The sequence below is a fragment of the Methanomassiliicoccales archaeon genome (genome assembly GCA_036504055.1).
Classification (GTDB): domain Archaea; phylum Thermoplasmatota; class Thermoplasmata; order Methanomassiliicoccales; family UBA472; genus DASXVU01.
On sequence record DASXVU010000045.1, the window covers coordinates 1 to 57671 of the forward strand.

Below are 57671 nucleotides of genomic sequence, written 5' to 3' on the forward strand. Positions count from 1 at the left end.
TCATCTTTTCAATGATTATCAAAATTATAAATAATTCAATTAGCCATGTGATTCGGGTTAGAGTTGTCGGAACGATCTGTCGGACCGTTCCGGTTGGAGATTGGAGGAAAAACAACATGCATTTTAGAGCGACCAAGATCCTCTGTATATTGGTAGGGTTGGCGATGATCACAACCGCCTTCGTCGCCCTAGTACCGATCAGCAGGGACGCAGCGGCTGCCGGAACGATCATCGCCGATCCGGAGCCCATGGACATCGGACCGCAGATCCGGGCTTCGGGTCCCCACCCGAGCTCCGAGATTGCGGATACCATCACAGAGGCCAGTGCGACCACTGCCTACAGCTTCACTGGTTCCTATGCTGTCGGTGACCAGGTTTTCTATTGCACCGGAGAATATGGGAAAGCATCCTATGAGACCGGTTCTGGATGGATGTGGTTCACAAAGCGGGTGGACGGAGCGCATTGCGAGGTCTGGACCCAGAACGACATGACGTTCATGGAAGGGGATCCGAGGAATGCGAACGTGAACATGCTGACGATCACTGACTCGCAAGCCCGATACATGGCCAATCAATTTGACAACGTGATCTACCCGATCGAGAAGAAGTACTTCTCCGATGCACCGCCCGCGGATGGCTCGAACGAACAATGGAGCGCCGCATATGGGGAACAATTCCCGTCGGACATGCTCCTGAAGACCAATGATGCCGGAAAGGTCGCCATAATGGTCTTCAACATCGTGGATGACAGCTTCTTCGACCCCACGTATCCATACTATATCGTGGGCTATTTCTCGCCTTCCATGCAGTACCAGTATGACAGGAACATCATCCACATCGACTGCTATGACTGGATAGACAGGACCGGCCCAGGCCATGGTGATCATTCCTACCTGATAGAGGGGACGATCGCCCATGAGTACCAGCACCTGCTGCACAACTACGTCGATCCAGGTGAGACCATCTGGATCAACGAAGGCCTCTCAGACTATGCGGAGATGCTCACCGGCTATGGAACCCCGGACTCGCACATCGCGCACTTCCTGGCGACTCCGGACAACTCGTTGACCGAGTGGGGGGACCAAGGGGACATCAACATCCTGGCCGACTATGGGGCGGCGGCCGCGTTCATGATCTATCTGAACGACCACTTTGGAGGGGCGTCCATCGTCTCCAAATTGATGAAGAGCACCCTTCATGGCGAGCAGTCGGTCACCACGGTGCTTCAGCAGAATGGTTACAAGAAGATGACCTTCGACACGGTGTTCGGCTATTGGCATCTGGCGAACCTGATCCACTCCGGGAAGGGTATGTACAATTATACATCGATCAATCTCTGGAAGATCGGAGAAACGGCGATAAGGGATTACACCCCGGGAAAGCAGTTCAAGAGATCGAAGGCGGCCCCGACCCTGACCATGGAGGGGGAAGCCATCGACGGCCCGAACCTGATCGGCACCTACGGAACCGATTATCTGCACATCATCAAGGACAAGTGGGCAACGTACCATAGGCCCATCAACTTGGCACTGTTCCAGGGTCAATCGATCATCCAGGCCGATGGATGGAAACAGACCAAGATCGGCGCCTACAATTATTGGTACTCGGGATCTGGCGACCTGCGGGACGTTTGGCTGACGACCAGCACGATCAAGATGGGCATATCGGCTGGCTCACTCCAATTCGACGCCAAATGGAACATCGAGGAGGGTTTTGATTTCGGATTCGTACAGGTCTCCACCGATGCCGGAAAGACATGGACCTCCCTCGGCTACGACCTTACGAAGACCACTGCGGACGAAACCGCCATGCCAGAGATCGTTGCCAATCTGCCTGGAGTCACTGGAGAACAAAGCGATTTCACGCATGTCTCGATCGACCTGAAGGCCTATGCCGGCATGTCCGTTCAGTTCAAGTTCCGATACATGACCGATTGGGCTTACAACTTTGATGGATGGTATGTCGGCAACATCACGATCGGAAGCACCGTTCTCACCAAGTCGATGCAGGCCAGCTACCCCAAGGACACCTCGGTGAACTGGAAGGTCACGCTGTACTTCCCGGCGACCAGATGGTCACCGATGAAGATCGTCGACGTACCGATCAATGATGCCAAGGATGTTGGGATGAAGATCTTGTCACAATACCGGGACTACAAGGAGATGTACATCGTCATCTCGCCCAACCATGGTCCTACTGACTACTCGTTCAGCGTGATACGATAGGCGGTCCCGCCGGCAAGGGCGGCTAAACCTCTAACTATTCCTTTTCTTACTGACTTTACGCTTAGATTTTAATACGTTCTCTCCATTGACATAGACGCTGGGCTCATGGTTTAGCGGTTATAACGACGCCCTTACACGGCGTAGGTCGCCGGTTCGAATCCGGCTGAGCCCACTCCATTCCTCGTCCAAACTTATCACCATGTATACTGGTCTGGTTCTCCAACCTATCACAATGGGACATCTTGTGAAATGCAAATCATGCCTTAGCATCTGGACTTCATGATATCTGGTCAGGCCTGAGGACGCTAAGTTCCGGTATCGGCATGGATACCGTACGAAAGGCAAGAATCTTAAAAAATGGGGATCGAGACGGTGCCTTATAACCAGAGGCTAGGCGGGCTTGACAAGGATTCGGAGAATCAACGGTATATGGTTCAAACAATCTACAACTCGAAAAAAAAGGTCGCTCCCATTCCATGAGTGGAGCTAGTCGAATAGGTGATGCCATCTTACCATATGCATAGCTCTTCCATCCGCTGCAAATTCGGACAATCATTAAATATTGCGAACTAAGGCGGTAATTCTTAAGTAAATCCCAAGGAGGTATTAGTTCTGACACACCACTATTCAGGGCCGAATTTTGGCTTTCCGCGAGGAGACGCTCGTTTGGACCTCACCGACCTTTTTGCGTTCCCCAAACCTGGCGACGTTAGTAGGTCGACCATCATCATGAACACGCATCCCTCGTCTACGCTCAATCCACCTGAACCTACAACCGCTGAACCCTACGCGCCAGAGGCCCTCTATGAACTGAGAGTGGATACGAACGGGGACATGATTGCGGACATAGCCTATCGAGTGCGCTTCACACGGGGCGGAACTGGTGCAATGACGGTGACAGTGCGTCGAGCAGAAGGGACGGAGGCAGCCGACAGAGGCGAGGGTGGAAGGGTCATATTTGAAGGAGCGCCCGTCTCGATGGGTCGCGAAGCGCAGGTGACGAGTTCGGGTGCCTATCGCTTGTTTGCCGGCTGGCGCAGCGACCCGTTCTTCTTCGACCTCAATGGTGTTTTGAACAAGATGCAGTTCACGGGAGCGGACTGGTTCGCGGACAAGGATATTTGTAGCATAGCCTTAGAACTGCCCGTAAGCGATATTGGGGGCGGAGCGAGCTTGAATCTATGGCATCGATCCCTCTTGCAGGTTGACGGCAAGTGGGTGCAGGCCGATCGCGGGGCAAGGCCTTCTCAGACCCCCTTCCTTGCGGACGCCGAAAGAGAGGCGTATCTCGACGGGGAGCCGGCACAGGACATCAGATTCGTGCCAATGTTCGCTCATGCCCTTGAGCAGACCGGCGGTTACACCCCGAAAGGGGCCGAGGCGGCGGCCAGGAGCCTGTTGCCCGACGTCTTGCCATACGACCCCAATAAGCTCGCGGCATATCCCGGAAACGGGCGGATGCCGAGAGACGACGCCAAAGACGTGTTCCTTACCGTGTTCAACGGTAGGCTGACATGGGATAAGTGTGGACCGCACGCCGATATGCTGGACGAGTTTCCCTATCTCGGTCCGCCGCATGTAATTCGACAGGAGGGCACAGAGCCTGGAGAGGGCCGTAAGACCATTCAAGTGTCGGGATGATGAGTCATCAGTTCCGCACAATGAGATAGGCCGACCTCCGAATAACCATTCGGTCTCAGCATCGGGAATGGCTGTCTGAAACAGAACCTCGTACAATCCTAACGAGTCAACGTTTCCGATGTCTCAAGTGGTCTTTGGTCACCATATTAAACTGGGTGTTCACAAATTATTAATGCCGAGGCCTGCCTTAAAAACCAGCATGAGAAAGATCGCAGTTCTAACTTTCGTTTCAATCGACGGCGTCATGCAAGCGCCCGGCGGGCCAGAGGAGGACGTCTCCGACGGTTTTAAGTATGGCGGCTGGACGGTCCCCTATTTCGATGAGTACGTGGGCAAAGTAATGAGCGAGCAGATGAGAAGGCCGTTCGACTTGCTTCTGGGCAGGAAGACCTACGATATATTCGCGTCCTACTGGCCATATCACAAGGAGGGAGACCTGGGAATCAACCAGGCGACCAAGTATGTCGCATCCAGACGGCCATTGAATTTCACTTGGGAGCGATCAATCCAATTGAGCGGTGACACAGTAAAGGCAATTCTGGCCCTCAAGGCGCAGGACGGTCCTGAACTTCAGGTCCACGGCAGCAGCAACCTGATCCAGACCCTCCTAAAGAACGACCTGGTCGACGAGCTCCGGCTCAAAATATTCCCCTTGACGCTGGGCCCGGGAAAGCGGCTGTTCGCCGAAGGCACGATCCCGGCGGCATTCAAGCTGACCGACAGCCAGGTCTCACCGAAGGGAGTGATCATCGCCAACTACCAGCGCGCTGGAGAGGTGGAGACCGGGTCCTTCTGAGAAAAGGACTGAAATCATGAATGCCTTGACCGGTTCGGTTGATTCAGTCCACTCGGAATTATTGATCAGAGCAGCGATGATTTCCATATTGTTAAAGAGAGGGACGAATAGATCTTAATGCGAGATTCACCAGTTGCTGGGTCAAAAATCGATTCTAGGCCATAAACGATTTGAACACGAAAGATGTTGTCCAGAAGAGGATTTCGTGGCTTCACATGGCGAGTCTAAGTTAGCGGTCGTCGCAGCCGTCATCGGCAATCTGATCATTGCGGTTATAAAATTCATCGCTGCGATCTTCACCGGCTCGTCCGCCATGATCTCCGAAGGGATCCATTCGGTCGTAGACACCGGGAATGGCCTCCTTCTGCTGCTGGGCATGAAGGATGCCAGCAGGCCGGCTGATGCCGAGCACCCGTTCGGCTATGGTAAATCGCTGTACTTCTGGACGAACATTGTGGCCATCTCCATATTCGGCATCGGCGGCGGCATGTCCGTATATGAAGGAGTGACCTATGTCGCTTCCGTCTCCCGATCCACCGAACTGGGGGACCCCACGGTAGCTTACGTCGTGCTCGCCATCGCCCTTCTGGTCGAAGGCTCATCGTTCACGATAGCCTTCCGAGCGTTCCGCAAGGCGAGGGGAGACATGGGAACCTGGAAGTTCATCAAGCGTTCGAAGGACCCGAGCCTGTATGCGGTAGTGTTCGAGGACAGCGCGGCCTTGCTAGGCCTGGTCTTCGCGTTCCTGGGAATATTCCTGGGTCACATGTTCCACAACCCATACCTGGACGGAATCGCATCGATAGCCATCGGTCTGCTGCTGATGAGCGTGGCTTGGTTCCTGGCCTCTAGGACCAAGGGTCTGCTGATGGGCGAAGGTGTCACCCCCGAAGAGCTGGCAGATATCCGACGGCGGGTAGAGTCGGACCCGGCAGTGCAAAAGGCGGGAGACATCCTCACAATGTATATGGGCCCTCAAGACCTGATCGTCAACATGGGAGTGTGCTTCGTCGCGGGGACAACGGACCAGAAGATGCACGACTCGATACATCGCATCGAGGCCGATCTATACAAGGTATACCCTGAAATCAAAAGGGTCTATATCGAGGCGGAAACGCTGGCACATGTGACGAACGATGAATGTCCCCATGAGTGATCTCATCGACCAATACCTTGTCTATCCGTATCTGGTATTGGCCCGCCTGATATCGAGATGTTGACCACATTCAACATCATCGAGGCTCTATGTGTGTCGAAAGGAGCAGTCTTATAGCCGCATTCAAGCGATCTTCAACGGGTTTGGGGATTGACACAAATGTATACAGGGTCAGGGGTTGTTTTCTTTTTTTTCTGATCGATCCTATGACCTGAGGTATAAAATTCAAAATCCGTATTGGATACTCATCACAATAAATAGAAAATTATTCCTGAGGGGAGCATGAGCATTTCAAAGAACGATATCAAAAAGCAAAAGGCAGGAAAGAACGCAAAGTTGGCGGAATTAGAGAGCAAGGCCGCATCCGGCAGTGGGGCGGCGAAGAAGAAGCTGGCCAAGATGCAAAAGAAATAATCATGGGTCATGCAAGTAATTATTTGGCACCGATGCTGGCTGGATATGTTTTCTAATGCCCAAGCGGTATGGCCAACAAGATCATCGGTGCCGATTCCTGCCTACTTCTTATATCCCTTTCCGAACGAGAATGCCTTTGCCACGATCTCGCCGATGTGGCAATAGTTCTGACCGGCAAAAACGATAGGATCGATCTTCTCGATGTCCGGCATTCCACCGGTCATGCATTCGGTCGCAACGTGAACGTCCATTATCTCACCAATGTGGAGATTGTGGCTTCCTAGCTCGAGCGTGTGACGGAGCTCGCACTCGATATTGATCGGGAACTCGCTGATCAGAGGAGCGGTCTCCAGCTTTCCGTAGAACGACTCGAAGACCTTTGATTTGTCGGTCTTGCCGCCTGAAACAATACCACAATAGTCCAGCTCCAGGGCGTTCTTGGCCGACGGTATGTTAACGCTGAACGACCTGTTCTCCTGAATGCCCTTCTCGGTGTGCCTTGTCTTGTTGATCGCAATCGCGATCATCGGAGGGTCCATGCATGCGACCCCGGTCCAGGCGACCACCATATAGTTCGGTTTTCCTCCGACGTTAGCACCGACCAGCACTGCAGGCATTACCGACATATAGGGCCTGGGGCCCAAAGAAGTCTTCTTCATTTTCAACACCTATTTTGTCTAAAACATTAATATTCATGGTATTTAGTTTTATTAGAGAATGGAGTATTGAAGAGACCATCGGGTATCCAGCTCGGGTAAGGATTGGCGGTATGGATTCTAATTACTCAGCATGAGGGTCCGAGTCTTGAAATCTCCAATTGCCCTGGGGAACGACCATCTCGAACCTGGAACCCTTTCCTTCTTCGCCTGTCTCGGATATCGTTATGCCGGTCATTTTCAGTATTTCCCTGGACATGTAGAGCCCCATGCCAGTGTTACTGCCGAATCCGCTTTCGAATATGCGTTCCTTGAGCTCCTTCTTGATCCCTTTGCCGTCATCCTGGAAGATGACCACACATTCCTTTCCGATCACTTTCGCCTCGACAACGATGGAATTGACTGTCTGGCCATGTCTCTTTGCGTTGTCCATAAGATTGTAGAACATGCGCTCGAGCATCAGATCTGCATAGACCTCGAGCTTGCCGGTCCTTATGATGATGTTTACAGGTGAGAACGGACCAGTGTTGCGCACCTTGGTCAGCAGGATGTCTACCCGTTGCCATTCAGGTTGCTTGACCCCTACCGCCTGATATTCCCGGGCGAAAGCGAATTGATCGTCAATAAGAGCAGAGGCATCGATGATCGCCTTGGCGTACCGTTCGATCTCCTCCGGTTTCGTTTTTCCACGGAAAAGGAGTTCCGCATATCCTCTCACCACGACCAGCTGGTTCTGGATATCGTGGCGGGTGATGTTCGAGAGTATGTTCAGCTTGGTGTTGGCACTCGTCAGGGCATCCTTCATGTTCTTCTCGGTGGTTATGTCGCGGACTATGAGGAGCCGACCGGTCGGACGGCCGGCACGATCGTTCATGGTGGAAACCTGAAGGTCGAAATACTTCGTGCTCTCGCCCTTCTTCACGGTCAGTTCGGAATGGCTCTTGGACAACGCATCAGGGTATTGGTCTGGGTATAACCATGAGATCTCGTCTTCGACATTCTTCTTGAACACCTCGGTCAACCGTTTTCCGATCATGTTCTCCGCTGATGGATTGATGTGCACGATCAATCCCTTGTTGTTGATCACGATCGCCCCTTCGTTCATCGTGCCCATCACGATGTCCAGGGCGATCGGCATGATGTCGTTCAATTCATACTTGAACAACCCGAAGAACATCATTATTCCAGCGACCAGGAAAGATAAGATAACCACCATCGTAAGGCTTATTTCAGCAAATCCGAAGTAGCCAATGGTGAGGATCAAAAGAGGTAATGTAGAGGTCAGGATTAGATACCTGACCTGTTTGCGAATCATCTGCCCCGACTTGAGGTAGACCATGAAGAGGCAGGATAAGGCATAAAAATAAACAATTACCATATAAATCATAGAGCCAATGAATAGCGGCCCATATGAAGCATCGAAGGAACCGAAACCGTCTCCTCCTCTGATACTGGTATAGAACAGATGATGCCAATCATTTGTATATAGGGATATTAACATGAAGATTGGAAATATAAAAAGCAGGAATGTGGCTCTCCTGTCGGTCCATCGTTCATTGCCCGTGTAACCCATTATGAAAAGGAAATAGAGAGGCGCCAAGGAAACGTTGGATATGTATTCGAGATCGTTCCAGAGCAATTTTGCCCCCAGGTCCGGAGCAAGGATCTCCATGAGGAACGTCACAGAAAGGAAGGCGACTGCCAATGCTAGAGCTAAGAACGGCTTTTTGTATGGGAGAGTGCTCTTCAAGTAGGTGAGGGAGGCTGCCACTAAGAAAATGACGGCGGTCAAGACGAGGGCGAATCCTAAAAAGAATTCCATGACCATTGTACGTCCGTACATCTTGGGAAGATAAAGAAATCCTATTCCGATTCTAGTTCCTGATAACGTCTGACGTTCATTGCCAGCATGACAATGGCAATGATCGAGCCCATCAATTGACCCAATATGTACGACCTGTTATTCCTTCTCCGATACCTAACCGTGCTGTGGGCACCCCTTCATATGGTCGTTCACCAGCCCGACGGCCTGCATGAACGAATAGATGATCGTAGGGCCGACGAAATTGAACCCTCTCTTCTTCAGATCCTTGCTCAATTCCCTTGACTCAGGAGACTCGGTCGGTATCTCGTTCATGCCACTATACTCGTTCATGATCGGCTTGCCTCCGATAAAGCCCCATAGATATTTGTCAAAACTGCCGAACTCCTCCTGTATCCTTAGAACGCCCTTGGCATTGTTGACCGCCGCCTCGATCTTGCGCCAATTCCTGATGATCCCCGGGTTGGACATCAGCTCCTTGGCCTTCTTATCGTCGTATTGGGCGACCTTCGATGGCTCGAAGTTGTCGAACGCCTTCCTATAAGCGTCACGCTTCATGAGGACCGTCCTCCAGCTCAATCCAGCTTGGGCTCCTTCCAAAATGAGGAACTCGAACAGAAGCCGGTCGTCGTGGACGGGCCTGCCCCACTCTTGGTCATGATATTTCTTCATCTCGGGATCGCTGTTAGCCCAGGCGCAACCGCATTCGTCTACCATCAGATACTAAGTTAGGGGCTCTAGAATATAACGTTAATTATAGGGTAGACGAATGTACCTGCCATCTGCAAGAAATCGTGTGAGGAAGTAATGACTGTTCTTATTCGTCATTTGACGTTTACAACATACGTCCGATAATTCGGTCTGGATTGGTCGGAATTGTCGAGGCCTCTTGGTTTCTTCGTACGGCTATCCATCGCCGTATGGCTCCTCCTGTGGTTCCCGTAAATTATTACGAATTTCGTGGCTAACCACCCTTGACTTCGACAACTGACGTTTGTTCTTGTGTACAGATTCCGATTCATTTAAATTCCCCTTGTTCGTTCCCGAAAAAACCAATCCGACAGATGATCAAATGAAGGCACTATTCGAACCAAATTCCATAGCCGTGGTCGGAGCCTCTGCGGAAGAGCGCAAGATCGGGCACATAATGTTCAGAAATCTGATCGCATCGGAGTTCAAGGGCGAACTGTACCCGATCAATCCGAAGGCTGCCGAGATACTCGGCCATAAAGCCTATCCCACACTTATGGCCGTACCTGATCCCATCGATCTGGCCATCATTACGGTACCGAGCACCTTCGTTCCCTCGGTGATGGAGGATGCGGGAAAGAAAGGGATCAAGGATGTGATCATCATCACCGCCGGCTTCAAAGAGCTCGGAAAGGAAGGCGCGCATCTAGAGAAACAGATCGGTGATATCGGAAAGAAGTACGGCATCCGGATATTGGGGCCGAACTGTATGGGCATCATCAACGCCCACCACAACATGAACGCTACCTTCACGAACATCTATCCCAAGGCGGGTCCGGTCGCCATCAGTTCCCAATCGGGCGCGGTGTGCAGCTCCATGTTAGACTGGGCCACCAAGTCCAAGGTTGGCTTTTCCAAGTTCGTCAGCACCGGCAACAAGGTGGATATCGACGAGTCGGATCTTCTCACCTACTTTAGGGACGACGACCAGACCAAGGTCATCGGGATGTACATAGAAGGGGCGAACAGAGGCAAGGCATTCATGAGGAGCGCCCTTAAGACCAGCAGGCAGAAGCCCATAATCGTCCTGAAATCCGGAAGGACCAGCTGCGGTTCGAAGGCAGCCTCTTCGCACACTGGAGCATTATCCGGCAGTGATAAGGTGTATGATGCCGCCTTCAGGCAATCGGGAATAATAAGGGTCAGCACGATCGACGAGATGTTCGACCTGCTGCAGGTCTTCGCCAACATGCCATTGCCCAAGGGAGACGGGCTGGCGATCGTGACCAATGCCGGTGGCCACGGCGTAATGGCGGCAGACGCCTGTTCTGACTATGGTCTTACGCTGGCGCAGTTTACCAAGGAGACCATCGATAAACTGAAGGCTACCCTGCCCGGCGAGGCGAACATCTACAATCCGGTCGACGTGTTGGGAGACGCCACCGCCGCCAGGTATGAGTTTGCCATCAAAACGGTCATGGAGGACCCCAACGTACATTGCGTTGCGGTGCTCTTGTCCCCGCTGGATACCGTCGATATCAGCGCGGTGGCCCATCTGGTATCCTCTTTTGCCGGCCAGGTCCCGATGCCGATCGTGGCCGCCTTCGTTGGAGGTCAGAAGACATCCAAAGGCATCGACCTGTTGAGGGAGGCAAACATCCCTAACTATGAATCTCCGGACAAGGCCATCAGGGCCCTCGGGGCCATGGTCAAATACAAGAAGATAAGGGAGGAGATCAAGGACACCATCATCCTCACGGTGGAGGGCGATAAGGAACGGGTGCGTGAGGTACTGGACAAGGTCCATGCCGAAGGAAGGACCTCCCTATCCGAGAGCGAGGGCAAGGAAATCCTCAAGGCATACGGAGTGGGGGTGCCTATGGAAGTCACAGCCAGGACGGCAGAGGATGCCGCGAACGCGGCCGCCAAGATCGGCTTCCCGGTGGTCCTGAAGATCGACTCGCCTGATATCGCGCACAAGTCAGATGTCGGAGGGGTAGTGGTGGGGGCGGCCTCAGAGGAAGCCGTCAGGAACGACTTCGAATTGATGATGTCGAAGGTGGCAAGCCGCGTACCGGGAGCAAAACTGAACGGCGTCACGGTGTGCCAAATGGTGAAGGGCAAAGAGGTCCTGGTCGGAATGACCCGGGATGAGCAGTTCGGGCCTGTCATAACGTTCGGACTGGGCGGAGTGTTCGTTGAGATCATGAAAGATGTTTCCCAACGCATCGCTCCATTGACGCAATACAACGTCGAATCGATGATAAAATCTATCAAATCCTACCCCATCTTAACTGGTGCGAGGGGCGGGAAGATGGCGGATGTCCACGCTTTGAAAGAGGCGCTCGTCCGCATTTCACAGATCGCGATCGATTTCCCCGAGATCTCCGAGTTGGAGGTCAACCCGGTAATGGTGGGGGACGAAGGAAAGGGCTGCTACGCGGTTGACGCGCTGGTGACCATAAGGAGGATGAACTGATGAGACCATTATTCCTAAGCTCGGTGTTCGAAAACTCTGGAAAAAGCATGGTGGCGCTAGGTCTGGCTAAGAACTACAAAGGCAAGGTCGGCTATTTCAAGCCGTTCCGCGAGGATGTCCTGTGCATAGACAACCGGGTCGTCGACCGGGATGCCTACCTGATGAAGAAGGCCCTGGACCTGGAGGCCTCGGAGGAAATGCTGTCCCCACTGAAGTATGATATCTTCAGTCCGGTCAGCATGGATGCCATAACGACTGGCTATGATCGCGTGAAGGGAGATGCGGAATTCATGATCGTGGAGTCACCCCAGCTCTTCACCACCGGTGCGCTTCACCGGGTCGAGGGTGTAAGCATCGCCCAGGCGATCGGAGCGGATATCATTCTGATCGCGACCGATGAGCCGGATGCGCTGGACAAGGTAGCGCACCATGCCAGGCTGATGGAGAAGTCCGGGCTCAAGCTTAAGGGGGTCATCCTGAACAAGTCGGACGACCCGGCAGTGGAAAGACTTCTGGAGGGAGCGGGCGTGAGGGTCCTCGGTTCCATACCGGTAGCCCGTGAGCTGGGATACTTGCATGTCAGCGAGATCGCCGAGGCACTGAACGCTGAGGTCCTTGCCGGCGAGGAAGGCCTGGAACGGACCATTGAGAAGAGGATGGTCGGTGGCATGACCGCCGAATCGGCGATGAAGGACATGCGCCGCCTGCCCCGTAAGGCCATGATCGCCGGTGGCGACCGGTCGGACATGCTGACCGCGGCATTGGCCACAGACACATCCTGTCTTATCCTGACCGGAGGCCTATACCCAGCCAGGCAGATCTTGGCGAAGGCTGACGAGCTCAAGATACCGGTGCTCCTGGTCGGACACTCGACCGCTGTCACCGCTGAAATGGTCGACCGCCTCATCGCCAGGATCAACCCGAATGACGCGGACAAGATCGAGCACATCGCCGACCTGGTCCGCCGGCACGTCAACCTCGAAGCGATCTGGGGCGACTGAGGTCGATTGTCCGCCTTCAGGGCAAGACCAAACTCTTTCCATACTCCATTTCTGCTGGGATGAACCATTACCTGGGTTGATATCACTGAGTGTTATTTTCTTCCTAGCAGATATATACCCATAAATGGCTGAACGAGGGTTGTAGGTGGGTAGTTCCTCGTGGAGAAAAGTTCAGGGATGCTTCCAGAAGAGCTGAGAAAATTCTTCTTGGCGACCGGGGGTCATTCTTTGATCCTACGTGGGAATGCAGGCGTGGGTAAGACCACTTTTGCATTGCAGGCGATCGAGGAGATCGACGAGATCGATAATTCCTTCTACTTCTCCACCAGGGTGTCGGACGCCCTCCTACTAACCCAATTTCCCTGGCTTGCCGACAAGGTCTATGGAGAGGATGTTGGTGAAAGCATTCGGACAGAGATGCTGCGCAAACAGGAGGAGGAACTGGTCCAGGAGGCGGCACCTGCTACCTCCGATGAAGAATCGGAAGGACCGAAGAGACCCTGGTTCAGCAGGATGAAGCTAGTCTGGGGAACCGGGATCAACCTTAGGATGGGTCAGAATCTGCAACAGACCAGGGTCGAGCTGGCACCGTTGGAGAAGATCTACGAGGCCCTTGAGAGTTGCGGCAGCGAACGCACCTTGGTCGTTGTTGACAGCGTGGACGCCATGGCCGAGACCTGCGGGATCAATCAGGCATCGCTGATCACCACGATACAGAAGGACCTGGTGGAGCGACGCCGGGCTAATTTCATTTTCATACTGGAGAGCAACGACCGGTACCTGGACTATCTGGGTGACGGTGTGATAGAGATGTCCGTCACGGACCATCACCGAAGAAGGCTGAGGGAGATGAGCCTTCTCAAACTTCGAGGGACCCAGATCGGACAACCAAAGTACCTGTTCACCTTGAACGGAGCCAGGATCAGGACGTTCCCGGACAGGCCGGAATCGATGGTCATGAAAAGGAGATGGACCCCCATACCGGATGTGTCCGGGCGCGTGTCCCTGGGATTGAAGGACCTGGACCGGATGATGCAGAACGGCATCCTACCAGGATCGATCGTGCTGGTCGAGCTGGGACCGGATGTCCCTCCCGGCGCCTGCAGTCTGCTGGAGCAATCGATGGTCGCCAATTTCGCCTCTCTCGGTCGGGGGGTGCTGTGGCTACCGACCAAGAAGGAGACATCGGGTGGGGCCAAGGAGAGGATGAACGGACTAATCGGCGATGAACGGTTCGCGCGACTGGTCCGCATACCGGAAGTGGCTTCCCAGATCGAAGGGGCAAATGACGCATACATCATGCCGGTCGAAGGGAACGACGTGGAAACCGACCTTCGTTGGAAATCGATATCGTTCTCTCTCAAGGGAACCTCCACGCCGCTGCTGTCGATCATCGGATTCGATACACTGGAATCTATCTACGGTGCGAACGTCATGGACAGTTTCACCGATCACGTGGCCTCAGTTAAGCGCAACAAGGCGGTGCTGGTCGGATTCGTCTCACACTCAGGTCGGTCGAGGGACAAATTGGTGGACCTTGCGACCCACCGGATCAGATTGGACCGGATCGGAGGGACGACGGTCGTTTACTGCGTGGAACCGTTCACGGAATGCAACGCGATCGTGGTGGATAGGCAGGGAGACAACCCCGAGATCTCCCTTGTCCCTATCGTCTGATCGGCCATTTTACGGCAAAAATGGGTTAACGCCCTTCAATATGTTTATTTCGTTTGATGATATCTTTGCACTGCCATGTCAGCTGATATCTCTGGAAACAAGCGATGCCTATGGCATGCAGAGGATGGCCGCTGTGCCAATTGCAAGGCCAGACGTTTCCGGCATGATGCCTTGGGAATGAAGGAAGATTACGGGGAATGCGTCCCGCAATCGGATTATGGGACTTGCGAGTTCTACAAGGAAAAGCCAGTTCCGCCCAAGAAACCTTAATTGCGAATATAGTCGATGACCAGGTCAACCACCATGTCCCCCTCCATCAACCGGCTGAACTCCGATATCCTACTAGACGATGAGGAGAAGAGGGCCGGTGCACTGAAAGACCTGGCCGAACTGGCCCAGAACAACGCAGGCGAACTTTCTTCAATACCACCATTGCTGGTCGTTCTGGAGGAGGGATCGGACGCCTGCCGGGAAATGGCCTCGTGGACCCTGGGAAAGCTGGCGCAATCAGGGGTTGGAGACCTTTCAGAATTGGATCCGTTGATCGAAGCCCTTCATGATCCGGACGGAGAGGTCAGGGAGAACAGCGCCTGGGCCCTCGGAGAGCTGGCCGGCCAACGCATCGGGGCTAGGGAGGAGCTTGAGCCGATAACGGCCCTGCTTAAGGAGGACGCGGCAACCACTCGGGGAATGGCGGCATGGGCCCTGGGAAGGCTTGCCCAGCGCATGAGCCTAGTGGATATGAGGTCGATCGCCCCGATCGAGTCTCTGGTCTCGGACAAGAGCAAGTACGTAAGCAAAGGGGCTGAGTATGCCCTGCAACGCATGAAAGAGAAGATCTGACCGGACGGAGTTTCATGTCCCGTCAAACATCCGATTCAATGCCCCCTCCGAACAGCAGGCCCATCTTGTCGACGGATATCAGACCGAGCACCCTTTTGTGGTCGTCCACCACCGGCAATGCCGTGATATGATACTGCTCCATCCTTGAGGCCGCCTCCTCCATCTCCTCGTCCGGTCGTGCCGTGAGCACCGGCCTGGAAATGATGTCCAGAAGCGAGGAATAACCCATCGCGACCGCCCGAGCGATGTCCCAGGAGGTCACGATTCCGACCAGCTTTCCGCCGGTATCCAATACAGGCAGATGATTGACCTCGAGGTCCAACATGATCCTGGCAGCGTTCTGGATGGTCGACCCTTCGGAGACCGTCGGCACATTGATGCTCATCAGGTCGCCGACCACCGTTCGGCCCAGGAACTGGCGTAGATGATAGTTCAGCTGACCCGGCTCCACCAGGAATGCATCGTGGCCGTAGTTGGATTTGATCTCGGCATACTTGACCTTGATATTGTTTGCGCTCAGCGCCGTGACTATCTCCTGCGACTGGTAAGGCGGATACAGCCAGTCCGACGATACGGCGATGACGAGGGTGTTCGACCGGACCTTGGAAAGCCCGCGGATGAGGGAATCCTCTTCGTTCAGATCGAAATAGTCGATCGCTTTGGTCACATAAAGGTAAGAGTTCGCATCGAAGCGCTTGACGAACGAGTCGCCCTGATGGGAGAGGTAACTTTCCACCTGGAAATCGTTGTTGAAATCATAACCGATCGTCTCCTTGTCCTGTAACCGCCTCCCGAACTTGGAGTACATCGACTCATCGGAGAGGTAGGTGATGTGACCGATCATCCTGGCCAGGGAAAGGCCGTTGGATGGAGGCGACTTACCGTAATAGTCGCCCCCGTTCCATTCCGGGTCGGTGATTATGGCCCTTCTGCCGACCGCATTGAAGGCGATCTGCTGAGGGCTGGAATAGGCGCTCGAGGCTATCACCACGGCCCGCTTCATCCTGTCCGGATATGTGATCGCCCACTGGAGTACCTGCATGCCGCCCATCGACCCGCCGGCCACGGCGAACAACTGGTCAATCCCCAGATGCTCCACCAGGGCCATCTGCGCATTCACCATGTCCTTGATGGTCACGACAGGGAACCGAATACCATAAGGCCTGCCGGTCTCCGGGTCTGGAGAGGAGGGGCCGGTGCTCCCCTTGCATCCACCCAGGACGTTCGAGCAGATGACGAAGAACTTCGAGGTGTCAAAGCCTTTGCCAGGACCGATCGAGCTGTCCCACCATCCAGGGCGGGTGTCCCCTTCATGATAACCGGCCGCATGAGCATCGCCGGACAATGCGTGGCAGATCAATATGGCATTGTTCTTTTCCTTGTTCAGCTTTCCATATGTCTCGTAGGCGATGCGAAAGGAGGAAAGGGTTTGACCGGACTCGAGGCTCAGCGGCTTGGTGATGTCCGCTGACTTGGTCTCGACGATGCCCACCGATCCGTCGGAGCTCTTCATACTACCCTCAAAGCCTGATCAAGATCGGCGATTATGTCGTCGATGTCCTCGATGCCGATCGCCAACCTGATGTAATCGTCCGTCACTCCGGTCGATCTCTGTTCCTCGGGGCTGAGCTGCTGGTGCGTGGTGGTGGCCGGGTGAATGATGAGGCTCTTCGTGTCCCCGATGTTGGCCACGTGGGAGAACAGCTTGACGTTGTTAATGACCTTCTCTCCAGCCTCACGCCCTCCCTTGACCCCGAACCCTACCAGAGGCCCGAACCCCCCATGGAGGTATTTCTTCGCCGTCTCATGGCTGGCATGGTTGGGCAGACCAGGATAGTTCACCCACGCCACCTTTGGGTGGTCCTTCAAGAACTTGGCCACGGCAAAGGCGTTCTCGGAGTGCCTTTGAACCCGCAAATGCAGCGTCTCCAGCCCCTGCAGGAACAACCAAGAGTTGAAAGGTGACAGGGCCGCCCCGGTGTCCCGCAGAAGTTTCACCCGGATGTTGAAGGCGAGAGCGACATTCCCCAATCCTGGAAAGTTGCCGAACGTCTCCCAGTACTTCAGACCGTGATAGCTGGGGTCCGGTTCGGTGAATTCAGGGAACTTCCCGTTGTCCCACCGGAACTTGCCGGAATCTATGATGATGCCGCCTATGGAGTTGCCGTGGCCTCCGATGTACTTGGTGGCCGAATGGACCACTATATCGGCACCATGATCGATCGGCCTGACCAGTCCGATACCGGTGGTATTGTCGACCACCAGCGGCACCCCGTTTCGGTGAGCGATCTTGGCTATGGCCTCGAAGTCCGGAATATCCAATTTCGGGTTGCCCACCGATTCAAGATAGACCGCACGGGTCTTGTTCGTGAAAGCCTCCTCGATAGAGGACACGTCGGTGGACTTGACGAACCGGACCTTTCTTCCCAGATTTGGGAAGGTATAGTTGAGCAGCTCATATGTGCCGCCGTAGAGGTTATCAGCGGATACTATCTCATCGCCTGGACGGGAAACTGCCAACAGAGCATAGGTGATCGCTGCCTGTCCAGATGCCACACCTAGACCGGCTGTGCCTCCCTCTATCGCGGCCACTCTCTGCTCGAACACGTCCGTGGTGGGGTTCATCAATCTGGTGTAAATGTTTCCCAGTTCCTTCAGCCCGAACAGATTGGCCGCGTGGTCGGCCGATTTGAACACGTAAGAGGTCGTCTGATAGATCGGTACAGCTCTCGAAGTGGTCGATGGGTCTCCGGCCTGTGGTTGTCCGGCATGCACTGCCAGCGTTCCTAATCCTGGTTTCTTTTCTGTCAGTTTAATCACATCCTTGTTTGATCCTTGTTTTCTGTTTTACTCTTCTCAATTCCTTTTCGTTCTTCCAACCTAGTAGGGACATGTATTCACTATCGTTAATCATTGAAATACAGATTTCACTGGTAATATTTGAATATTATCAAAGAGAAATCGCTGTTAACATTCAATACGAATTTCGAGAGGATTTCTTACCCGGTATACAAATCTTGAATCACCAGCAACAATGAAAACGATAGGGTTTCCGTAGAATACTTTAGAATTAATAATTCATTAATGAATATTCTAGACTGGTCAAATACGAACTCCATGAATTTAAGCCTCAAGGAATGGCAAGGTTCATATTATATTATTATAATATCCTATACCTGTGATATCCGACATCGAGGCGGCGATTCTTGGTCTGCTTTGCGAGAGATCTCAATACGGATACGATCTGGACCGCACCATCGAAGAAAGAGGAATGCGCAACTGGACCCAAATAGGATTTTCCTCGATATATTACGTGCTAAAGCGCCTGGAAGGATCGGGACTTATCACCAGCATTCTCGAGACGGTAGAGGGCAAACCTTCCCGGAGGATCTACACCGTAACCGATCTGGGAAGGACGGCAATGAAGGAGAAGATCGTCGATGTTCTGTCCAGATGCCCAAAGCTGGTCTCGCCGTTCGACCTGGGGCTGGCTAACATGGACATGCTCACCCGAGAAGAGGCGGTCGAATGCCTCACAAAGCATGTGGAAGCGTTGAACGAAAGGGCCCGGTTCTTGGAACGAGCTATCGCCGAGAGCATGGGACGGGGCGATCCTTATAGGGTGACCCTCCTGTTCGAGCTTCCCCTGGTCCATCTGGAAGCGGAGCGAGAATGCATTGACAGATTGATCGTTCGGTTAGAAGAGGGAGAAAGGTTGTAGGGCGATATCATGCAAAAGGACCTGACGATAGAAGGGTTTCAGACCCTGGGAGGGAAACACTGCTGGTCTGCATCGGCCAGATCGGTGCTGAACTACCATGGAATAGAACTGTCGGAAGAGATGGTCTTCGGACTCAGCGGCGGATTGTCGTTCATCTACTGGTATGGTAAGGGTATGCCGGCCCCTTTCGTCGGGGGACGGTACGGCAAAGGGAACGAACCGCTGGCAGACACATTCAGACGGATCGGGGGGGATGTGACCGTCAAGGAAACCTCCAGCGGTTCGAAGGCTGCAAAGGACCTTGTGGATTCGATGATGAGAGGTGAACCGGCCATCGTCTTCGTGGATATGGCCTACCTACCCTACATGATGATGCCGGAGGATGCCCATTTCGGAGGACATACTATAGTTGTGCACGGGGTGAGCACCGATGGGATCGCACACATAAGTGACAGGAGCGTCGTCCCCTTTGCCCTGAAAATGGATGATCTGCAGAAGGCCAGGGGATCGAAGTTCAATCCTTTCCAGCCCAAGAACAGGATGCTGCTGCCCCGCTATCCAGATGAAGTATCCGACCTGGCCCCGGGTATAAGGCAGAGCATAGCGAACTCCTGTGACTCGATGCTCGACCCTTCGATATCCAACCTTGGGCTGAAAGGAATGAAGAAATGGTCGATGGAGGTCCGGAAATGGCCGGTCAGCTTCAAAGGCATGGCATTATTTGGATGCCTCCTGAACCTGTTCATCTATATCGAGATCGGAGGCACCGGAGGAGGGGCGTTCAGGCCCATGTATGCGGATTTCCTGGATGAATCAGCGCGCATGATCGGCGCCCCGGAACTTACCTCGGTGGCCTCTGAGTTCAGAAAATGCGGTAGCATATGGTCGGAGATAGCCAGGGAGGCCATGCCGGACGAGTGGGGATCTCTGGCCCAGGCGAGGCGCCTCATGGTGAAGAAGAACGACCTGTTCGAGCGGGAAGGCCCGCACGCTCGGGATAGGATCTGCGAGATCAACCGAGAGCTCGACGGAGAGTTGAAAGGCACCATCAAGGCGGAATTCGATTCCCTGAGCCCTTCCCGGGCATTAAGCCTCGCGGAGAACCTGAGCGGACTGATCCATAACCTGGAGAAGGCCGAATCGGATGCATTCGATACGCTGCGCGGGGTCATCTCACGGGCCGATGATCGGCCCGGGAATGAAAACAATATAACCAAGGTACGGCCCTAACGGGATGAGGCAATCGAATGGTCCAGTTCCGTCCTTTCCAGGGATATGTCCCGAACATCGGCGCGCAAGATAAGGTCACCGACCGGGTATCCCCACCCTACGACGTCATTTCAAAGGAGGAACTGGCGGAGCTTCAGTCCCATCCGCTGAACGTGACCAACATCACCCTGGGCGGGATCGATGGCAGGTACGAGGAAGCGGGTAGGAAACTGGCATCATGGATCGAGCAGGGCAGGCTGAGAAAGGATGAGAAGGAATCGTTCTACCTGTATCGGCAGACCTTCACTGAAAACTTTGAGAAACTGCGCCGAACTGGGATCATCGGCGTCCTTAGGTCGGAAGGCTACGACCCGGACGGGGTCATCCCCCACGAGGAGACGTTCTCCAAGGTCAAGGAGGACCGCCTGAACCTGCTGCGGGGGGTCGAGACCCATTGCGAATCGATATTCTGCCTGCACGATGGGCTGCCCGCCGACCTGGTCAGTATTATGAACAAGAGCGCGACCCCGGTCCTGGAATGGACCGAGAGGCAGGGAGTGACCCACTCGCTCCTACGCATATCTGACCCGATCGTGGTCAAGAGGATGATGACCGAGCTTGGTTCCAAGAGGCTGCTGATCGCTGACGGACATCACCGCTATGAGACATCCGTCCGATACGCCCAGGAGAATCCGACCGACGAACGCAAGCAGTTCGTCATGGCCACGCTCGTCTCCACCGACGACCCGGGTTTGATCGTAAGACCCACCCACCGGCTGCTATCCGGCATGGAGATCAGCGAGGACGACCTGATCGACCGGTTGGAGGAGTTCTTCTACCTCCGCATCTTCGACCGCTTGCCGGAAATGATCGGCGCCCTCACCGCATCGAAAGAGACCGCCCTGGGCCTTTGGACCAAGAACGAACGGTATATCCTCCTCGTGCCAAGGGAGACCGATCCCACGGATATGATGTGGTCGGTGGACACGTTCGTCTGTGAGAAGGTATTGCTGGACAAGGTTGTAGTCCCGAACGCTGGCAAGGATTTCAGGATCTCCTACGACCACGACCCGATCTCCGTCGGTGACAAGATACAGAAGGGCGAGGCGGACATAGCGGTCATCCTGAACACCCCCAATCTTGAGGCGATCTGGCAAGTGGCGTTGGGAGGACGGGTCATGCCGAAGAAGTCGACATATTTCTGGCCCAAGATCTGGTCCGGATTCCTATACTACCGTATGAAGTGATCCGTTATCGGGATCCCATCCCGCAGGTGCTGTCCAGCACATTCCTTAGTTCCTTGAACCGCTCGGGATTGAGCTTGAATGCTTCCATGCACTCCTTCGAGCAGAAGTGATAGGTCCCGTCCTGATACCGGTAGTCGAATTTGGCATCGGGAGCGCTGATCTCCTGGCCGCAGACCGGATCGATGGTGATGTGGCGTGCTCTGCCCACCATGAGCCTGGCCCCCATCTCATGACAATTGACGATGCTGTCAGCCCCTACCAGCCTCAGCTTGGCCTCATTGTTGTGATCCTCCACCTCGGATACCACCTGGATCTTCGGGTTCAGGGTCTTGGCCGTCAGGACCACGATCATGTTCTGGGAATCCTTCATGGTGGCGATAAGACCCTTTGCGGTCGAGATGTTGGCCCTTTGCAGCACCTCTTCCGATTCGGCGTCGCCGGAGATGACCGGGACACCCTTTTCCACCAGGCCCTCCACCTTCCCACGGTCGTTCTCGATGACCAGGTACTTCTCGCCCTTCTTGACCAACTGGTCCAAGACCTCCCTTCCTACATTTCCGTATCCGCAAATGATGTAATGATCCTTCATCCTGACCCTCCTTTCAGGCAGGCCCAGCTCTCTCCTCAGGTCACGCTTGATGGCCAGGTCGAACAGGCTCTGCAACGTGGAGACCCCGGCCGCTATTCCCATTACCATCACGACCGTCGCCGTGAACCGGCTGACGTCCGTGGTCGGTATGATGTCCCCATATCCGACGGTGAATACTGTCGTTATGGTAAAGTACAGGGACAGCAGGGGGTTTTCATGGACCGACGGTTCCACGAACGTGAAAGCGACCGTCCCCGATAGCAGGACCCCGGCGAATATCGAGATCGAATAGAGAAGCCTGCGGTTCATCCTTCGTTCGTCCATGGCCCCAAAGAACTAGAGATTCCCGACTATATTTCTATGTTGGAGGAACGGTCTTGAAACCGAGAACAGGAAAAAGAGCCACTGGAGGGAATTGAACCCTCGACCTATGCCTTACCAAGGCATCGCTATACCTCTAAGCCACAGTGGCAGTGTCACTCCCCAACCTGATTACTATTGATAAATCTTTCTGAGTTGTTCCGCGCCATTGACGGTCCCAATGGCAAACCCTTTTGTCTATCCAGATGCTAAGGGACCGTGATGAAGGGAGAGATGAACGCATTCGATATCATGGCGATATCGGGCGAAATGCAGTCGCTTGTCGGCGGATTCGTTGACAAGGTGTTCAACTGGGACAAAAGGAACGTCCTATTCCGGATCAACACCCAGCAGGGAAAGATGGAACTCTACTTCAAGGGCACCAAGTGGCTCTTCGTGCCGGAATCGAAACCGGACGCCCCGGACACCCCTTCCAGCTTTGCCGTCCATGCGCGAAAGTTGCTCGGCAATGCCCGCGTGCTCTCGGTGGAACAACGAGAGTTCGACCGGATCCTGGTCCTGAAGGTGGCGAACAGGGAGGCCGCTTTCGACATCATCTTCGAGTTGTTCGGAGATGGTAACCTGCTCATAGTGGGCGATGGAAAGATCGTGAACTGCATCGAACAGAAGAAGTGGCGTCACAGGGATGTGCTCATCGGCGCCGATTACCAGTTTCCCCTTTCCCGTTTCGATCCCAAGGTCGAGGACGAGGGCGGATTCAAGAAGGCCATCGCTGGCTCCACCGCTGATGTGGTCCGGACACTGGCCACCTCAGCCAACATCGGCGGGCAGTACGCAGAGGAAGTTTGTCTGCGATCCGGTATCGACAAGTCCCGAAAGGCCAAGACCCTCACCGACCAGGAGACCAACGGCCTGTTCCAATCCATCAGGGATGTGCTCGACTCCATCAAGGCCTCGCCCAGCCCCAGACTGATATACGACGGCGATCTGGTGGTCGACGTGACCCCGATCGAGCTGCGCATGCATTCCTCACTGCGTCCTGAAAAGAAGGCCACGATGTCGGAGGCCTTGGACATGTTCGTGAAGAGCGTCCGGGTGGAGGAGAAGAAGGAAGAGAAGGACGAAGAGCTGGAACGTCTCATCCGCCAGATGGAACAGATGACCCAGAACGTCACCCGGCAACGCGAGGAATCGGAACGTCTGGCAGAACGGGCGAACTCATTGTACATCAACTATCAGCAGGCCACCGACCTGCTTGCCAGGCTGAAGGAGATCGCCTCCATGGGAGACTGGGAGGCTATCAAGTCTGCGATGCTGGGAATTCCCGGAGTGGTCACCGTAGACCCGAAGAACCACAACGCCACGGTGAAGCTCGGAGAGTTCGAGGTGAAGGTGGACTACACCGCAGGACTGGAAGAGAATGCCAACCTCCTTTTCCTTGAGGCCAAGGAAGCAAAGTCCAAACTGGTGGGCGCTGAACAGGCCGCCAAGGAAACTGAACTGAAGATAGCCTCCCGAAGGAAGAAGGGAGAAGCCATGGCCCGTACCGCCGTCAAGGAGGTCAAACCTACGAAACGGTTCTGGTTCGAAGCCTATAAATGGTTCATCACCTCGGGTGGAAAGCTTGTGCTCGCCGGTCGCGACGCCCGAGGCAACGATCAGGTGGTAAAGAAGCATCTGACTTCGAAGGACCGGTACGCCCATGCGGACGTCCATGGGGCTCCGTCAACGATACTCAAAGAGGGCGGAACGGCCACGGAGGAGGAGTTGCGTGAACTGTGCCTGTTCGCGCTGGCGCATTCCAAGGCCTGGAACGCCGGAGTGAGCGAAGGGACCGCCTATTGGGTGGAACCGGACCAGGTGACCAAGACCCCCGACGCGGGTGAGTTCGTGCCGAGGGGCGGATTCGTAATAAGAGGGAAGCGCAATTACGCTCACCACCTGCCGCTTGAACTCGCCGTAGGGGAGATATCCTACGAGGGTGCCAGAAAGATAATGTCCGGCCCGAGGTCGAGCGTGGAGAAACTGTCCACCAAATACGCAGTGATAGTTCCGGGAAAGAACACCGGAGGGAATGCGTCCGCCGTCCTGGCCAAAATATTCGGCGTCCCCGAGGAAGAGATCGCCAGGATCCTTCCGCCAGGTGAGGCGGAGATCAAAGAGAGGCATAATCTAGAATAGGAGAATAATTGGCGCCCGAGCCGGAATTTGAATCCGGGTCTGGAGGTTCGCAGCCTCCTAGGATATCCAAGCTACCCCACTCGGGCCTTTTTCTAAACACGGAAAACGACATCCAGTCGCCGCCGCGCATCAATAGGACGTGCTCATGTCGAGCTTGCCCTTCTTTCTGGCAAGATAGTCCGCATACTTGAATATACCGGTGGAGAAGACTAGGAATATCCCCGCCGAGAGGAGCAGAAAAGAGAGTATCTGGACGTTGGAAAAATCCCCCAACCCGCTGATGGTGGATATGCCCGAACCGGGAAGCATCGCCCTCCTGGTGATCTCAAGCCAGTAGGTGATGGGTATGGCCTGACCGATCGCCCTCCCCCAATCGGGAAGGACGGTGAGCGGGAAGATCGCCCCGCAGAACAGGTAGAAGATGCCGGCCACGCCCTCATTGATGCCGTAGCCATGCTTGGCGGTCAGGAAGGTTATCCCGGCCAGGGCCACCCCGATCGAGACCATGCAGAGCAGGCCGATCAACAGCGCCAGCGCCAGCAGTGGCCAGTCAATATTCAGCATCGCCAGGGGAAGTTGCAGGACCAACATCCCGAAGGCCAGAGTGATTATCACCGCGATTCCGGCCACGGCGATCTTGGCCATGGCCCTCCCGATCAGGTAGACGAACAGACTGATCGGGGCCATGTAGATCTGCTTCAGGGTCTGGTAGTGCTCCCGGTCCTCGTGAATGACCCAGGTCGTCCCGAAAAGCGCCTGGCCGATGAAGATGTAGAATGCGTTCCCGAGGTACATGTAGGAGAAGAACGTCGGATCCCCGGTCACCCCTCCGAACACGATCAGGTACATGATGACGACGATGAGGGTCCCGGCTATGGGCTTGGCAATGGAATAGATGACGAACAGGTACCAATTGGTCCAATTCGCCTCCATCTGCCACCCCAGCCAGGATGCCCAGCGGAAGGTCCGCCAATGGGTCGAGAGCTGTTCCCTCACTGCCATCTCAGGGTCAGCCTCCCTTCCCTCTTGCCCATGTTCTCCATATACTCCAGGAAATGCCTGGCCAGGAAGAAGAACGCGACCGCCAGCACTGCCAGGATGATGATCTCAAGGTCGACCGGCAGGAACCCGTTGGAGCTGACGCCGAACAGCAGCTGGCGCATGCCGTCAAGGCCCAGGGTTATGGGGAGTATGGAGGCCCCTAACGCCACCCAGTAGCCCAGGGCCTTCACCGGGAAATAGAATCCCGACACCAGATAGATCGGTTCCTGCAGCAGCGAGGTCATTTGCATTGCCGAGCGTCCCCACATCAGGAACAGGGAGGAGAACATCATTCCCATGCCATAGAGCGCGATGAGCGTCAAAGAGAAGACCAGAGCAAGCTCCAGCGGTTGTGCCAGGGTAAGCTGTACATTGAACAGGAACACGCCCAGGAGCACGGTCGAGACCGCCCTGATGGTGGTCATGAGCATACCTCCGAGAGCCATACCGGCCAGCACGCTCATGCGGGACATCGGGGCGAGCATGTACAGCTGCAGATTGCCCACCTCCTTCTCCCAGTAGAACTGCGTCGCCATGGACCACAGCACGTTCATCCAGTAGGCGGTCATGGCTCCGCCGATCACAATGAAGCCGGTATACATCTCCGGGGCGTTCATGGCCCGGTAGTAGAATATGTACGCGGCGATCCCTAGCAGCGGCAGGAAGATGTCGAAGAGGATCCATGACGGTTCCCGCATGACCCCGAGGACACGGGGATAGGCCCGCCCGATGATCGCTCTTCCGTTCAGCCGCCAATCGGTCATTCGAGCCCTCTCCCCACCATCTGTATGAACACATCCTCCAGCGTCGGCTCGTTCTTGCTGAGCGAGATTATCCTCGCGTTGCGCTGGGTGAGGTATGAGATGATGTCGGAGATGGAGGATTCATCCTCGGTCACCAGTTTCAGCACGGTGTGCTCGCCGGCGGTCTCCGCCGAGTATCCGGTGACGCCCCGGACCCTGGACAGACCGCTCGCATCGCTCAACGGTGTGGTCTCGATGCTGAACGTGGTGTTCTTCGAGATAAGCTTCTTGAGGTTACGGGGCGAATCGCAGGCCAGTATCCTTCCGTCGTTGATTATCGCCACCCGGTCGCATAGCTCGTCCGCCTCGATCATGTAATGGGTGGTAAGGAGCAGGGTCTTGCCCTTGTCTCCCTTGACCCAGGAACGAAGATGTTCGCGGATGATGAGGGAGGCGTTCACGTCCAGGCCGAGGGTCGGTTCGTCCAGATACAGCAGGTCCGGGTCGGTGACGAAACCGCGGACCACGTTCATCTTCTGCCGCTGGCCGGTGGAGATGGTTCGCACCTTGGCATCGCCTTTGTCCAGGAGGTCGAACTTGGCCAGGAGGTCGTCGATCGTCTCCTTGGCCTCCTTCCCCGGGATGCCATAGAACTGCGAGAACATCCAGAGGTTCTCCCTGACTGTGAGGAGCCCGTAGCCGGATGTCTCGCCTCCGGAGACCATGTTGATCCGGGGACGGATCTTGGCCGCTTCCTTGACCACATCGTATCCCAGCACTTTTGCTGATCCAGATGATGGGAGCAACAAGGTGGACAGTATCTTGATGAGGGTGGTCTTGCCGGCGCCATTGGGCCCGAGAAGGCCAAAAAGCTCTCCTCCCTCGACCTCGAGGTCCAGATGGTCAAGGGCTACGCTGGGTGTCGACTTCTTTCCACCGAAAAGCCTAGTGAGGTCCCGGACCTCGATCGCCTTGACCATGGCTCACACCGGATTCTGGGGAGCCATGATATAGGTTTCGCCTTAGAATTCCTGGTTCTGCCAGTATCGGGATATGTACCCGGCGATGCGGTTCCTCATCACGATCGACGATACGTCGGTGAGCTTGGATACCAGCACCTTGTTGTTCTCGAAATCGGCGGAAGTTGCCCGGGGGTACTTCTGCACGAGTTCCATAGCGACACGCTTAATGTAAGTTGGTCGGACGTTGCCCATAATAACGACCTTGAGTGAGCGCCAAAAGAGTTCAGTCTATATAAGGCTTTTTCATCGCTTTTCCCTTGGACGACCGCAGGACATCTTGCCTTCGGGACATGGCCCACGAACGCACCCCGGCCCGGCATCCCTGAAGATGGAAGGGGATACCTTGAGCACCTCATCGAGCATCAGGTCCGCCACTTCCCTTATCTCCCACTGGGCCCGGCTGCAGCATCTCATCGTGAAGAAGTGCAGCAATTCCCTGGCATTCATCGTGACCATGATGTTGGTGGTGCAGGCGTTCGGGAGAACGTAGCGGGCATCCTCGACCGGGACCAGCTCGGCCAGCCTCCGGTAGGCTTCCCAGGCCTGGTCCATTGCCTCCTCGAACCTTTTCTCCGCCTCCGGTTTGCCCTTTACGGTCGGTGGGACGACGTAATCGGGGGTGAGCAGGGATACGTATCGCTGGGACTGCTGGGAGAAGGATGCCAATCGGTGACGCACCAGTTGATGGGTCATTGCCCTGGAAACGCCCTCCAGCGAGAAAGTGTAGTAGGCGTGCTCGATGATCGAATGATGCCCCATCCCCACCACGTTGTCGATGAACTTGCCGGCCTTGGCGGCGTCGACATTCTCCAGTATCTTTGACGGGACGTCGGAGGAATAACAGGTCCTGGCGGCGGTAGCGCAGAGCACCTCCGCCTGGTTGGTGTATGACAGCAGCTTGACCTTCATGGACCCTAGGAGATTCGCTACCGGATGATTAATCCTTCCGTCACTCGCTCTGGACCGTGAACTGGATATGTGCATCGGAGGTGCCGGACCCGCTATGGACGTCCTTGACCTGGATCTCCTTGAGCGCCTTCAGACGGATCACCTCAACATCTGGACGGTTGATCAGGGACAGTATCCCGTCGACGTGCCCATCCCCGACCACGGCGACCACACTGCCGAACTGCGTTTCGGCGGACATTATTCGGGCACCCATGAGCTGGTTCCGCTCGTCGATGAGCACACGCTTGATGGTGGGGAACTCCTGGCCCATCTGCTCCAGGTAGGTGGCCTCGTTCTCCTGGAAGCTCTCGATCTCGTTGTCGATGCGCTTGCGGCTCATGAGAAGCCCTCCCAAGCTCGACACCATGAGCAGAACCCTCTCCCGGAACGACATCTCCTGCCAGAGCCGGTTGAACAGGTTCCCCGCCTCGGCGTCGATCAACAGAAGGGCAGCGTTGATCTCCTTGGCCTCGTCCGCGGCCGCCAGCATCTCGTTGCCAACCGCTCCCCCGTACTGATGGGCCATGCGCCTCTGCATGAACGCCAGCAGTCTGTACGGCAACGGCACATCCCCTCGCTGCCGGGGATGACGGAGGGCCTCGTACCGTTCTTGGTCGAGCTCGATGCACACCGCACCCGGGACCCTTTCCCGGATCACCTGTTTCACCTGTGCTGCGATGTCGAAGACGTGCCCGACCCCGACTAGCGTTATCATGCTGATGCCAATGGATTCGAGGTTATTATAAGGCTACCCTCTGCGTTCAGCTGGCCACGCGGATTCGCCATAGCGCCGGTTTCACCTGCCGCTTTTCCCCTTCTTCCTTGCCGATCGCCTCTTGCTCCGCAGGACCAGGAAGGCTCCGAGCACTATGGCCAGGATTGCCGCCCCTCCGACCGCGAACCACGCCCAGTCATTGTTCGTGGTGGCCACCACGGTGTTGTCGGTCACTTTGTTCCCCAAGCTCGTTCCATCGACGTTGATGGCCTCGCCGTTGTTCAGGCAGGTGTTTTTTGCGATGGCGTTGTCAGCGCACCCCTGGAGGACCTGGATGCCCTTACCTTTGTTATCATTGCAGATATTGGACTCGATGGAGTTGTTGCCGCAATCCAGGTAAAGGAATATTCCAGTTGCCACGTTCTCGTCACAGGTGTTGCCCATGACGGAATTGTTGGAGCTCCCGTTGTACAGGTATATCCCATAGTAACCGTTCATCCGGCAATGGTTCTCAGATATCGTGGTGTGGTTTGACGAGTACAGGTAGACGCCGTAGTGGCCGTTGTTGTCGCAGTCGTTGGTGCTGACCAGGTTCTCGGTGCCTGAAGAATAGAGGAAAATGCCTACCTCAGAATTCCCGTCGCACACGTTCGATCGGACCGTGTTATTGATGCTGGCACTGTACAGGTAGACGCCGTAGTGTGTGTTGTAGTTGCAGGTATTGCCGGCGATCAGGTTGGACCAGGAGCTGTACAGGTAAACCCCATAGAAGCTGTTGGATCCGCACTCATTGTCCTTCACGGTGTTAGAATGGGATCCGCCCAGGAAGATCCCGTAGTACTTGTTCCCATTGCAGACGTTGGAGGAAACGGTGTCACCGCTGGCAGTGTCCAGGAATATCCCGTAATAACCGTTGTCGTTGCAGGTGTTCTGGGAAACGACGGTGGAATTGCTCCCTTCCAGCGTGATCCCGCTCAAGGTCGAGCCGGTGCAGGAGTTGCCGGTTACGGTGCAGTTTTCGGAAATTCCCAGGAGTATTCCGTGACCGTCGCTCTTACAGACGTTCGCGGCGACGGTGTTCGATCCGGAACGGAATAGATAGATCCCGTATCCTTCAGCGCTGCAGACATTTCCGGTTATCGCGTTGCTTTTGCTGGACCCAGCCAGGTATATTCCGGTATTGGCGTTGCCGCTGCAGATGTTGTTACGGATCGTCCCGGAACTGGACCCGTATAGGTTGATCCCGTCGTAACCGTTGTTGTCGCAGGTATTGTTCTCCAGCATGGAAAAGTTCGAACCATACACGAAGATGCCTTCGCTGTTCCCATCGCAGAGGTTGTTATGGACCGTCGCTACGCCTGAAACGTTCAGTACCGTGATTCCCGCACCGTAGCTGTAAGGGTAATCGTTGGCGGGGGCGCTGGCCGCGCCGGAGATCGAACAGTTGGCAATGACAAAGCACAGCGTGACATTACCGATGTAGATGCCGTTGTACGAACCGGTCGCGTTGATGTCGAGGTTCTGGATGATGTATGGGCTCCCGATCGAACCGGTACCCGACCATCCTTCGACGGTCGCCTGGGCGACAAGGTCCGCATCACCATCGATCCGGATGGGGGCGTGTGCGTTGAGGCTGGTCAACTCGGTGAGGGTGGTCCCCGCCCCGGTGCCGTTGAGGTCTGTGACCGCGGTAGAGTGACCGGACGGGACCGCCATCAACAGCATAGCGAACAGTAACGTCGAAATAATCGCCACCTGCGATGCTTGGATTGGATCCTTTCTCATTTCAACACGTCCTAGTGCCGATAGTAGCAACTAGTATGTTAAGGGCATTTTTTCTGTTTATTTAGATGTACCGGACTTTGCCTCCAATTGTTTTCACAATCCTTAATATCCTCCTCCTGCCTCGGTCTGGATATGACGAAAGAAAGGCATGACTTCGGATTGGTCGCCTTCGACATGGATGGCGTCCTGGTCGATTATGAGTCGTCCTGGACCTGGGTGCACGACCATTTCGGGGTCAAGAGCGAAGAGTCGATCAAGGCCTTCGTCAAGGGAGAGATCGACGACATGGAGTTCATGCGTCGTGACATAGGCCTTTGGCTGGCGAAGAGGCCCAACCTTTGCCTGTCGGACGTCACCACCATCCTGGAACCTTTGCCGATAGTGGAAGGGATCCAAAAGACGGTGGACGAACTAAAATGGCACGGAATCAAAACGGTCATCGTCAGCGGCGGCCTGGATGTGGTGGCGAGCAAGATCGCCAAGCGTTTCGGGTTCGACGATTGGGTGGCGAACGGTTTCGCCTGCGACACCTCTGGCAAGCTGACCGGGGAAGGCGTGTTACGGGTGGAACTGTCCAATAAACGCCAGGCAGTGGAGAGGTTCTCATCGATCTACGGTGTCGACCGGGAGCACGTCTGCAGCGTCGGCAACAGCTTTATCGACGTGTCTATGTTCGAGGCGTCCAGGCTCAAGATCGCCTTCAACCCGATAGATGACTATGTCGCTCACCAGGCGAATGTGGTGGTCCGTAGCAACGACCTCTCCGACATCCTGCCCCACATACTAGGCCAGCAGACCGGACTGAAAGGATGAGCTCACTCCTTGAACCCGTACTCCCCGATCAGCGGGACGAAGAGAACGGACCCCATGTCCTGCATCTTCATCTCGCCACCGACCTTGGTGATCAGGTACAGCTCCTGGTAGGTGCGTCCCCCCACCGGGATCAGCATCTTGCCTCCCTCCTTCAGCTGTTCGAAGAGCGGAGGGGGGACGTCGGGCGCGCCGCAGGCGACGCTGATCCGGTCATAGGGGGCGTAGGCCGGGCACCCCTTCGATCCGTCGGCCACGATGGTGGTGACCACCTCTGCGTATCCGGCCGTCTCCAGGCTAGACCTCGCCCGGTCGGCCAGCGACTGTATCCTTTCTATGCTGTAGACATGGCCGCCTGGCTTAACCATCTCGCCGATCACGGCCGCATGGTAACCGGAACCGCCCCCGATCTCCAGCACCTTCAGGCCGGGATGGAGGTCAAGCCCGCTGACCATCATGCCGACCATGTGCGGGGCGGAGATGGTCTGGCCCTCGCCGATGGCGAGCGGAGAATCGACATAGGCCGCGCTCTCCATCTCTTTGGGCAGGAAACGGTGCCGTTCCACCTTCTCCATGGCCGCCACCGCCTCTTTGCCATAAGCGTAACCGGACGCGACCAGCCTGGCTACCATCCTCTTCCGTTCTTGCTCGGTACTCATTGGACCTTCAGGAGTATGTCGTCCTGGCCTTCTTGGCGTATATGCGGACGATTTCCCTGGCCCGCACGGCGCCGCTCTTGGCCATACCACCATCGGACGTCTTGATCGAATGGATGACCACTTCCTCCCTTCCCAGGGTCATCAGGTCCCCGACGAAGAACTCCTCGTCGGGGGCTGCGGTGATGTCAACAGATAGCGTCTTGCTGCCCTTGTTGACCGCTATTCTTACCCTTACCTTATCAAACTTCTTCGCCCATAGAGTGGAAATCTCTTCCGCCTTCGCTTTCATCACGCGGCGGCCGTCGACCTCCAGTCCGGTGATGAGGACCGGCATGTCCTCCACGAACATCTCGTCCTCATAGGATACCAGATCCCCCTGGGCCATCTCCACCTCGTAACGTTTGGAGCTAGCCATTTCTGAGACGATGATCGGCACGAGGACCGCCTTAGGTTCCCTGACCACCGTCGTATAGATCTTCCCGCATTGCTGGCATTTGACCGTTGTCTCCAGCACGTCCCCTTCCTTGCTGATCTTGCCCCTCAGCACCTCGTGCACTGTCTTCTCTCCGCAGTCCGGACATTCGAGGTTGAGGGCGTTCGGTATGTTCATATCACTCATCACGGCGATTAAGCTCTGTTCTGGATAAATCTATCGTTTATACGGTCCACCTCGAACGGGGCATCGTGACCCGGGACCACCACGTCGGCGAAGGAAACGATCTTCTTCATGCTCCTTAGTGCGGCCTCTCCATCGCTGATCACTCCCGGAGGCGCCCAACGCCTCACGTTCTCGAAGGTCGGTATGGCGTCCCCGACTATCGCGTATCTTCGCTCCGCCTCCACGAACACGCTCATGGTCCCTGCGGTGTGTCCCGGAGTATGCACCAAGGTGATCCCTGGGTACAGTTCCTGGTCCTCACGGACCTGGACATACCGTCGATCGGGGCCCTCCATCCAATGGGCCATTTGTATCGCGTAACCGAACAGGTCATTGTTGGAACAGTGGTCCGAATGCAGGTGGGTGTTGACGACTATGTCCACCTGGTCCGGGTCGATCTCGTTGGCGGACAATGCGTCGATCACACGGGGGCGGTACTCGCTGTCGCTGGAATCTACGATCATGACATGTTCGGGCCAGGTGACCACGGTGACCGACGAATGGGCTTCCAGGATCACCTTGCCTTCCCTGACGATGCGGCCTTGGCACAGGACCTTCACCTGTATTGGCGTCATTTCAATGATGATTCAAATCCACAGGAGCACTTAATATTGTTTCCCTTCCACTTGGGGCGGCCGCCGCACTTGGGGCAGACCGCGTGCTCGGCGAAATAATCCAGCCAAGCGTTCCGGATGTCCGGATTTGTCTCCCCGCGGATGTGGTCCAGTGCATCCTTGAGCTCCTTGGTCGTCGCCAGGGACTCGAGGTCGGTGACGTCCACCGCCCGAGGCGTCTTGGCCAGTGATTGCGGGTACAGATGCGCCACCAGCATGCCAGCGAGGAAACCACCGAAGTGGGCCCCGAAACCGACACCGCCCCCCACAAGGGCGCTGGGGGTCGAGAATGCCAGGAACACCTGCCAAGCGAACCATGACCCGACCGCCAGCCACACCGAGACGGCTGGCAGGAATATGATCAGCAGGAACATGGGAACCTTGTCCCGCGGATAGAGCAGCAGCATTGCGCCCATGACGCCGGCGATGGCGCCCGAAGCACCGATCAGAAGGCTGTTCGAACCGCTCAGAACGACCGACTCGACCAGAGTGCCTGCAACGCCGGCGATGAGATAAGTGGCGATGAACTTGTTCTTGCCCACCCGCTCCTCGTAGGAATTGCCGATGAGGAACAGGAATAGCATGTTCCCGATGACGTGGAAGAAGTTCGCGTGGATGAACAGGTTGGTGAATATCGTATAGAGATGGCTCTGGTCGTTCGTGAAATAGGACGACCTGAACCCAAGGTCGGTCTGCACCGCGGTCAGCCCGCCGGAGAATGGTGTCAATGGAGCCAGAAGTGTCAGCATGAAGACGGCGAGGTTGGCCACTACCAGGACGTTGGTGTAGCTGAACCTCCTCATGAACCCGACCGCCATTGCCACCAGCATCACGACTACCGCAAGTATCGACAGAATGTCCATGGGCTCGGACGCCACCAAGCGCACCGCCGCTTAATATTATTTCGCAATCATCTCCAGGACAAGGGCCAATGGATTTATCCGCCCACCGGGGAATGATGTCAGGAGAGACGCATATGAAACTGGATACGTCGATAGTGGTGAACTGCCCGGAGAGCGTATACTGCCCTTCCGACGACACGTTCCTGCTCATCGACGCGCTGGAGATCGTTCCCGGGGACCGGGCCTTGGAGATAGGATGCGGCAGCGGCCTCGTCTCTTTGCATCTGGCCAAGGCGGGTGCGACCGTGACCGCGGTCGACGTGAACCAGGAGGCGGCGTTCTGCGCCAAGGCGGCCGCCGGCCTTAACGGCCTAAGGCTCGATGTGATCCGTTCGGACCTGTTCCAGAACGTCAAAGGCTGTTTCGACCTCATCGTCTTCAATCCGCCCTATCTCCGGGGAGAGGGCACCGAAGTGAGCGACCTTGCCTGGGCTGGAGGCAGGACCGGCACGGAGACCCTGGGAAGGTTCCTGGAACAGGCCCCACCGCATCTCAACCAGAACGGAAGGATCGTGGTGATCGTCTCTTCCGACATGGAACAGACCATGCTCAAGGTTATGCTCGATCCATTCCGCATAAAGGAGCTGCGGGCCCAGCACCTCTTCTTCGAGGAGCTTCGGGTGTTGGAGCTGGTGCCCCGCGAGATCATGTGCTGAGCAGCTTCTCTATCTCCTTCTTCAGGATCTCGCTGATGGTCTTGCCGTCCACCTTGCCGCGAAGCTCCGCCATGGCCGGGGCCATGAGCGGTCCGATGGCGCCCATCTTCTTCTCCCGGACGAAGTGCTCCCGCTCCCTGACCAGTTTGGATATGATCGCGCTCGCCTCACCGCTGTCCACCTGGGTGATGCCCAGCGCATCGATGGAGGCTTTGACGCCCTTCCCTTCGGCAACGTGCCTCAATAGGTCTGGTAACGCCTCCTTCGTGAACTTCCCCTTGGCCAAAGCGTCAAAAAGTTCCCGGACGGAGGTGTCGGTAATGGAGGAGACGTCCACGCCCTCCTTCTCCAGTTCCGGGTAGGTGTTCAGGAAGGTACGTGCAGCCACCCCGGCCTGGTCCCTCCCGGCCAGTTCCTCGAAGAGCTGCTCGAACCCTTCCCTGACTATCTGGGCCGCCTGCTGCTTGTGGATCCCGTATGCAGTGACGAAGCGGTTGATGGTCTGCTCGGGCAATTCCGGCAGGTTGGCGCCGATCTCGGCCATGCGTTCCGGCGAGATCGGGATCGGCCTGACATCCGTCTCCGGATACATCCTTCCCGCACCGGGCAATGGTCTGGAGAATGCGCTGCCTCCATCCGGCTGCGGGTCCCGGGTCTCCTCCGGGACACCATCCAATGCCGTCCTGGCCCGCTCCGCCACCGCCCTCAGCGCCGCGTCCGCCTTGGCCGCATCGTCGGCGCAGATGGCAAAGGCGTCCTCTTCCCCCAATCCCATCGCGTCTCGTAGCTCGCCCACCGTCTCCGGCGTTATGCCGTAACCGGGCAGCTCGTCCGAATGGAAGATGCCCATGACGCCCCGGGTACGGGCATGCTGGGCCATCTCCGCGCCAAGTCGGAGCCTGCCGTCCTGGCTCTTCATGACCCCGACGAAACCAGGCAGCTTGATGCCCAGCACCCTTCCGCTCTTGGCCAGCGCTGAGGTTATTACCTTTGACTTGGATGAGGCGAATATCGCTGTATAGTCCATCACCTCCCCTGAGACCTGGGTCACGCCCCTCTCGCGAAGCATGTCCCGTATCTTCAGCAGCGAGCCCTGTCTCTCCACCTCCTTTTCGACATATGTCGGAAGCAGCTTGAGGTCCTGTACGCCCTTTATCTCGACGCGTGCGCCGCCTGGTATCGAGATATTGACATCCTCCCGTATCGTTCCCAATCCTCGCTTCACCTTCTTGGTGGCCCTCAGGATCGAGCCGAGCCTCTGTGCGACGTCCCTGACCATCTCACCATCGTGCATGTCCGGGCCGGTGGCGATCTCGATCAGAGGTATCCCTAGACGGTCCAGGCGATAGGTGACCTCGTTCGCCTTGGTCTCGACCTTGCGCGCAGCATCCTCTTCCAGACAGACCGAAAGGATGGATATCTGTTTCCCGTTGACCTCCAGCACCCCATCTGTCGATATCAGGGCGGTCCTCTGGAAACCGGAGGTGTTCGAGCCGTCGATGACGATCTTCCTCATGTAATGCACTTCGTCGACCGGCCTGGCCCTGAGCAAGGCTGACACGATGAGCGATGCCTGGACCGCGTCCCTGTCCGCATCGTGGGGAGGTTCTTCATCCGCCTCCACCAGACAGCATCTGGACGGAGGGGCCTGGTACCTGAAGCTCATCTTCCTGGCCGCCTGTGCCAGCACAGCTCGGTCTATCTCGCCCAGCTCCGATTGCGACGGCCTGAGCCGGCGCAGCAGGGTAGCCCCTTCTTCCTCCACCAGCTCGGATTCGCATGAACAGAACAGCTTCTTCGTGCTTAGCTGCTGGTGTATCTCGATTCCGCAGGTGAGCTGGTGTTCAGTCATCGATCTGCCTCCTTTCCGTGATCTCGCCGCGAAGGTCCGTCATCATCAGCCGCCTCACCTCTCCATCATCGGAGGTCTGACCCAATACCCACATCAGCTTGACGTAGGCGGTCTCCGGCAGCATGTCCTCGGCGGGGATCGCCCCGGCCGTGATCAGGTCTCGTCCGGTGTTGTAGACGTTCAGGTTGACCCGCCCGTACAGGCACTGGGACGTCATCACGACATTGGTCCCGGCCTTGACCGCCTTGTCGATGGCCGCCACCATGTCCTTGGACACATGACCGAGCCCCGAGCCGGCGAAGACCACGCCGTGATGGGAAGAAAGGACCGACGCGAACGCTGTAGGGGACATGCCCGGGAAGAACTGCAGCAACGCCACGTTGGGATCCATCGATCCCTTTAAGGTAACCTTGCCAGCGGACTTCTTGCGGTATCCGGATAGATATTCTATCCCTCCCTCGAACCCGATACGGGCCACCGGGCTGCAGTTCACGCTATGGAACGCATCTCGCCGGCTGGTGTGCATCTTGCGCACCTTGGTTCCCAGATGGATCGCCCCGGTGGTATCCGATGAAGTTTCGTGCATCAGGACATGCACTCCCGCGACATCCCCCTCAACTATGAAACGGGCCGCCGAAACCAGATTGGTGTGGGCATCGGTGGAGGGCCGGTCCGACGACCTTTGGGCACCGACCAGGATGACCGGTTTGTTCAGGCCCTCCAACATGAACGAGAGCGCCGCCGAGGTATAGCCCATCGTGTCCGTCCCGTGCGGGACGATGCAGCCTTCCACGCCGTCGTTCAGCTTTTCCGCCACTGCCCCGGCCAAGGTCTGCCAGTGTTCCACGGTCATGTTCTCGCTGAAGATGGAGAATATCACCTCGGAACGGACATTGCATATGTCCCCGATCTCAGGGACGGCTGCCACCAGGTCATCGGCCGACAGGGCCGGGTGCACCGCCCCGGTGCGGTAGTCGACGTAGGATGCTATGGTCCCTCCGGTGCCCAGCACCGCCACCGTCTTCTTGTCCTTGGAGAGATGCGCGTGGTGCGGTTTCCTCTCCTTGGGCTGTACCTTGGAAATGACCTCGATGGTCGTGCCCGGACCGGTCTTGACGCCCACATTGTAGCCGGACTTGAGCTTGACAACGACCACGTCCGGATCGCTGAACTCATGGTGGGGCATTAGGATGCCCCGGTACTCCCGTCCTGTGTCCTTCACCAGGACGGTGTCGCCTTCCTCGGCATTGAGCATACGGAGAACGTCGAGGAGTCTTTGAGAATAACCCATCTGATGCACCTGGCGTAGAATGCGCGTTCGCCACTTAATCATTTTGCGAACTTGGATGAGGATAAAAAGGAAAATTTGGAAAAGGGTTGGAAAAGGGGTTTGTGCTTAGACCTTGCGGATCCTCGTTACCACCATGATCACCACGACCACGACGATCAGGGCGATGACCAGGAGCAGTGGAAGCATGATCGTGTCGATCGTGCTCTTCTGCGCCTGGGCCGACACCGTCTGTGGTTGGCTTCCGTCTACCTTCTGCGAGATGACCTTACCGTCGACCGTGGCGTTCACCCAATACGGATCGGAGACGACCTGCCTTCCGTTCACATTCTGGGTCCATCCGGTCACGTCCGCCTGATACTGGCCATTGCTGCCGGTCACACCGCTGGAGATCAGTTTTCCGTGGGCGTCACAGATGGTGACCGGGGCTCCCGCGACCAGCTTTCCGTCGGCGTTCTTGACGATGACGGTGAACTGGTTGAGCCAGGTCATTGAGCCTATATCCTCTATCTTCAGCATCCCGTCCATGGTGGTGGAGGTGATGTTGGTCGTGCTGTTATGGATAGAGTAGACATCGAACTTCGAAGCGTTCAGCGCCGACTTGGATATGACCGCACTGGAGTCGTCCAGGAACACGGCGTCGTTCCTGCACTGTATGGCCGCTCCGTTCATGGTCAGCTTGGAGTTGATCGCGTATATGCCGTTGTACACGAACGTCGGTATGGTTATGTTCCTGCTGTCCAGGTTCTTGTTCAGCCACTGCAGGACGATAAGGTTCTCCTTGACCGTGTCGCCGAAGGATATGGTCGAGTTCTCCGCATACACCGCGTAGCTCAGCATTCCATAGGTGTTGCCCTTGGCCGTCACGTCCGAGTTGATGGCATACATACCCACGTGGTCGAGGAGCATCGGCATCAGGGAGGCCGGCAGGATGGATGAGGCCATCAGGTCGCTCGGGCTGTCCTTCAGGGTCAGGGAGGAGGTGTCCACATAGCTGAGCACCAAGGCCAGGAGCGTCGAGTACTTGGCCACATCGTCGACGATGCGGGCATATCCGATCTCGTTGTCCTCCACGGTCACTGCGCAGTTGAACAGGAATATCTCGTTCTTGTCCAACAGGAATATGTTGGCATGGATCTTGCCCACGACGCCCTCGGCGTAGATGCCGGCCACGGAGTTCAGGACAAAGATGTTGTCAACCACGTTGTCCAGGTTCGAGTTCCTGGCGTAGATGCCGCGCTCGTTCTGCATTATTATGCAGCTCTTGATGTTCGGCTCCGACCCATCGTTGACGAATATTCCATCCATACCGCTGGCCACGATCGTGGTCGAGGATATGGTTGGTTTAGCGCCATCGATGAATATGCCGTTCTTGTAGTTTCCCTGGATCGTACAGGAGGTTATCGATGCGGTCGACGTGTTGCCCAGGAATAGCTCGGACCACTCGCTCACCACTGAACTGGTCATCTGCAGGTTGCCATAGACCAGGAACAGTCCGTTGCCGCTGTAGGAATACATATTGGAGTTCCTGACGATCTGAGATCCGCCGAGGTCAACGATCAGCTGGGTGAGGCCGTTGTCGGCCGCGCCAACGGTGAAAGAGTTCACGGAATCCACTGTAAGGATGCCGAAGGGCATGATCTCGATGGCGCCGAAGAACACCACGTCGCCGTCCTTCACGGATGCTGCGGAATCGATGATCCACTTGACCTGACTTCCGGAGGGCACGTTGATGCCGTGGGCGACGTTGTCCTGGAACACGCCGTTGTATAGCGTTACGGAGTTGCTGTCAGTGATGTACAGCCCATCGTTGGCATTGTGATCGATGGTGTTGTTGCCGATGACGATATGGGTTGAGGTGGTACAGTTGTCCAGGCTTATTCCGTTCCCCTGATTCTCGCTGAGCACGTTATTCTCAATGATCGCATTGCTGCCTTCCATGGAGATCGCCGATCCGTAGGTTCCGGTAACCCTGTTGCCGGACACAAGGACCACTCCGGCCCCTGACCCGGTGACCTGGATACCGAACTGGCCATGGGACACGGTGTTATCGGCTATGGAAACCTGGGCGTTCACTGAGGCATGACCGTTGAAGGACAAGGGATCGAAGGTCAGGAGTACGTTCGTGTTCACACCGACGCCGGTATTGGCATCGAGAACGATGTTGTTTCCAGCCACCCGGACCCCGGTCTTAAGGGTAACATTGCCATCCCAGTATCCGACCCCTTGGTTGTGGTTGACGAAGGTTATCCCGGTGTTGTCCATGCCCTTCATGTCCAACACATTGTTGGACACGTTGATGTCGAAATCCACGAGCGCGCGAGCCTTAAGGTCTACGACCTTGACGTATGTCCTTTGCGCGTTATTGTTGAAGTAGACTCCAAAGTTCTCATTCCCCTTTGTCGAGATGGAGTTGCCCACGATGTTGAGGCCGCCATCGACCTTCAGCGAGGCCAGGCCCTTGGTGTGAGGGTAGGCATAGATGTCGCTGGTGAAGTAGTTGTACACATTGACGGCCCTGCTGTTGTTGCCCACCAGATCGATCGAGTTGGCCTGGAAGGTGATCGAACCCGAAAGAACAGTGGCGTTACCATCGATGCTTGCCGCATTCAGATTGTCGATGTTCATCTTGACGCCGTCGAGGAAGTTGCCTACCCCGATGATGTGGTTGTTGGCGATCGATTGGGTCCCGGCCTGCGCCCTAGCGCTGCCGCCATGGGTCGCATAGGAGGTCAGGTCCGGGTTGAACTCGATCCCACCGGCGTTGTTGCCGTTCAGTGTGACGGTGTTGCGCAGGACCTGGACATTGCCCAGGCTGGCATTTGCCCACTTGTCGCCCTGGTTTGAACCGGCGACGTCCGCGAACCCTCTGGCATAGTAGCTCACATAGACACCGTTGTACGGTGACACAAGGAGGCTTAGGTTGGTCACCGTGACGCTGTTGTCGGCGACCAGGACGTTGCCAGTGTAGGATGCTGTGGTGGTCATCTTTGCAAGCTTAACCTCGGCATAGGCGCCGATGGCGACGGTGACCGCCGTTCGGTCATTCACCAACACGGTGTTGCCCGATACGCTGAAGTCCCCATTGACCGTGCCTTTTGAGCTGTCATATGCGTTGACGTAGTTCCTGGCCAAAATGGCCACGTAATGCTCATCGACGATGTTGTTGCCAGAAAGGCTGACCGTACCGGACACGGTTCCGGTGGAGTTGCCAGTCACGGTTAGGGACCTTTCTATATCCATCGCATAGGAATTCGAGACCTGGAGCGTGTTGCCAGTGGACAGGATGTTGACGTTGGCCATTGTGGTGCCGTTGGCGGCTGCGTTGGGTGCGAACAGGATGGTTATCCCACCGTTCAAGGCATCCACCGCTTGGTTGTCGTTCACGGTCACATCGCCGTTGGCGGTGATCGTGGACTTACCGTTGGACAGGTAGCTGATATTGATCGTCACAAGGTTCCGGCACGATGTGGCCAGGTTGTTCGTGATCAATATGCCACCATTTATGGATAGGCTTGAACCATCGACCGAGTTGAATCCTGAGCGGTCCACCTCGATCATCGTTCCCGAATCTTCATTGACTGTGTTCCTGGTCGCTGTCACGGAACCGGTGAACGAGGATGCTTTGGATCCGGCTGAGGTCATACGGTCATATACATAGAGACCCCGACCGGTGATCGTGGTCATCACATTGTTCGTGAAGGATAGGTCTGAGTTGATCATGACCGAGGCTTTGGAGCTGGCCGCCGCGATTGCGGATGTGCTGACGTATGCTCCATTGACCGCATTGAATATCTTGTTGGAATCGAGGGTCACCGCTCCTGAGATGGCCGCGGTAGAGTCCTCGTAGGCGTTCATCTGTCTCTGGACCAATATCCCGTCGCCGGCGGAGGTGATGTTGTTCCTGGATATTGTGATCGGGACATTGATGCTGGAGGTCTTTTCTCCATAGGCAACGACCTGAGCGTATGCGGTGATTCCATAGGTCTGAACGCTCCTCATGTCGTTGTTCGAGATTTGAAGGTTGCCGGTAACGCTTGCTATGTTGTTGTGAACCATCAGCGGGCTGACCAGGTCATGGATGGTGACCAGGTCGGCGTACCCAACGGCCGGACCGCTGTTGAAGCGGTTGGTGTTGATTGTCGTGTCCCCGTTCACCTGTGAGGTAGAGTTGTCATAGGAATCCAGGGCATGGGAGAAAACCACCGCAGAACGCGCCCCTGTATTGAACTGGTTGTTGTTGATCATCACGTTGCTGTTGAGCGTTACAGCGGAATTGTCTCGAGACACCACATTCTCACTGATCATGATTCCCGAACCGGTCAATCCCGGTCCGAAATAGGAGCCGGTGATCGAGATCGGTACATTGATGGTCTTGATGTTGTTGGCGTCCGAAGAAACGGTTATTACACCATAGATGTGGTTAACGCCGCTCGAGGTTGAGGTGAAATCACAGTTCGTGACCGTCAATGTTCCATCCTTTGAAACGATCTGAAAATAAATGGAGCTGAACAGAGAGTTGGCGAACTTGGAGTTGGTGAAGACCCCGGTATTGTGGATCGTTATCTGGGTCTCATTGTTTATGTTGGCATAGTTCAGGTTGACGACGGAGTTCTCGTTGCCTGTGATCCCATTCCACATCGTTACGCTGTTGTTCTTGGTGAAGGTCACCATCTTGGACGCTTGGCCATTGGCCATCAAAGAACCGTTGACAATTATCTGTTGGCCGGGATCGACCTTGACTGCAACATTCGCGCCAATTGTGAGCGTCACTCCGGTTGGCACTGTTACTGTCTGGTTGACGATATACGGCGAGCCGGCCTCGGTCCAGGTAGTGTCGGTAGATACGTCCTGATAGACATAGGTCGGTGCGGCATTAGCGCCAGAGGCGCTCAAAAGTAGCGCGAATGCGCAGACGATCAATAATGCCCCCGCAATGAGGAGACCTTTTCGTCTGGCAAGTTTTCCTAGTATCAACTGATCGGAGCTTTTATTATGCGAATACGTGCCCATTCCTCCTAAATAATAAACAATTCAACAAAATGTATTCATTTAAGCTTATTCCTATAAATTCGAAGAAATGAATTAATGAATTTGAAAAGAATGAATTGCTGGCCTGAGAGGTTGGGCACAACCTATGGCCGCTAAATTTTGATTATAATCGTTGATAATAATCTCGTCGACTGGGTCTCGTCCCGGTCTTTATCCCTTCTGATGACAACCGTTAAGGCAAGATTATCCATCTACGTTCGTGCACAAGATCAAGAGCATCGGCATGGAACACGACGTGCTGGCGGAGAATGCCCACCTGGCGGAGCACAATCATGAGAGGCTGGTTGCCAAGGGCATCCGGTCGGTCGATGTTATGGGTTCGATCGGTTCCGGAAAGACGGCCATGATCATCAAGATGGCCACTCAGCTTAAGAAGAAGGGGATCGGGGTGGCGGTCATCGCCGGTGATGTGACCGGAGAGGATGATTACAGGCGGTTCAAAGAGGCAGGGATCGAGGCTTACAACGTCAACACCGGCAAGGAGTGCCATCTCGAGTCGAATTTGATAGAGCATACGTTGGACAAGATGGATCTGGACGGGATCGGTTTCATTTTCATCGAGAACGTCGGAAATCTGGTCTGCCCGGCCGATTTCCCGCTGGGAACGGATGTGAGGATGGTCGTCATATCGGTCACTGAGGGCGACGATATGGTGCGAAAGCATCCGATGATCTTCACCTCATCGGACGTGGCGGTGCTGAACAAGGTCGACCTGGCGGGTTATATGGAGGTCGATGTTGATGTGCTCAGATCGGACTATGCCAAGATAGTGGGGAACAAGCCGCTGTACCTCACCAGCGTCAAAACGGGTGAGGGCATTGAATCGGTCATGAAGGCCATCGGCGCCTCCAAATGACGGATACCCTGGCCACCGGCCTACCGGTCCGGTAGGCCTCATCTCCCAACATCCTTTTTATTAGGCGATGCCCATTGTCCTGACCGATCAGAAATGAGAATCCTGGTGGTAGGAGGGGGCGGCAGGGAGCACGCCATCGTCAAGGCGCTCGAGAGGGGCGGTTCTGAGATATATTCCGCGATGAGGAACCACAATCCCGGGATCGCCAGGTCCAGCAAGGAGATCGTCCTTGTCAGGGAGACGGACACGCAAAAGGTGACAGAGTTCGCCGTCCGTTCCAAGGTAGAGCTGGCGGTCATAGGGCCCGAAGCGCCCTTGGAGGTGGGTCTCGTGGACCTGCTTGAATCGGAAGGCATCCGTTGTGTGGGGCCGACCAAGGCCGCGGCCCGGATCGAGACCTCCAAGAGCTTTGCCCGGGAGGTCATGAGCAGGCACCGGGTTCCCGGGAACCTGGATTTCCATTCATTTGATGACGCGAAAGAGGCGAAGGCCTTCGTCAAGGACATGGACATGGAGGTCGCGGTGAAACCTGTGGGCCTCACTGGAGGAAAGGGCGTCAAGGTCCAAGGGGAGCACCTGAGGACCAAGACCGAGGTCTGTCAATACATAGACGAGATCTTCGAAAAGCACATCGGGGGGGCCGGGGTCGTCCTTGAGGAAAAGGCGATCGGAGAGGAGTTCACACTTCAGTCGTTCTGTGACGGGCGTGACATCGCTCCCATGCCGTTGGTGCAGGACCACAAAAGGGCTTTTGAAGGGGACGAAGGACCTAACACCGGGGGCATGGGATCCTACTCGGACGCCGACCATCTGCTACCGTTCGTCCACCGGGATGAGCATGAGAAAGCGGTGGAGATCGTCAGGAAGATGATCGGGGCGATGCGCAGTGAAGGCTGCCCGTATAAAGGGGTCCTATACTCCCAGTTCATGCTGACCAGGGACGGGCCTAAGGTCATAGAGTACAATGCCAGGTTCGGGGACCCGGAGGCAATGAACGTCCTGACCATTCTGTCATCCGATTTCCCCAGCATATGCCAAGGCATAGCCGAGGGCCACCTGAACCGGGTCAGGGTGGATTTCCTGAAGAAGGCCACGGTCTGCAAGTATGTGGTGCCACAAGGCTATGGCATGGAATCGAAGGCGGGACTGCCGATATCTGTGGACGAGGCGGCGATCGAGAGGGAGGGTGCCCGCCTATACTATGCCATGGTGGATGATGTCAACGGCAAGGTCCTCACCACATCGTCACGGGCGGTCGGCGTCGTCGGTGTCGATGACTCACTGGAGAAGGCCGAACAGGCCTGTGAGAGGGCGTTGAGGTTCGTCAAGGGAGAAGCGATCTACGTGAGGCACGACATCGGCAAGAGCAACATCGTCCAGAGACGGAAGGATCACATGGACTCCCTCAGAACATAAATAACGGAACAAAACATAGGGGCATTCCATGAGCAACCTGGATGAGATCGTCGCCAAGATACAGGAGAGGCTTGACGAGAAGGACACTGTCAGGGAGATTGCCATCAAGTCTTCGAGAGCGACCACCAGGCTGGCATCGGGAGTAGTCCATGGCATCCACAAGAAAGAGGACGTGGAGAACCTGATGGCCGAGACGATGGACGAATCGCAACGTTTGAAATCGCTGCTCAATGAACATCCTGACATCTGGCACTCGGGCATCGTGCAGGATGCCCTTCAGGAGGTCGCCGAGGCGGCGATCGTCCTGACCATCACCAAAGGACAGGACCTGCCTGAGCCGGACGAACTGGACATCCCCGTCACCGCTTACCTGATGGGCTTTGCTGACGCGATCGGTGAGTTGAGGAGGTTCGCTCTGGAAGCTCTCCGGGAAGGTCGCAATGAAGACGCGGTCCGGTATCTGGAGATGATGGAGGAGATGTTCCTCATCCTCATGAAGTTCGATTATCCTGACGCTATCGTATCCATCCGCCGTAAGCAGGACATAGCCCGGTCAGTGTTGGAAAAGACCAGGGGAGAGGTCGCGGTGGCCGTCAGCATGAGACGCCTAGAGAACAAGTTGACCAGTCTGGACAGGAAATTATAATTGCGGCCCTGGCTGGGGCTGGCCGTCCATATCAAAAAAAATGGGATGGGGAAACGGTTTCACTTCTTCTTGCGCGGCATCGGCCTGCGATAGACCAGGTACACCGCGATGATCAACACGATCAACGCGACGTAGAGCAGGGCATTGGTCGTTCCAAAGCCGGCCTGGTTATAGAAGAAAGTGGTCGTCATGACCTTGCCTCCTTCTTCGAACCCTACGAACGTCCCGTTCGGATCGATGTCCACCCTCAATTCGTGGGACCCCGCGCCCAGGCTGGTGGTGGTCCAATTGTATTTGACCACCTTCGTCGACAACGCATTGACCGTCACGCTGGCCACGTGGATCGGGTCCTTGTTGCTCGCGTAGTCAACATAGAAGTACACCGGAAGGTCGGTGACCGTCATATTACCGGTGTTCTTGATCGTGACGCTGAACACCACCGGGGCAATGACCTTCACGTTGAACTTCGTGTCATTGTTGTACGTGGTAACGGTCCCGTCCAAGTTGGTGGATGAGGCGAACACGTTGATGGTCAGGTCGCCGAGCACCTGCGGGGTGGTCAGGTTGAACTTGAAGACCCCGCTGCTCGATGAACTGGACCCGCTGTTGATCAGCGTGGCGTTGGTCGCCGCGAAACCGGTCATGGTCACCTTGCAGGCATATGTGCCGTTCGTTTCGGAGGCTGGGCCCCCCTGAACGGTGATCGTATACTGGGTAACCCCTCCCAGATTGACCACGTTCGGACCGCTTACGGTCGCCACGATCGTTGTGTCGGTCGCGCCCTGTACCGGCAGCACAAGCGTTGCCGCCACGATCATGCACACTACCATTGCCAACGAGATCAGCGCTTTCTTCGTGTGAACACCCCCTTCTTCACGGTAAGGTAGATGAGGAGCACGAACAGCACCATCACCAATGCCAGGAGAATCGTTGTTTCCAGGGTCAGGGTCGCCTGCGTGGATGACGTCTTATCGCCAGTCACGGCCAGACCGCTGCTCGGGATGTTGACCTTTGGCAGTTCGGGCGAGAACACGTAGTTGAATGACGTGCTGTCGTTACCCGCCGACTGGATAAGGATGCTCGCGGTCGGGTTCAGGGCCGGGGCGACCGACGTGGAGTTCGGCAGCATTGAGAACTCGATGTACTTGAAGCTCTGGCTGGTGACGGTAACGTTCACCTGGTCCACGTAGTTCCCGGTGCTCTTCAGGGACACGTCCCATCCCTGCGCCCTCAACGCATCCCTGTTGACGACCGATACGAAGTACGTGTCGTCGATGTTGCCGTTGTTGTTTATCTTGATCTGATACCGATAGTTCGTTCCGTTGTTGGCATAGACCTGCGCTTGAGTGGCGTTGACCTCGAAACGGGGCACGATCGTGACGTTGGCCAGTGTCGTCGCCACCACCGATGAGTCGTTGGCGGAGGTAGCGGTGAACGTTATCGAGTTCTGGGTGACCTTGACCGTCTTCGACGGGGTTATGGTCATCTGGACGGTCGTGACCCCGGTCGCACCGAAATCGAGGGTTACGCTGTTCTTCGACAACGTTATGTTCCAACCGGCCAGAGAGGCGGCCAAACTGTAAGTGTCGGCCAGATCACCGGTGTTGGTCACAGAGATGTTGTACACCGCTGTCTGGTTGGCGCTCAGGGTGGCCTTCTGGGACGGATCCCAATAGACCTTGACGCTGCGAGTGCTGGCGCGTTCCAGGACGATGTTGAGCAACGTATCCGCCGTCAGCGTCTGGGTGACGGTCTTGGTGTATGGGATGTTGGATCCCTGCTCTACCAGCGTCGTCGTCGCCTTCACATCATAGCTGCCAGCGGGAAGGAGGACGGAGTAAGTGCCATCCGGCGCGCTGCTGGCTGTCATGTTCCCGACGGAAGAGAAGGTCAGAACGGACTGCACCGGCAAGGCCCCAACCGAGGTGGTGCCATGGATCGTAAACCCAGGCACCAGCTGGATGTTCATTGTCTGGTTCAGGTAGCTCGTTACCGTGACCTTGCCCAGGAATGTTCCGCTCGTACCGCCGTTGGCATACGCACTGTATGTGCCAGGCGCGAGCTGGACATTGATGGAACCGGATGCCGTGGTATAGTTGGCCCATATCGCGGTAGGCGAATCGGGCGCGAAGCTTATCGTTCCGGACGCGGCCGTCGCTCCCACTCCGATCATTGTACCGGTCACTGTACTGTTATCGAACGACCTGACAGTGTCCAGATTCAACGGGAAGGTGACTGTTCCTACATTGATGGTTGCTGCGCCGGTGTACCTCAGGTAGCGGCTCAACCCATTGAGGGTGCCGAGCGTGTGCACATCGACCCTGACGGTCAGCTGGCTCGAGGGCATGTATACCCCCAGATAACCAGTGGCGTTGGTCGTTGCGTTGTACGTCGCCCCGTTCGGAGAGCTGAAGGAAAGAGAGGCACTGGCATTCAGCTGCTTCCCTCCATTTTGGACCTGCACCTGCACCAGGCTTGCGGGCGAGGCGATCACGTCGTAAGCGCCAGGCCCAGTAACGGTGGTCGTGTTGAACAGCGCGAGATGACCGGCCGTCGAGCTGACGTCCGCATAGACCCCGTATACCCCGGACATGAGATAGATGCTGTACGCAGCCCCGGCGGCAAAGCTCTGTGTCCTGACGTCCTTGCCGGTAAATGTCAGCGTGGTGGCTCCGCCGGCGGAGACGCCTGTCACCAATACCCGTTCCACCACCGGCAGGCTGAGTGCCGTGGCATTCTGTCCGATGCGGATGGTCAGCGGAACGTTGCCCGCCTGCAGCTGGTATTGGTCATTGCTGTCGGTGGTCACGTTCTCGCTGATAGTGATGTTATACTGTCCGGGACGGACGCTCAACGTCAGATCCCCAGCGGCCGATGTGACCCCTTTGACCGTGATCGCGCCTTTGCCGACCGCGGTCAGCGTTACGGTCAACGGCTTCAACGGCGCTCCGCCGTTGAACGTAGTGGTCAGGGAAACGGTGCGGTTCGTCGGGACAAGCTTGATGTTGTTGACCGTAGAGGTGTTGAAATCAGCGTAGGTGACGCTGTAGGTCACATAGTTGATCAGCGACTCGGTCATGGTGTAGGTGCCATTGATCACCAAGGGCACGATGTATGCCCCGGTGCTGTCGGTATAGAAGGTGACCTGTTCGCCCGCCTGGTTCGTAACCGTGATGGTCGCGTTCCCGATGCCTTCCGACGAACCCATGGACCCATCGAAATTGGAGTCGAACCACACCTTACCAGAGAGCGTGACCGCGTTCACCATCGTGATGTTCTGCACACCGGTCCCAGGCAAGGTAAGGTCAGCCCAATAGACCGAGGTGCTGCCTGCGTAAACATAGATCGAGTAGACCCCCGACGGGAGCAGTACCTTTGCTCCACCAGTCTGGTTTGATACCGCATAGACTGCGGCTGGGCTCGACTTTGACTTTATGACGAACTGAACCCCGTTCAGGGTGGCCGAGACCACCTGCAGGTTAGTGGCGGTCGCTTCCGCGAGAACCATGTTCTGAGTCACCGAGCCGGCGAGGCCGGTCACGTTGGCCAGAGCAACCAGCTGGACCCCTTTGACGGTGGCGAAAGAGTACACCGTGTAATTGTCAAGGGGCACCGTGATCGAATAGTCCCCGTTGGCGTTCGCTTCCGTCCAGATCTGCCTCTTGCCATTCATTATCTCGATCTGTGCGAACGGGATGGCGTTGCCATTATTGGACGCGTGCCCGCTCACCGTCATCGCGGAGTATATCGTGAGCGCCTTGTTGAGCGTCTCACCGGCGGTCAGGCTGTAGGTCTGGCTTCCCAGGCTCATCAGGGAGCTGGCCGAGCTCAGAGAATAGTTGCCGGAGAACAGCAGATCATAGGTGAACTGACCGGCGGAGCTGGTCGTGGTGTTGATCAACCGACCAGTGGTAAGGTCCCTCAACTGGAGCTGGACATTCTGCGCCACATCGCCCGAGGGCAGCATGATGACGCCCTTTACCTGGGCCGGCTTGATCGCCAGATCTTTAGTGATGTTGCCGTTCTTCGGGTTCAGGTCAACGGAAACGCTGCCGATGATGTGACCCTGGTATATGGCATACATGTTGACGGTGGCCGGGGGCAGACCAAGGAACGAGTAACCGGTCGCGGTGCTTACCTGGCTCTTGAAGTAACCGGTGGTCTTGTTCTGCAGCACGACGGTGGCTCCGGTGATCAGGATGTCGGTCCCGACATCGAACACCGAATCGCCGTCCCTGTCCCAGTATGCTTTACCGGACAGGCTGGCGGCGGTCAGATTGATATCGCCGTTGATCACCTTCTGATTTCCCCCCGCTCCGGTCGCTCCCATGGCCTCAGCATAGCTGATCGGATACGATTTGGTGGATATGATCGTGGCCAGTTGGGTCACGTTGTCCAGCGTGCCATAGCTGTAGGCGATGGTGGTGTTGCCGAACGGCGCGATTATGCTGTAGTTCCCGTTGGCGTCGGTCTTGACCGTCTGGTGCGGTATGCCGTACGGATAGTACGTCGGATCCCGGTTATCGTCCAGGGCGGTCACGTAGACGTTCGGCATTGGTTCCTTGGTCTGTTCCGACAGCACGGTGCCAGATATCGTCACTCCGTCATAGTACTGGAGGAAGACGACAGCGCTGAACAATCCACCGGCGGACAGGTCGACCGTTCCGTTCATCTTGCCGGCACTTATCAAAGCCCTGTACTCCTGCCCCTGGGTATAGTTGATGGCTACCCAGGAATCGGTGTGGTTGCTATAGTCGGTGTACGGATTGAAATAGGCCGTACGGTAGACCATCCTGAAATGGGTCATGTTCCAGCCTTGCATAGGCTGGTAATAGCTAAGGCTTCCGCTTATGCCTGGGATGCCCTGGCTAGTCAGACCGATGTCGTAAGGCCCGTAGCCCATGAAGGCGCGGTACAACATCGTCTTGTAGAACAGCGGGGTATAGTGTATGGCGTAACTGACGATCGTCATCGATGATGTCACGTCCGCCAGCGCATGCTCGGTACCGTATTGGTCCACCGCGGTTATGGTGTAGTAGTCCAACGGTGCGTTCGACAGGGGATCGATCCTCTGATCCGACAACTTCGCCGGTGCGTAGAATATGTTCTGACTGGTGGCCGAGAATGGGAACAGACGGCTGTCTACCGCGAAATACCCGATGTTGTAGCCGGTCAGGCCGCGCAGGTCGTGGTAAAGCGATACCAGCTTGTTCTCGCCGATCTTGGACAGTTCGACCCGGGCGGCCGCATAGTATGCGTTCAACACAGAGAGGTCGGTATCGTATGGCCCATAGATGGCTGGATTGTTCTTGACCACGTTGACATAGTCTGACGGCCGGTACAGGATGTGATACATCTCGTTGTAGTTGACACCGTAGGTCAGGAGCAGGTCAATCGCCGAACGGGACATATCGGTGCTGTTGCTCAGGCCAACCTTCTCGATTATCCTGGTCACCATCAGAGCGATCGCTCCGGTCTCGTTCGAGCACATCAGGAACGACCCGGCCACCTGATATCCATTCTGGAAATTGTCAGCAACCGTCGGGTGGCCGCCCGCCTGTACTGCTTCAAATCCGTAATCCCACCATGAGATATAGGCGGGTCTTTCCAGAGGGTTCGCGATGCCGCTATCCCTTTCATTCAACCATGACCATGCCGCTGGGTAATAGGTCGTTGGCAACGGCAGATCATATGAGAAGGCTCCCAAGTACCAGGTTCCATTATTAAGGTCGTATTTCGACGGCTTTAGGAAGTCTGGTGTGGCCAGGTAGATCTGCTTATCGTATGTTTTCTTGGTCTGGTTAGGAATCCCCGCATCTAGAGCGGTCCACGCGTTGGGCAGGATGACGAGACCTAGCACCACCAGGAACACGAACACGTGCCGGAACTTGATCGATTTGCGCAGGTTGCGCAGCAAGCTGCCCCGCGAACCGGCCATCGATTTGTAGAACTCGCTGAACTGGGCCCGTTCGATGATCAGCATCAGGATCCAGCCCGCCATCACGGCGAAGGCCGGCGTGGCGTTGAAAACGAACCTCCCCGCGGAGGCGGCCATGTAGATGGACACACCCGTCCATACGACAAGGAACACCAGGTACGGGGTCAGGTTCTTAGGGATCCTGACCGCTGCATAGCCGACCCCGAACAGGGCTAGCCAGAACGTGACCGCACCGAATGACAGTGCCAGCGTAGAGAACGCCGGTGCCGTCGCCTCAGATATGGTCGAGTACAACTTGCTCTTCACCAGGTATCCTTGGCCAGATACGATGGCGTTAAAGAAGTTCGGAGATACTATATAGAACGCGATCAGCGCGATGACCGATATCGCCGCTATGACCGGAAGGGTGATGGTCCACGGGTAATCCCTGGTCACCACGAATATCATTCCAGCTATGACCGCGACCAGGAACATCTCCACCGGGGTATCGAGCCATGTCTGGACATAGTTCATCTGGATGTACAGCGGCGCCATCACCAGGAAGGCGACGGCGAACATGATGCCTATCGATGCCACAACACCGAGGGAATCGGCGTTCCGGAATCGATCGACCAACAGCTGAACGATCAGATATGCCAGTATGATGATGAGGACATAGGTATAACCGGTCCAGATCATAGCCACCAGCGCGACGCACACGCCTGCCAGGGCCGCATAGAGCATTGAAACGCCGTTCAAAGACCCAAAGGACCTTAGACCTTTTTTCACCTCTGAGAAACTGCTCCATTTGGAGACCCACCTATCCCCTTTTATGGTCTGCAATGCACGAAGCAGGAAATAGAACGCGAACACCACGAAGAACAAGACCATTGCATCGTGGTCAGCATCGGAGAATATCGAACGTTCGATGTTGCCCGCCATCAGGGCGAACAGTAGTGCCGCCAATATCGCTGGCTTCTTCCCGAAGGCCGCCTTGGTGAGCAGGTAGACCGGGATGGTCGTCAGGGCGCCCCATATGGCCGTCGAGAACACCAGTGCGAAGCCGAGCCCGTCCGTCAATGTCATTCCCGTCACCGTATGCAAGAACATACCGGCTACCGCGACCGACCAATCGTACAGAGGAGGCCTTTCGTTCCTGATCCCCCATGGATAGTTGAGCATGTTGTCCTGGACGACGTGCTGACCGGTATTCGCCACGTTGTCGATAACACGCTCGTGGTAGTACGAGTCAGAACCGCCGGAGACAAGGAAACCGTTGTCAACCGAGGTCGAGTATCCAAAGTAAGTCCTGACGAAAAAGGCCAGGAATACTATTAGCACGATGATGAGCGCCGTTTGCCAGTTTCTTCCCAGCCAGGTATTCGAGAATCTCGAATTCAGTCTGGAAATTCCTGCGGAACGCTTCTTCTCGGCAGGGCTTTTCGACCCTTCCTCTGATGATGCCATCTATATTCTCCTGAGGAAAACTAGCAGTTGATGCAGAACGAGCTATTAAAACCTTAGTCCAAATATTTGGCATTTATCTCTATTGTCTGGATAGGACAATACTGACCCTTTGCGAAGACCTAATTTTTCAGATGTTTGATTTCTTCGATGTATCGGCCCGCTGCCGCTCTCGGGTCCGGGTCACCATAGATCGCCCGGCCCACGATGACGTAATCTGCACCCATCTCAAGCGCTTTTGTGGCAGAACCGCCCTGGGCCCCAACACCGGGGGACAATATCGAGAGGTTCGGTCCGATGATCTGCCTAATGGCCCTGACCCTTTCCGGACGGGTGGCCGGTGCGATGACCCCGGAAGCGCCGCAGTCCACCGCTATCCTTGCCAGCCTCTCTGCCGCCGGTGCGGTGAACTCCAATCCGCCCGGGTGGCTCATTTCCGTGACCACATAGATATCCTTGCCATCGGCGGCCTCTACCGCTGCCTTGACCGAATCGCTTCCGGTGAACGCATGGACAATGACCCCGGAAGCACCACGTCTTACCGCCTCGGAGACGATGAGCCTGTTGGTGTTCGGTATGTCCGCTACCTTGAAATCGCAGACCACCTCCGAAGAACGGGAAAGCCTGGTGATGATCTCGGGTGAGGTTGAAAGGACAAGAGGCCAATTGATCTTTATGGCGTCGACCAGGTCGCCTACCGCTTCGGCCACATCCATGGCCTTACGCTCGTCTGTCTCGTCCAACGCCAGAATGAGCCTCGACCTTTTCCGCATGTCTTCGCCTTGGAGGGGGAATGGTTGTTCCCTTAGTATCTTTTCCGTCTTCCGGGGAAGTTTTTATTAATCCGGTCGGCGTCCGAAGCACGATGGTTCAGATCAGGCGAATGCAGGCAGGGTCCTGCTATACCGGCGACCTGCCGGAAGGCTGCCTCCAGTGCAGGAAAGGATCAAAAATGGTCCTGCTGGTGACCGGACGATGCCGTATGACCTGCTATTACTGCCCCCTTTCGGAAAGGAAGAAGGGAAAGGACCTGATCTTCGCCAACGAACGCCAGGTGTTCTCTGACGAGGACATACTGGACGAGGCCCGGAGCATTGGGGCGCAGGGCACCGGCATAACCGGCGGCGATCCCCTGGACGTCATGGACCGGACGATGCATTACATCATGCTGCTGAAAACGGAGTTCGGACCTGAACATCATATTCATCTTTACACCTCGACGGTCGATGGCAAGAAGTTCCAAGCCCTTGTCCAAGCTGGATTGGACGAGCTCAGGATCCACCCTCAGGTGGAGACTTGGGAACACCTCGACCTGGAAAGGATAGCTGAGTCGATCAAGGATCTAGGCATCCCGGTCGGGTTCGAGGTACCAGCCATTCCTGGTGAGGAAAGGGGACTGGAATGCCTGATCGATTTCGCTGACCGTAACGGATTTGATTTCGTCAACCTCAACGAGCTTGAGTTCTCGTCCACGAACGCCGAGGCCATGAAGGACCGCGGCTTTGAGGTGATCGATGATGTCTCCAGCGCGGTGAAGGGAAGCGCCGTGATGGCCAAGGGACTGCTCAAGAAGGAGCGTCGGGTGGCGGTCCATTTCTGCACATCCAGCTTCAAGGACGCGGTCCAGCTGAGGAACCGGATCAAGCGCCGGGCCAGAAGAGTGGCGGAAAAGCACGATCTGGTCACTGAGGAGGGATTGCTGATCAAAGGTATCATCGAGACCACTGATCCAGAAGCGGTGGCGATTCGATTGCGCTCAGAGTTCGATGTGCCGGAAACGATGATGAAGGTAGACCCGGAGAGGAAGCGGCTCGAAGTGGCGTCCTGGATCCTTGAGGACCTGTATCCCGAGTTGGGAATGGAGTGCTATATCATCGAGGTCTACCCGACGGCAGACCGGCTCGAGGTCGAACGCAGGCCGCTACGCTGAACGAAAGGAATGGAAAAATCGGAAAAAAAGATCTACCCGTTCAGGCGACGCTGATGCTCTGAACGTTATGGTGCCGGTTCACGATGTCCCTGGCGATCTTCAGGTTGCGCCCGTTCTTGCCGATGGCGCGTCCCTTGACCTTCGGGTCAACGGTGACCGTGGCATGCACGATGTTGCCGCGGTTCTCGATGACGACCCCTTGAACATTGTAGTTGTAGAACACGTTCTTGATGAACGTCTCCGGGTCGTCCGAGTACTCGACCACCTGGATGTTCTTTCCGGTGGTGTTCTTGAGCCGTATGACATTCTCGCCGGCCTTGCCCACTGCCCGGTTGGCCTGGCCTGGGTCGACGACGAAGACCAGTTTGTCCTCTGTCTCCAGACAGTCCTTGACGTGGGTCCTGGTTACTGACTCGAACAGGGCGATGTACCTGAGCGTCTCTTCGGTGAAAGTGATCTCTGCCATATCATCCCAACGAAAGAATGTTAGATGCGCCCTTGTCGATTATTGCGATTGCCGAAACCGAGAATGGTTTACCAGCCAAGGCCCCGAGGTCCATGTTCGTGCCTTCATACACGTGGACCGGGACGCCATGGGTCTTCGACATGAGGAACTCGCTCGGGCAGTTGTTTGAAACGACCAGTAGCTTAGCCTCTCCGCTTTTGACTGCTTTCTCTGCTTGCTGTACACCGAATACCACCTTGCCAGTGGTTATTGCGGTCTTTAAAGCTCTTCCCATATCAATCATTTTTACTGCCCCCTACGATTAGGTGCATATACCAGGTTGACGGCTCCGGTGCCGAGAGTAACCGGCTGCCCCACTATAATGTTTTCTGCAACGCCGTCTAGGTGATCCACCTCTCCGGTCAACGCCGCGTGCAACAAGTGCGCCGCGGTGATTTCGAACGCTGCTCTGGCCAGGACGCTAGACTTCCGGCCGGAGATACCGTGACGGCCAATCGCCTTCACATCCCCGTCGTTGGTCATGAGGTCCGCGACCAGCATGATGTGCCTTATGTCCACTGTCAGACCCTGTTCGTCCAGGGTCTTGGACGCTTCGTCGATGATCGAGTTGCGCGCCGCTTCGACGCCTAGCACCTCGTAGATCTCCTGGATGGAGTTCGTCGAGGTCCTCTTCTTGTCCACACGGTCCTTCTCCAAAACCTTCTGGAGATTGGAGCCCTCGGTGTAGATGACATACTCGTCCATCGCCTTCTCCTTCCGGATGATGGCGCGGTGGATGCCTTCGATCCCTTGGATCTTGGAATCCTTGACCACGTCGATGATGTTCTGCAGTTTCTTGAAGGACGGCTCCTCCGAGGACAGCACGATGGTTTCATCGACGATCTCGATCTTGCCCTTCAGACCGCGTATCTTGCTCAGCCTTTCGTGGATCAGCTCCAGGGTGAGCCCTTTCTTCTCCATCTTCCGAGCGTCGGGACGAACTACGACGCGCATGTTGTTGCTGTCCGGCTCTATGGTCGCGATATCCAAGACCTTGGTCGTCTCGATCTCGGAGGCGATGCGCCTGACCTCATCCACATCGTTCCTGTACTTCGGCTCGATGTAGATGTTCATCATCGGGGTCGAAGGGATACGCCTGGCATCCACGATCTCGATCAGCCTCGGCAGACCCAAGGTAACGTTGATTTCCGCCACTCCTGCGTAGTGGAAGGTACGCATGGTCATCTGAGTGCCTGGTTCACCGATCGATTGCGCCGCCAATATCCCGGCCGACTCGTTCGGGTCCATCATGTGGTCCCCATACCGCTCGCCAGCCCGCTTCAGGATCTTCTCGATCTTGGCCTGCGGGACGCCTATGCCGTCGATCCTGTCCGCCAGATCATGGATGACCTTCTTCGACAGCTTGATGTTGAGCTTCTTGCACGTGTCATCCAGGTGCTTCTCGAAGGTGCTCGGCTTGCGCTGCTTGTCCGGGATGCTGATGTCGAACTTCTTGGCGGTCGCTTCCGGCTCCGCTGCCTTGCGGATGGTCTTTCGTATCGGGGTCCGCTTCGACTTCTGGGC

At 56.0% G+C, this 57671-nt stretch carries 46 protein-coding genes and 3 tRNA genes (1 of these 49 running past the window's edge); 21 read left to right on the forward strand and 28 right to left on the reverse strand.

What is annotated here, in order from left to right; all coding sequences use genetic code 11:
* The first annotated feature begins 116 nt into the window (after positions 1 to 116).
* The 6 genes from VGK23_10635 (at position 117) to VGK23_10660 (ending at position 6232) form a co-directional block, all read left to right on the forward strand.
* Positions 117 to 2225, forward strand: a complete 2109-nt coding sequence (locus VGK23_10635) for a hypothetical protein (protein ID HEY3420998.1) — start codon at positions 117 to 119, stop codon at positions 2223 to 2225.
* A gap of 99 nt (positions 2226 to 2324) precedes the next feature.
* A tRNA-Val gene (locus VGK23_10640) sits at positions 2325 to 2397 on the forward strand.
* Between the two features lie 494 nt (positions 2398 to 2891).
* Complete coding sequence (locus VGK23_10645) at positions 2892 to 3866, forward strand: DUF4331 family protein (GenBank protein ID HEY3420999.1); 975 nt, start codon at positions 2892 to 2894, stop codon at positions 3864 to 3866.
* A gap of 199 nt (positions 3867 to 4065) precedes the next feature.
* Positions 4066 to 4662 carry a dihydrofolate reductase family protein gene (locus VGK23_10650; protein ID HEY3421000.1) on the forward strand — a complete coding sequence of 199 codons (597 nt, stop codon included), beginning with the start codon at positions 4066 to 4068 and terminating at the stop codon, positions 4660 to 4662.
* 205 nt (positions 4663 to 4867) lie between these two features.
* Positions 4868 to 5818 carry a cation diffusion facilitator family transporter gene (locus VGK23_10655; GenBank protein ID HEY3421001.1) on the forward strand — a complete coding sequence of 317 codons (951 nt, stop codon included), beginning with the start codon at positions 4868 to 4870 and terminating at the stop codon, positions 5816 to 5818.
* A gap of 282 nt (positions 5819 to 6100) precedes the next feature.
* Positions 6101 to 6232, forward strand: a complete 132-nt coding sequence (locus tag VGK23_10660; protein HEY3421002.1) for a hypothetical protein — start codon at positions 6101 to 6103, stop codon at positions 6230 to 6232.
* Between the two features lie 101 nt (positions 6233 to 6333).
* Here the strand turns inward: VGK23_10660 and VGK23_10665 are convergent, their stop codons facing one another.
* The 3 genes from VGK23_10665 to VGK23_10675 all read right to left on the reverse strand — a co-directional run bounded on the left by VGK23_10665 (position 6334) and on the right by VGK23_10675 (position 9427).
* Positions 6334 to 6891: a flavin reductase family protein gene (locus VGK23_10665; GenBank protein ID HEY3421003.1), complete on the reverse strand. Its 558-nt coding sequence runs from the start codon at positions 6889 to 6891 to the stop codon at positions 6334 to 6336.
* A 121-nt stretch (positions 6892 to 7012) separates the two neighbouring features.
* Positions 7013 to 8731 carry a histidine kinase N-terminal 7TM domain-containing protein gene (locus VGK23_10670; GenBank protein ID HEY3421004.1) on the reverse strand — a complete coding sequence of 573 codons (1719 nt, stop codon included), beginning with the start codon at positions 8729 to 8731 and terminating at the stop codon, positions 7013 to 7015.
* Between the two features lie 135 nt (positions 8732 to 8866).
* On the reverse strand, positions 8867 to 9427 hold the full coding sequence (locus VGK23_10675; GenBank protein HEY3421005.1) for a DNA-3-methyladenine glycosylase I: 561 nt from the start codon (positions 9425 to 9427) through the stop codon (positions 8867 to 8869).
* Between the two features lie 355 nt (positions 9428 to 9782).
* On the opposite strand from VGK23_10675, the gene VGK23_10680 reads away from it, so the two are divergent.
* The 5 genes from VGK23_10680 (at position 9783) to VGK23_10700 (ending at position 15400) form a co-directional block, all read left to right on the forward strand.
* Entirely contained in the window at positions 9783 to 11879 is a 2097-nt protein-coding gene (locus VGK23_10680; protein HEY3421006.1) for an acetate--CoA ligase family protein, read from the forward strand.
* Entirely contained in the window at positions 11879 to 12880 is a 1002-nt protein-coding gene (locus VGK23_10685) for an AAA family ATPase (GenBank protein ID HEY3421007.1), read from the forward strand. The genes VGK23_10680 and VGK23_10685 overlap by 1 nt, the downstream gene beginning before the upstream one ends.
* 177 nt (positions 12881 to 13057) lie before the next feature.
* The gene (gvpD, locus tag VGK23_10690) at positions 13058 to 14557 is read left to right on the forward strand and encodes a gas vesicle protein GvpD P-loop domain-containing protein (GenBank protein ID HEY3421008.1); all 1500 of its coding nucleotides are present in this window, start codon (positions 13058 to 13060) and stop codon (positions 14555 to 14557) included.
* Positions 14558 to 14632: 75 nt separating this feature from the next.
* The gene (locus tag VGK23_10695; GenBank protein HEY3421009.1) at positions 14633 to 14827 is read left to right on the forward strand and encodes a hypothetical protein; all 195 of its coding nucleotides are present in this window, start codon (positions 14633 to 14635) and stop codon (positions 14825 to 14827) included.
* Positions 14828 to 14842: 15 nt separating this feature from the next.
* Positions 14843 to 15400 carry a HEAT repeat domain-containing protein gene (locus tag VGK23_10700; GenBank protein HEY3421010.1) on the forward strand — a complete coding sequence of 186 codons (558 nt, stop codon included), beginning with the start codon at positions 14843 to 14845 and terminating at the stop codon, positions 15398 to 15400.
* A gap of 22 nt (positions 15401 to 15422) precedes the next feature.
* Here the strand turns inward: VGK23_10700 and VGK23_10705 are convergent, their stop codons facing one another.
* Together VGK23_10705 and VGK23_10710 are read right to left on the reverse strand one after the other, a co-directional pair.
* Complete coding sequence (locus VGK23_10705; protein ID HEY3421011.1) at positions 15423 to 16913, reverse strand: homoserine O-acetyltransferase; 1491 nt, start codon at positions 16911 to 16913, stop codon at positions 15423 to 15425.
* Entirely contained in the window at positions 16910 to 18220 is a 1311-nt protein-coding gene (locus tag VGK23_10710) for an O-acetylhomoserine aminocarboxypropyltransferase/cysteine synthase family protein (GenBank protein HEY3421012.1), read from the reverse strand. The genes VGK23_10705 and VGK23_10710 overlap by 4 nt, the downstream gene beginning before the upstream one ends.
* Before the next feature lie 358 nt (positions 18221 to 18578).
* Here VGK23_10710 and VGK23_10715 point away from each other — a divergent pair, with 358 nt between their 5' ends.
* Genes VGK23_10715 through VGK23_10725 form a run of 3 tightly spaced genes read left to right on the forward strand, consistent with a single transcriptional unit; the run spans position 18579 to position 21577 of the window.
* The gene (locus tag VGK23_10715) at positions 18579 to 19121 is read left to right on the forward strand and encodes a PadR family transcriptional regulator (GenBank protein ID HEY3421013.1); all 543 of its coding nucleotides are present in this window, start codon (positions 18579 to 18581) and stop codon (positions 19119 to 19121) included.
* 9 nt (positions 19122 to 19130) lie between these two features.
* Positions 19131 to 20351: a BtrH N-terminal domain-containing protein gene (locus VGK23_10720; protein ID HEY3421014.1), complete on the forward strand. Its 1221-nt coding sequence runs from the start codon at positions 19131 to 19133 to the stop codon at positions 20349 to 20351.
* A gap of 17 nt (positions 20352 to 20368) precedes the next feature.
* Positions 20369 to 21577, forward strand: a complete 1209-nt coding sequence (locus tag VGK23_10725) for a DUF1015 domain-containing protein (GenBank protein HEY3421015.1) — start codon at positions 20369 to 20371, stop codon at positions 21575 to 21577.
* A gap of 4 nt (positions 21578 to 21581) precedes the next feature.
* Here VGK23_10725 and VGK23_10730 read toward each other — a convergent pair whose 3' ends face one another.
* On the reverse strand, positions 21582 to 22475 hold the full coding sequence (locus tag VGK23_10730; GenBank protein ID HEY3421016.1) for an NAD-binding protein: 894 nt from the start codon (positions 22473 to 22475) through the stop codon (positions 21582 to 21584).
* A gap of 91 nt (positions 22476 to 22566) precedes the next feature.
* Positions 22567 to 22638, reverse strand: a tRNA-Thr gene (locus tag VGK23_10735).
* Positions 22639 to 22748: 110 nt separating this feature from the next.
* On the opposite strand from VGK23_10735, the gene rqcH reads away from it, so the two are divergent.
* On the forward strand, positions 22749 to 24668 hold the full coding sequence (gene rqcH, locus VGK23_10740; GenBank protein ID HEY3421017.1) for a ribosome rescue protein RqcH: 1920 nt from the start codon (positions 22749 to 22751) through the stop codon (positions 24666 to 24668).
* Positions 24669 to 24677: 9 nt separating this feature from the next.
* Here rqcH and VGK23_10745 read toward each other — a convergent pair.
* The 8 genes from VGK23_10745 to VGK23_10780 all read right to left on the reverse strand — a co-directional run bounded on the left by VGK23_10745 (position 24678) and on the right by VGK23_10780 (position 30922).
* Positions 24678 to 24754 (reverse strand) — tRNA-Arg (locus VGK23_10745).
* Between the two features lie 43 nt (positions 24755 to 24797).
* Complete coding sequence (locus tag VGK23_10750) at positions 24798 to 25670, reverse strand: ABC transporter permease (GenBank protein ID HEY3421018.1); 873 nt, start codon at positions 25668 to 25670, stop codon at positions 24798 to 24800.
* A complete protein-coding gene (locus VGK23_10755; GenBank protein ID HEY3421019.1) occupies positions 25661 to 26473 on the reverse strand; it encodes an ABC transporter permease in 813 nt (270 codons plus the stop codon). The genes VGK23_10750 and VGK23_10755 overlap by 10 nt, the downstream gene beginning before the upstream one ends.
* Entirely contained in the window at positions 26470 to 27432 is a 963-nt protein-coding gene (locus VGK23_10760; GenBank protein ID HEY3421020.1) for an ABC transporter ATP-binding protein, read from the reverse strand. Before VGK23_10760 ends, VGK23_10755 begins: the two co-directional genes overlap by 4 nt.
* A gap of 42 nt (positions 27433 to 27474) precedes the next feature.
* Entirely contained in the window at positions 27475 to 27666 is a 192-nt protein-coding gene (locus VGK23_10765; GenBank protein ID HEY3421021.1) for a 30S ribosomal protein S17e, read from the reverse strand.
* 51 nt (positions 27667 to 27717) lie between these two features.
* Positions 27718 to 28383, reverse strand: coding sequence for an FAD-dependent thymidylate synthase (gene thyX, locus VGK23_10770; protein ID HEY3421022.1), 666 nt, complete (start codon positions 28381 to 28383; stop codon positions 27718 to 27720).
* Positions 28384 to 28423: 40 nt separating this feature from the next.
* On the reverse strand, positions 28424 to 29137 hold the full coding sequence (locus VGK23_10775) for a TraB domain-containing protein (protein HEY3421023.1): 714 nt from the start codon (positions 29135 to 29137) through the stop codon (positions 28424 to 28426).
* Positions 29138 to 29218: 81 nt separating this feature from the next.
* Positions 29219 to 30922: a NosD domain-containing protein gene (locus VGK23_10780; GenBank protein ID HEY3421024.1), complete on the reverse strand. Its 1704-nt coding sequence runs from the start codon at positions 30920 to 30922 to the stop codon at positions 29219 to 29221.
* Positions 30923 to 31054: 132 nt separating this feature from the next.
* Here VGK23_10780 and VGK23_10785 point away from each other — a divergent pair, with 132 nt between their 5' ends.
* Positions 31055 to 31735 carry an HAD-IB family phosphatase gene (locus tag VGK23_10785; GenBank protein ID HEY3421025.1) on the forward strand — a complete coding sequence of 227 codons (681 nt, stop codon included), beginning with the start codon at positions 31055 to 31057 and terminating at the stop codon, positions 31733 to 31735.
* A 2-nt stretch (positions 31736 to 31737) separates the two neighbouring features.
* On the opposite strand, the gene VGK23_10790 is transcribed toward VGK23_10785, so the two are convergent.
* Genes VGK23_10790 through VGK23_10805 form a run of 4 tightly spaced genes read right to left on the reverse strand, consistent with a single transcriptional unit; the run spans position 31738 to position 34541 of the window.
* Positions 31738 to 32391, reverse strand: coding sequence for a protein-L-isoaspartate(D-aspartate) O-methyltransferase (locus tag VGK23_10790; protein HEY3421026.1), 654 nt, complete (start codon positions 32389 to 32391; stop codon positions 31738 to 31740).
* 7 nt (positions 32392 to 32398) lie between these two features.
* Positions 32399 to 33010, reverse strand: coding sequence for an HVO_0476 family zinc finger protein (locus VGK23_10795; GenBank protein HEY3421027.1), 612 nt, complete (start codon positions 33008 to 33010; stop codon positions 32399 to 32401).
* 8 nt (positions 33011 to 33018) lie between these two features.
* Positions 33019 to 33624 (reverse strand): MBL fold metallo-hydrolase, encoded by a 606-nt coding sequence (locus tag VGK23_10800; GenBank protein ID HEY3421028.1) that lies wholly within the window; start codon positions 33622 to 33624, stop codon positions 33019 to 33021.
* On the reverse strand, positions 33621 to 34541 hold the full coding sequence (locus VGK23_10805) for a rhomboid family intramembrane serine protease (protein HEY3421029.1): 921 nt from the start codon (positions 34539 to 34541) through the stop codon (positions 33621 to 33623). Before VGK23_10805 ends, VGK23_10800 begins: the two co-directional genes overlap by 4 nt.
* A 98-nt stretch (positions 34542 to 34639) precedes the next feature.
* Here VGK23_10805 and VGK23_10810 point away from each other — a divergent pair, with 98 nt between their 5' ends.
* The gene (locus tag VGK23_10810; protein HEY3421030.1) at positions 34640 to 35221 is read left to right on the forward strand and encodes a HemK2/MTQ2 family protein methyltransferase; all 582 of its coding nucleotides are present in this window, start codon (positions 34640 to 34642) and stop codon (positions 35219 to 35221) included.
* Here VGK23_10810 and gatE read toward each other — a convergent pair.
* The 3 genes from gatE to VGK23_10825 form a co-directional block, all read right to left on the reverse strand.
* Positions 35211 to 37073, reverse strand: a complete 1863-nt coding sequence (gene gatE, locus VGK23_10815; protein ID HEY3421031.1) for a Glu-tRNA(Gln) amidotransferase subunit GatE — start codon at positions 37071 to 37073, stop codon at positions 35211 to 35213. The two genes, VGK23_10810 and gatE, sit on opposite strands and share 11 nt — an antisense overlap.
* On the reverse strand, positions 37066 to 38364 hold the full coding sequence (gene gatD / locus VGK23_10820; protein HEY3421032.1) for a Glu-tRNA(Gln) amidotransferase subunit GatD: 1299 nt from the start codon (positions 38362 to 38364) through the stop codon (positions 37066 to 37068). Before gatD ends, gatE begins: the two co-directional genes overlap by 8 nt.
* Before the next feature lie 105 nt (positions 38365 to 38469).
* Complete coding sequence (locus tag VGK23_10825) at positions 38470 to 43284, reverse strand: right-handed parallel beta-helix repeat-containing protein (protein HEY3421033.1); 4815 nt, start codon at positions 43282 to 43284, stop codon at positions 38470 to 38472.
* 328 nt (positions 43285 to 43612) lie between these two features.
* Here VGK23_10825 and hypB point away from each other — a divergent pair, with 328 nt between their 5' ends.
* The 3 genes from hypB to VGK23_10840 all read left to right on the forward strand — a co-directional run bounded on the left by hypB (position 43613) and on the right by VGK23_10840 (position 46331).
* Positions 43613 to 44269, forward strand: coding sequence for a hydrogenase nickel incorporation protein HypB (hypB, locus tag VGK23_10830; protein HEY3421034.1), 657 nt, complete (start codon positions 43613 to 43615; stop codon positions 44267 to 44269).
* Between the two features lie 93 nt (positions 44270 to 44362).
* Positions 44363 to 45685, forward strand: coding sequence for a phosphoribosylamine--glycine ligase (gene purD / locus VGK23_10835; GenBank protein HEY3421035.1), 1323 nt, complete (start codon positions 44363 to 44365; stop codon positions 45683 to 45685).
* Positions 45686 to 45713: 28 nt separating this feature from the next.
* Complete coding sequence (locus VGK23_10840) at positions 45714 to 46331, forward strand: hypothetical protein (GenBank protein ID HEY3421036.1); 618 nt, start codon at positions 45714 to 45716, stop codon at positions 46329 to 46331.
* 59 nt (positions 46332 to 46390) lie between these two features.
* Here the strand turns inward: VGK23_10840 and VGK23_10845 are convergent, their stop codons facing one another.
* From VGK23_10845 to pyrF, 3 genes are all read right to left on the reverse strand, one after another.
* A complete protein-coding gene (locus VGK23_10845; protein ID HEY3421037.1) occupies positions 46391 to 47161 on the reverse strand; it encodes a CARDB domain-containing protein in 771 nt (256 codons plus the stop codon).
* Positions 47162 to 47172: 11 nt separating this feature from the next.
* Complete coding sequence (locus tag VGK23_10850; protein ID HEY3421038.1) at positions 47173 to 53715, reverse strand: STT3 domain-containing protein; 6543 nt, start codon at positions 53713 to 53715, stop codon at positions 47173 to 47175.
* Positions 53716 to 53834: 119 nt separating this feature from the next.
* The gene (gene pyrF / locus VGK23_10855) at positions 53835 to 54485 is read right to left on the reverse strand and encodes an orotidine-5'-phosphate decarboxylase (protein ID HEY3421039.1); all 651 of its coding nucleotides are present in this window, start codon (positions 54483 to 54485) and stop codon (positions 53835 to 53837) included.
* 92 nt (positions 54486 to 54577) lie between these two features.
* Here pyrF and VGK23_10860 point away from each other — a divergent pair, with 92 nt between their 5' ends.
* Complete coding sequence (locus tag VGK23_10860; GenBank protein ID HEY3421040.1) at positions 54578 to 55642, forward strand: radical SAM protein; 1065 nt, start codon at positions 54578 to 54580, stop codon at positions 55640 to 55642.
* A gap of 40 nt (positions 55643 to 55682) precedes the next feature.
* Here the strand turns inward: VGK23_10860 and VGK23_10865 are convergent, their stop codons facing one another.
* The 3 genes in view from VGK23_10865 to rpoA2 are tightly spaced (at most 11 nt apart) and all read right to left on the reverse strand, a layout consistent with a single transcriptional unit that may run on beyond the window.
* Positions 55683 to 56108 (reverse strand): NusA-like transcription termination signal-binding factor, encoded by a 426-nt coding sequence (locus VGK23_10865; protein HEY3421041.1) that lies wholly within the window; start codon positions 56106 to 56108, stop codon positions 55683 to 55685.
* A gap of 1 nt (position 56109) precedes the next feature.
* Positions 56110 to 56382, reverse strand: a complete 273-nt coding sequence (locus VGK23_10870; GenBank protein ID HEY3421042.1) for a 50S ribosomal protein L30e — start codon at positions 56380 to 56382, stop codon at positions 56110 to 56112.
* An 11-nt stretch (positions 56383 to 56393) separates the two neighbouring features.
* Positions 56394 to 57671, reverse strand: the 3' portion of a protein-coding gene (gene rpoA2 / locus VGK23_10875) for a DNA-directed RNA polymerase subunit A'' (protein HEY3421043.1). It continues 177 nt past the right edge of the window; 1278 of the gene's 1455 nt are visible here — the last part of the coding sequence; its start codon lies beyond the right edge, outside the window; its stop codon occupies positions 56394 to 56396.

Bases quoted from the DNA above. Each gene is read 5' to 3' on its own strand.
- VGK23_10750 (HEY3421018.1), bottom strand. From the start codon at position 25,670: ATGGCAGTGAGGGAACAGCTCTCGACCCATTGGCGGACCTTCCGCTGG.
- VGK23_10700 (HEY3421010.1), top strand. From the start codon at position 14,843: ATGACCAGGTCAACCACCATGTCCCCCTCCATCAACCGGCTGAACTCC.
- VGK23_10850 (HEY3421038.1), bottom strand. From the start codon at position 53,715: ATGGCATCATCAGAGGAAGGGTCGAAAAGCCCTGCCGAGAAGAAGCGT.
- VGK23_10800 (HEY3421028.1), bottom strand. From the start codon at position 33,624: ATGACGCCAATACAGGTGAAGGTCCTGTGCCAAGGCCGCATCGTCAGG.
- VGK23_10730 (HEY3421016.1), bottom strand. From the start codon at position 22,475: ATGAACCGCAGGCTTCTCTATTCGATCTCGATATTCGCCGGGGTCCTG.
- VGK23_10635 (HEY3420998.1), top strand. From the start codon at position 117: ATGCATTTTAGAGCGACCAAGATCCTCTGTATATTGGTAGGGTTGGCG.
- VGK23_10870 (HEY3421042.1), bottom strand. From the start codon at position 56,382: ATGGGAAGAGCTTTAAAGACCGCAATAACCACTGGCAAGGTGGTATTC.
- VGK23_10685 (HEY3421007.1), top strand. From the start codon at position 11,879: ATGAGACCATTATTCCTAAGCTCGGTGTTCGAAAACTCTGGAAAAAGC.
- VGK23_10795 (HEY3421027.1), bottom strand. From the start codon at position 33,010: ATGAGTGATATGAACATACCGAACGCCCTCAACCTCGAATGTCCGGAC.
- pyrF (HEY3421039.1), bottom strand. From the start codon at position 54,485: ATGCGGAAAAGGTCGAGGCTCATTCTGGCGTTGGACGAGACAGACGAG.
- VGK23_10665 (HEY3421003.1), bottom strand. From the start codon at position 6,891: ATGAAGAAGACTTCTTTGGGCCCCAGGCCCTATATGTCGGTAATGCCT.
- VGK23_10790 (HEY3421026.1), bottom strand. From the start codon at position 32,391: ATGAGTACCGAGCAAGAACGGAAGAGGATGGTAGCCAGGCTGGTCGCG.
- gatE (HEY3421031.1), bottom strand. From the start codon at position 37,073: ATGACTGAACACCAGCTCACCTGCGGAATCGAGATACACCAGCAGCTA.
- VGK23_10755 (HEY3421019.1), bottom strand. From the start codon at position 26,473: ATGACCGATTGGCGGCTGAACGGAAGAGCGATCATCGGGCGGGCCTAT.
- VGK23_10760 (HEY3421020.1), bottom strand. From the start codon at position 27,432: ATGGTCAAGGCGATCGAGGTCCGGGACCTCACTAGGCTTTTCGGTGGA.
- VGK23_10845 (HEY3421037.1), bottom strand. From the start codon at position 47,161: ATGGTAGTGTGCATGATCGTGGCGGCAACGCTTGTGCTGCCGGTACAG.
- VGK23_10650 (HEY3421000.1), top strand. From the start codon at position 4,066: ATGAGAAAGATCGCAGTTCTAACTTTCGTTTCAATCGACGGCGTCATG.
- rqcH (HEY3421017.1), top strand. From the start codon at position 22,749: ATGAAGGGAGAGATGAACGCATTCGATATCATGGCGATATCGGGCGAA.
- VGK23_10865 (HEY3421041.1), bottom strand. From the start codon at position 56,108: ATGGCAGAGATCACTTTCACCGAAGAGACGCTCAGGTACATCGCCCTG.
- VGK23_10720 (HEY3421014.1), top strand. From the start codon at position 19,131: ATGCAAAAGGACCTGACGATAGAAGGGTTTCAGACCCTGGGAGGGAAA.
- gvpD (HEY3421008.1), top strand. From the start codon at position 13,058: ATGCTTCCAGAAGAGCTGAGAAAATTCTTCTTGGCGACCGGGGGTCAT.
- purD (HEY3421035.1), top strand. From the start codon at position 44,363: ATGAGAATCCTGGTGGTAGGAGGGGGCGGCAGGGAGCACGCCATCGTC.
- VGK23_10810 (HEY3421030.1), top strand. From the start codon at position 34,640: ATGAAACTGGATACGTCGATAGTGGTGAACTGCCCGGAGAGCGTATAC.
- VGK23_10705 (HEY3421011.1), bottom strand. From the start codon at position 16,913: ATGAAGAGCTCCGACGGATCGGTGGGCATCGTCGAGACCAAGTCAGCG.
- VGK23_10670 (HEY3421004.1), bottom strand. From the start codon at position 8,731: ATGTACGGACGTACAATGGTCATGGAATTCTTTTTAGGATTCGCCCTC.
- VGK23_10695 (HEY3421009.1), top strand. From the start codon at position 14,633: ATGTCAGCTGATATCTCTGGAAACAAGCGATGCCTATGGCATGCAGAG.
- VGK23_10675 (HEY3421005.1), bottom strand. From the start codon at position 9,427: ATGGTAGACGAATGCGGTTGCGCCTGGGCTAACAGCGATCCCGAGATG.
- VGK23_10860 (HEY3421040.1), top strand. From the start codon at position 54,578: ATGGTTCAGATCAGGCGAATGCAGGCAGGGTCCTGCTATACCGGCGAC.
- thyX (HEY3421022.1), bottom strand. From the start codon at position 28,383: ATGAAGGTCAAGCTGCTGTCATACACCAACCAGGCGGAGGTGCTCTGC.
- VGK23_10785 (HEY3421025.1), top strand. From the start codon at position 31,055: ATGACGAAAGAAAGGCATGACTTCGGATTGGTCGCCTTCGACATGGAT.
- gatD (HEY3421032.1), bottom strand. From the start codon at position 38,364: ATGGGTTATTCTCAAAGACTCCTCGACGTTCTCCGTATGCTCAATGCC.
- VGK23_10680 (HEY3421006.1), top strand. From the start codon at position 9,783: ATGAAGGCACTATTCGAACCAAATTCCATAGCCGTGGTCGGAGCCTCT.
- VGK23_10775 (HEY3421023.1), bottom strand. From the start codon at position 29,137: ATGATAACGCTAGTCGGGGTCGGGCACGTCTTCGACATCGCAGCACAG.
- VGK23_10780 (HEY3421024.1), bottom strand. From the start codon at position 30,922: ATGAGAAAGGATCCAATCCAAGCATCGCAGGTGGCGATTATTTCGACG.
- VGK23_10660 (HEY3421002.1), top strand. From the start codon at position 6,101: ATGAGCATTTCAAAGAACGATATCAAAAAGCAAAAGGCAGGAAAGAAC.
- VGK23_10765 (HEY3421021.1), bottom strand. From the start codon at position 27,666: ATGGGCAACGTCCGACCAACTTACATTAAGCGTGTCGCTATGGAACTC.
- VGK23_10725 (HEY3421015.1), top strand. From the start codon at position 20,369: ATGGTCCAGTTCCGTCCTTTCCAGGGATATGTCCCGAACATCGGCGCG.
- VGK23_10840 (HEY3421036.1), top strand. From the start codon at position 45,714: ATGAGCAACCTGGATGAGATCGTCGCCAAGATACAGGAGAGGCTTGAC.